The 54,896-nt window shown below is 73.5% G+C and carries 55 protein-coding genes and 1 tRNA gene (2 of these 56 only partly in view); 43 read left to right on the plus strand and 13 right to left on the minus strand.

Going from position 1 to position 54,896, the window contains the following annotated elements:
• The 5 genes from tmk to ACZ5CZ_RS28730 all read left to right on the plus strand — a co-directional run.
• On the plus strand, window positions 1-1,714 hold the 3' portion of the coding sequence (tmk, locus tag ACZ5CZ_RS28710; RefSeq protein ID WP_468947164.1) for a dTMP kinase. The gene continues 1,685 nt to the left of window position 1, outside the view; the window shows 1,714 of its 3,399 coding nt (coding positions 1,686-3,399); the start codon falls outside the window, past its left edge; the stop codon is at window positions 1,712-1,714.
• A 196-nt stretch (window positions 1,715-1,910) separates the two neighbouring features.
• Window positions 1,911-3,116 (plus strand): DNA polymerase III subunit delta', encoded by a 1,206-nt coding sequence (locus ACZ5CZ_RS28715; protein ID WP_385846800.1) that lies wholly within the window; start codon window positions 1,911-1,913, stop codon window positions 3,114-3,116.
• Window positions 3,117-3,222: 106 nt separating this feature from the next.
• Window positions 3,223-4,806 (plus strand): alpha/beta hydrolase, encoded by a 1,584-nt coding sequence (locus ACZ5CZ_RS28720; protein WP_468947166.1) that lies wholly within the window; start codon window positions 3,223-3,225, stop codon window positions 4,804-4,806.
• 107 nt (window positions 4,807-4,913) lie between these two features.
• Window positions 4,914-4,990: transfer RNA gene (locus tag ACZ5CZ_RS28725), tRNA-Thr, on the plus strand.
• A gap of 458 nt (window positions 4,991-5,448) precedes the next feature.
• A complete protein-coding gene (locus ACZ5CZ_RS28730) occupies window positions 5,449-6,057 on the plus strand; it encodes a response regulator transcription factor (protein ID WP_385846797.1) in 609 nt (202 codons plus the stop codon).
• 128 nt (window positions 6,058-6,185) lie between these two features.
• Here ACZ5CZ_RS28730 and ACZ5CZ_RS28735 read toward each other — a convergent pair whose 3' ends face one another.
• From ACZ5CZ_RS28735 to ACZ5CZ_RS28750, 4 genes are all read right to left on the minus strand, one after another.
• Window positions 6,186-7,421, minus strand: coding sequence for a sensor histidine kinase (locus ACZ5CZ_RS28735; protein WP_385846795.1), 1,236 nt, complete (start codon window positions 7,419-7,421; stop codon window positions 6,186-6,188).
• 109 nt (window positions 7,422-7,530) lie between these two features.
• Entirely contained in the window at window positions 7,531-9,006 is a 1,476-nt protein-coding gene (locus tag ACZ5CZ_RS28740; protein WP_468947168.1) for a SagB/ThcOx family dehydrogenase, read from the minus strand.
• 44 nt (window positions 9,007-9,050) lie between these two features.
• Window positions 9,051-11,339 (minus strand): TOMM precursor leader peptide-binding protein, encoded by a 2,289-nt coding sequence (locus ACZ5CZ_RS28745; protein ID WP_468947170.1) that lies wholly within the window; start codon window positions 11,337-11,339, stop codon window positions 9,051-9,053.
• Complete coding sequence (locus tag ACZ5CZ_RS28750) at window positions 11,336-11,626, minus strand: hypothetical protein (RefSeq protein ID WP_468947172.1); 291 nt, start codon at window positions 11,624-11,626, stop codon at window positions 11,336-11,338. Before ACZ5CZ_RS28750 ends, ACZ5CZ_RS28745 begins: the two co-directional genes overlap by 4 nt.
• Window positions 11,627-11,866: 240 nt before the next feature.
• Here ACZ5CZ_RS28750 and ACZ5CZ_RS28755 point away from each other — a divergent pair, with 240 nt between their 5' ends.
• From ACZ5CZ_RS28755 to ACZ5CZ_RS28820, 14 genes are all read left to right on the plus strand, one after another.
• Window positions 11,867-13,417, plus strand: a complete 1,551-nt coding sequence (locus tag ACZ5CZ_RS28755) for an acyl-CoA carboxylase subunit beta (RefSeq protein WP_385846788.1) — start codon at window positions 11,867-11,869, stop codon at window positions 13,415-13,417.
• A gap of 14 nt (window positions 13,418-13,431) precedes the next feature.
• Window positions 13,432-13,605, plus strand: a complete 174-nt coding sequence (locus tag ACZ5CZ_RS28760) for an acyl-CoA carboxylase epsilon subunit (RefSeq protein ID WP_385846787.1) — start codon at window positions 13,432-13,434, stop codon at window positions 13,603-13,605.
• A gap of 104 nt (window positions 13,606-13,709) precedes the next feature.
• Window positions 13,710-13,967: a DUF6059 family protein gene (locus tag ACZ5CZ_RS28765; protein ID WP_385846785.1), complete on the plus strand. Its 258-nt coding sequence runs from the start codon at window positions 13,710-13,712 to the stop codon at window positions 13,965-13,967.
• A gap of 95 nt (window positions 13,968-14,062) precedes the next feature.
• On the plus strand, window positions 14,063-15,817 hold the full coding sequence (locus ACZ5CZ_RS28770; RefSeq protein WP_468947174.1) for a fatty acyl-AMP ligase: 1,755 nt from the start codon (window positions 14,063-14,065) through the stop codon (window positions 15,815-15,817).
• 10 nt (window positions 15,818-15,827) lie between these two features.
• Window positions 15,828-17,612: an acyl-CoA dehydrogenase gene (locus ACZ5CZ_RS28775; RefSeq protein ID WP_468947175.1), complete on the plus strand. Its 1,785-nt coding sequence runs from the start codon at window positions 15,828-15,830 to the stop codon at window positions 17,610-17,612.
• On the plus strand, window positions 17,609-17,929 hold the full coding sequence (locus tag ACZ5CZ_RS28780) for an acyl carrier protein (RefSeq protein WP_385846781.1): 321 nt from the start codon (window positions 17,609-17,611) through the stop codon (window positions 17,927-17,929). The genes ACZ5CZ_RS28775 and ACZ5CZ_RS28780 overlap by 4 nt, the downstream gene beginning before the upstream one ends.
• Entirely contained in the window at window positions 17,926-18,243 is a 318-nt protein-coding gene (locus ACZ5CZ_RS28785; protein ID WP_467549125.1) for an acyl carrier protein, read from the plus strand. The genes ACZ5CZ_RS28780 and ACZ5CZ_RS28785 overlap by 4 nt, the downstream gene beginning before the upstream one ends.
• Window positions 18,244-19,146 (plus strand): 4'-phosphopantetheinyl transferase family protein, encoded by a 903-nt coding sequence (locus tag ACZ5CZ_RS28790; RefSeq protein WP_385846778.1) that lies wholly within the window; start codon window positions 18,244-18,246, stop codon window positions 19,144-19,146. It begins immediately after the preceding gene.
• Between the two features lie 144 nt (window positions 19,147-19,290).
• On the plus strand, window positions 19,291-20,121 hold the full coding sequence (locus ACZ5CZ_RS28795) for an AfsR/SARP family transcriptional regulator (protein ID WP_385846776.1): 831 nt from the start codon (window positions 19,291-19,293) through the stop codon (window positions 20,119-20,121).
• A 126-nt stretch (window positions 20,122-20,247) separates the two neighbouring features.
• Complete coding sequence (locus tag ACZ5CZ_RS28800; RefSeq protein ID WP_385846774.1) at window positions 20,248-21,000, plus strand: thioesterase II family protein; 753 nt, start codon at window positions 20,248-20,250, stop codon at window positions 20,998-21,000.
• Window positions 21,001-21,038: 38 nt separating this feature from the next.
• Window positions 21,039-21,869, plus strand: a complete 831-nt coding sequence (locus ACZ5CZ_RS28805; protein ID WP_385846773.1) for an AfsR/SARP family transcriptional regulator — start codon at window positions 21,039-21,041, stop codon at window positions 21,867-21,869.
• Between the two features lie 39 nt (window positions 21,870-21,908).
• Window positions 21,909-22,172 (plus strand): acyl carrier protein, encoded by a 264-nt coding sequence (locus tag ACZ5CZ_RS28810; RefSeq protein ID WP_385846771.1) that lies wholly within the window; start codon window positions 21,909-21,911, stop codon window positions 22,170-22,172.
• Window positions 22,172-22,552, plus strand: coding sequence for a SchA/CurD-like domain-containing protein (locus ACZ5CZ_RS28815; protein WP_385846770.1), 381 nt, complete (start codon window positions 22,172-22,174; stop codon window positions 22,550-22,552). The genes ACZ5CZ_RS28810 and ACZ5CZ_RS28815 overlap by 1 nt, the downstream gene beginning before the upstream one ends.
• A gap of 10 nt (window positions 22,553-22,562) precedes the next feature.
• Window positions 22,563-23,009 (plus strand): anthrone oxygenase family protein, encoded by a 447-nt coding sequence (locus ACZ5CZ_RS28820; protein ID WP_385846768.1) that lies wholly within the window; start codon window positions 22,563-22,565, stop codon window positions 23,007-23,009.
• 48 nt (window positions 23,010-23,057) lie between these two features.
• On the opposite strand, the gene ACZ5CZ_RS28825 is transcribed toward ACZ5CZ_RS28820, so the two are convergent.
• Window positions 23,058-23,438 carry a SchA/CurD-like domain-containing protein gene (locus ACZ5CZ_RS28825; RefSeq protein WP_385846767.1) on the minus strand — a complete coding sequence of 127 codons (381 nt, stop codon included), beginning with the start codon at window positions 23,436-23,438 and terminating at the stop codon, window positions 23,058-23,060.
• A 161-nt stretch (window positions 23,439-23,599) separates the two neighbouring features.
• On the opposite strand from ACZ5CZ_RS28825, the gene ACZ5CZ_RS28830 reads away from it, so the two are divergent.
• The 10 genes from ACZ5CZ_RS28830 (at window position 23,600) to ACZ5CZ_RS28875 (ending at window position 30,196) form a co-directional block, all read left to right on the plus strand.
• Window positions 23,600-23,935, plus strand: coding sequence for a TcmI family type II polyketide cyclase (locus ACZ5CZ_RS28830; protein ID WP_385846766.1), 336 nt, complete (start codon window positions 23,600-23,602; stop codon window positions 23,933-23,935).
• Window positions 23,932-24,378 carry a cupin domain-containing protein gene (locus tag ACZ5CZ_RS28835; RefSeq protein ID WP_385846764.1) on the plus strand — a complete coding sequence of 149 codons (447 nt, stop codon included), beginning with the start codon at window positions 23,932-23,934 and terminating at the stop codon, window positions 24,376-24,378. Before ACZ5CZ_RS28830 ends, ACZ5CZ_RS28835 begins: the two co-directional genes overlap by 4 nt.
• The gene (locus tag ACZ5CZ_RS28840; protein ID WP_385846762.1) at window positions 24,375-25,664 is read left to right on the plus strand and encodes a beta-ketoacyl-[acyl-carrier-protein] synthase family protein; all 1,290 of its coding nucleotides are present in this window, start codon (window positions 24,375-24,377) and stop codon (window positions 25,662-25,664) included. The genes ACZ5CZ_RS28835 and ACZ5CZ_RS28840 overlap by 4 nt, the downstream gene beginning before the upstream one ends.
• Window positions 25,665-25,666: 2 nt before the next feature.
• Window positions 25,667-26,890 carry a ketosynthase chain-length factor gene (locus tag ACZ5CZ_RS28845; RefSeq protein ID WP_468947182.1) on the plus strand — a complete coding sequence of 408 codons (1,224 nt, stop codon included), beginning with the start codon at window positions 25,667-25,669 and terminating at the stop codon, window positions 26,888-26,890.
• A gap of 18 nt (window positions 26,891-26,908) precedes the next feature.
• A complete protein-coding gene (locus ACZ5CZ_RS28850; protein WP_468947184.1) occupies window positions 26,909-27,370 on the plus strand; it encodes an SRPBCC family protein in 462 nt (153 codons plus the stop codon).
• Window positions 27,367-27,828: an anthrone oxygenase family protein gene (locus tag ACZ5CZ_RS28855; RefSeq protein WP_467549116.1), complete on the plus strand. Its 462-nt coding sequence runs from the start codon at window positions 27,367-27,369 to the stop codon at window positions 27,826-27,828. Before ACZ5CZ_RS28850 ends, ACZ5CZ_RS28855 begins: the two co-directional genes overlap by 4 nt.
• A gap of 33 nt (window positions 27,829-27,861) precedes the next feature.
• Complete coding sequence (locus ACZ5CZ_RS28860) at window positions 27,862-28,614, plus strand: SDR family NAD(P)-dependent oxidoreductase (protein WP_385846757.1); 753 nt, start codon at window positions 27,862-27,864, stop codon at window positions 28,612-28,614.
• Entirely contained in the window at window positions 28,614-28,934 is a 321-nt protein-coding gene (locus ACZ5CZ_RS28865) for an antibiotic biosynthesis monooxygenase family protein (protein ID WP_385846755.1), read from the plus strand. The genes ACZ5CZ_RS28860 and ACZ5CZ_RS28865 overlap by 1 nt, the downstream gene beginning before the upstream one ends.
• Window positions 28,927-29,235, plus strand: a complete 309-nt coding sequence (locus ACZ5CZ_RS28870; protein WP_385846753.1) for an antibiotic biosynthesis monooxygenase family protein — start codon at window positions 28,927-28,929, stop codon at window positions 29,233-29,235. Before ACZ5CZ_RS28865 ends, ACZ5CZ_RS28870 begins: the two co-directional genes overlap by 8 nt.
• A gap of 100 nt (window positions 29,236-29,335) precedes the next feature.
• Window positions 29,336-30,196: an NAD(P)-dependent oxidoreductase gene (locus ACZ5CZ_RS28875; protein ID WP_468947186.1), complete on the plus strand. Its 861-nt coding sequence runs from the start codon at window positions 29,336-29,338 to the stop codon at window positions 30,194-30,196.
• A gap of 26 nt (window positions 30,197-30,222) precedes the next feature.
• On the opposite strand, the gene ACZ5CZ_RS28880 is transcribed toward ACZ5CZ_RS28875, so the two are convergent.
• Window positions 30,223-31,830, minus strand: a complete 1,608-nt coding sequence (locus tag ACZ5CZ_RS28880; RefSeq protein WP_468947188.1) for an FAD-dependent oxidoreductase — start codon at window positions 31,828-31,830, stop codon at window positions 30,223-30,225.
• 181 nt (window positions 31,831-32,011) lie between these two features.
• Between ACZ5CZ_RS28880 and ACZ5CZ_RS28885 the strand changes: the two genes are divergently transcribed.
• Window positions 32,012-32,404 carry an antibiotic biosynthesis monooxygenase family protein gene (locus ACZ5CZ_RS28885; protein ID WP_385846749.1) on the plus strand — a complete coding sequence of 131 codons (393 nt, stop codon included), beginning with the start codon at window positions 32,012-32,014 and terminating at the stop codon, window positions 32,402-32,404.
• Here the strand turns inward: ACZ5CZ_RS28885 and ACZ5CZ_RS28890 are convergent.
• Complete coding sequence (locus ACZ5CZ_RS28890) at window positions 32,401-33,138, minus strand: SDR family NAD(P)-dependent oxidoreductase (RefSeq protein ID WP_385846748.1); 738 nt, start codon at window positions 33,136-33,138, stop codon at window positions 32,401-32,403. The genes ACZ5CZ_RS28885 and ACZ5CZ_RS28890 overlap by 4 nt on opposite strands.
• Window positions 33,139-33,311: 173 nt before the next feature.
• On the opposite strand from ACZ5CZ_RS28890, the gene ACZ5CZ_RS28895 reads away from it, so the two are divergent.
• Window positions 33,312-34,487 (plus strand): nucleotide disphospho-sugar-binding domain-containing protein, encoded by a 1,176-nt coding sequence (locus ACZ5CZ_RS28895; RefSeq protein ID WP_468947189.1) that lies wholly within the window; start codon window positions 33,312-33,314, stop codon window positions 34,485-34,487.
• A 25-nt stretch (window positions 34,488-34,512) separates the two neighbouring features.
• Window positions 34,513-35,370: an LLM class flavin-dependent oxidoreductase gene (locus ACZ5CZ_RS28900; protein WP_468947191.1), complete on the plus strand. Its 858-nt coding sequence runs from the start codon at window positions 34,513-34,515 to the stop codon at window positions 35,368-35,370.
• Window positions 35,371-35,429: 59 nt separating this feature from the next.
• Here ACZ5CZ_RS28900 and ACZ5CZ_RS28905 read toward each other — a convergent pair whose 3' ends face one another.
• Entirely contained in the window at window positions 35,430-37,037 is a 1,608-nt protein-coding gene (locus ACZ5CZ_RS28905) for an FAD-dependent monooxygenase (RefSeq protein ID WP_385846744.1), read from the minus strand.
• A 237-nt stretch (window positions 37,038-37,274) separates the two neighbouring features.
• Between ACZ5CZ_RS28905 and ACZ5CZ_RS28910 the strand changes: the two genes are divergently transcribed.
• Window positions 37,275-38,291, plus strand: a complete 1,017-nt coding sequence (locus tag ACZ5CZ_RS28910; protein ID WP_468947194.1) for a methyltransferase — start codon at window positions 37,275-37,277, stop codon at window positions 38,289-38,291.
• A gap of 76 nt (window positions 38,292-38,367) precedes the next feature.
• On the opposite strand, the gene ACZ5CZ_RS28915 is transcribed toward ACZ5CZ_RS28910, so the two are convergent.
• Genes ACZ5CZ_RS28915 through ACZ5CZ_RS28925 form a run of 3 tightly spaced genes read right to left on the minus strand, consistent with a single transcriptional unit; the run spans window position 38,368 to window position 41,936 of the window.
• Window positions 38,368-39,378, minus strand: coding sequence for a methyltransferase (locus ACZ5CZ_RS28915; RefSeq protein ID WP_385842196.1), 1,011 nt, complete (start codon window positions 39,376-39,378; stop codon window positions 38,368-38,370).
• Window positions 39,375-40,865: an MFS transporter gene (locus ACZ5CZ_RS28920; RefSeq protein WP_468947196.1), complete on the minus strand. Its 1,491-nt coding sequence runs from the start codon at window positions 40,863-40,865 to the stop codon at window positions 39,375-39,377. The genes ACZ5CZ_RS28915 and ACZ5CZ_RS28920 overlap by 4 nt, the downstream gene beginning before the upstream one ends.
• A gap of 42 nt (window positions 40,866-40,907) precedes the next feature.
• Window positions 40,908-41,936, minus strand: coding sequence for a methyltransferase (locus tag ACZ5CZ_RS28925; RefSeq protein ID WP_385842193.1), 1,029 nt, complete (start codon window positions 41,934-41,936; stop codon window positions 40,908-40,910).
• A 188-nt stretch (window positions 41,937-42,124) separates the two neighbouring features.
• Here ACZ5CZ_RS28925 and ACZ5CZ_RS28930 point away from each other — a divergent pair, with 188 nt between their 5' ends.
• The 8 genes from ACZ5CZ_RS28930 to ACZ5CZ_RS28965 all read left to right on the plus strand — a co-directional run bounded on the left by ACZ5CZ_RS28930 (window position 42,125) and on the right by ACZ5CZ_RS28965 (window position 50,314).
• Window positions 42,125-43,324, plus strand: a complete 1,200-nt coding sequence (locus ACZ5CZ_RS28930; RefSeq protein WP_385842192.1) for a cytochrome P450 — start codon at window positions 42,125-42,127, stop codon at window positions 43,322-43,324.
• Window positions 43,325-43,329: 5 nt separating this feature from the next.
• Complete coding sequence (locus ACZ5CZ_RS28935) at window positions 43,330-43,560, plus strand: ferredoxin (RefSeq protein WP_385842191.1); 231 nt, start codon at window positions 43,330-43,332, stop codon at window positions 43,558-43,560.
• Window positions 43,557-44,954 carry an FAD-dependent oxidoreductase gene (locus ACZ5CZ_RS28940; protein ID WP_468947199.1) on the plus strand — a complete coding sequence of 466 codons (1,398 nt, stop codon included), beginning with the start codon at window positions 43,557-43,559 and terminating at the stop codon, window positions 44,952-44,954. The genes ACZ5CZ_RS28935 and ACZ5CZ_RS28940 overlap by 4 nt, the downstream gene beginning before the upstream one ends.
• A 35-nt stretch (window positions 44,955-44,989) precedes the next feature.
• Window positions 44,990-45,847: an LLM class flavin-dependent oxidoreductase gene (locus ACZ5CZ_RS28945; protein ID WP_468947201.1), complete on the plus strand. Its 858-nt coding sequence runs from the start codon at window positions 44,990-44,992 to the stop codon at window positions 45,845-45,847.
• Window positions 45,847-47,058, plus strand: coding sequence for an FAD-dependent monooxygenase (locus ACZ5CZ_RS28950; RefSeq protein WP_468947203.1), 1,212 nt, complete (start codon window positions 45,847-45,849; stop codon window positions 47,056-47,058). Before ACZ5CZ_RS28945 ends, ACZ5CZ_RS28950 begins: the two co-directional genes overlap by 1 nt.
• A 19-nt stretch (window positions 47,059-47,077) precedes the next feature.
• Complete coding sequence (locus ACZ5CZ_RS28955; RefSeq protein ID WP_468947206.1) at window positions 47,078-47,929, plus strand: NAD(P)H-binding protein; 852 nt, start codon at window positions 47,078-47,080, stop codon at window positions 47,927-47,929.
• A 103-nt stretch (window positions 47,930-48,032) separates the two neighbouring features.
• Window positions 48,033-48,719 carry a TenA family protein gene (locus ACZ5CZ_RS28960; protein ID WP_385842186.1) on the plus strand — a complete coding sequence of 229 codons (687 nt, stop codon included), beginning with the start codon at window positions 48,033-48,035 and terminating at the stop codon, window positions 48,717-48,719.
• Window positions 48,716-50,314: an FAD-dependent monooxygenase gene (locus ACZ5CZ_RS28965; protein WP_385842185.1), complete on the plus strand. Its 1,599-nt coding sequence runs from the start codon at window positions 48,716-48,718 to the stop codon at window positions 50,312-50,314. Before ACZ5CZ_RS28960 ends, ACZ5CZ_RS28965 begins: the two co-directional genes overlap by 4 nt.
• Window positions 50,315-50,374: 60 nt before the next feature.
• Here ACZ5CZ_RS28965 and ACZ5CZ_RS28970 read toward each other — a convergent pair whose 3' ends face one another.
• Together ACZ5CZ_RS28970 and asnB are read right to left on the minus strand one after the other, a co-directional pair.
• Entirely contained in the window at window positions 50,375-51,052 is a 678-nt protein-coding gene (locus ACZ5CZ_RS28970) for a class I SAM-dependent methyltransferase (RefSeq protein ID WP_468947208.1), read from the minus strand.
• 12 nt (window positions 51,053-51,064) lie between these two features.
• On the minus strand, window positions 51,065-52,921 hold the full coding sequence (gene asnB, locus ACZ5CZ_RS28975) for an asparagine synthase (glutamine-hydrolyzing) (protein ID WP_468947210.1): 1,857 nt from the start codon (window positions 52,919-52,921) through the stop codon (window positions 51,065-51,067).
• Between the two features lie 172 nt (window positions 52,922-53,093).
• On the opposite strand from asnB, the gene ACZ5CZ_RS28980 reads away from it, so the two are divergent.
• Complete coding sequence (locus ACZ5CZ_RS28980) at window positions 53,094-54,155, plus strand: methyltransferase (protein ID WP_385842182.1); 1,062 nt, start codon at window positions 53,094-53,096, stop codon at window positions 54,153-54,155.
• A gap of 90 nt (window positions 54,156-54,245) precedes the next feature.
• Window positions 54,246-54,896, plus strand: the 5' portion of a protein-coding gene (locus tag ACZ5CZ_RS28985) for a cytochrome P450 (protein ID WP_468947212.1). It continues 552 nt past the right edge of the window; only the first 651 of its 1,203 coding nucleotides appear in the window; it begins with the start codon at window positions 54,246-54,248; its stop codon lies beyond the right edge, outside the window.

Raw genomic sequence — 54,896 nt, forward strand, 5'->3', positions numbered from 1 at the left:
GTCCTCGGCGGGCCTGTCGCACCGCGCGGAGGCGCTGCTGTACGCGGCCGACCGCGCGGAGCACGTCGACACCGTCGTACGGCCCGCCCTGGAGCGCGGCGCGGTGGTCATCTCCGACCGGTACATCGACTCCTCCGTCGCCTACCAGGGCGCCGGCCGCGACCTGTCCCCGACCGAGATCGCCCGGATCAACCGCTGGGCCACCGACGGGCTGGTCCCGCACCTCACCGTCCTGCTGGACGTCCCCCCGGAGACCGCCCGGGAGCGGTTCACCGAGGCGCCGGACCGGCTGGAGTCCGAGCCCGCCGAGTTCCACGCACGCGTGCGTGCCGGGTTCCTCACCCTGGCCGCCGCCGACCCCGGCCGCTACCTGGTCGTGGACGCCGGCCAGGAACCAGAGGCCGTGACCACCGTCATCCGGCACCGGCTGGACACCGTGCTGCCGCTCTCCGAGGCCGAGATCAAGGCCCAGGAGGAGGCGCGGAAGAAGGCCGAGGAGGAGGCCCGCCGCAAGGCCGAGGAAGAGGCCGCCCGCAAGGCCGAGGAGGAGCGTCTGGAGCGCGAGCGCCAGGAGCAGCTCGCCCGGCTGCGCGCCGAGGAGGAGGAGCGCAAGCGCCGCGAGCTGGAAGAGGCGCAGCGCCGCGAGGCCGAACGCCAGGCCGAGGAGGCCCGGCGCCGGGCCGAGGAAGCGGCCCGGCGTGCCGAGGAGGAGCGGCAGCGGCTGCTCGCCGAGGAGAAGGCCCGCGCCGAGGAGGAGGCCCGCCGCAAGGCGGAGCAGGAGCGGCTGCGCAAGCAGGCCGAGGAAGAGGCCCGGCTGCGCGCCGAGGAGGAGGCCCGCCAGGCCAGGCTGCGTGCCGAGGAGGAGGCGCGTCGGCTGGCGGCCCAGCGCAAGGCCGAGGAGGCGCTGCTGCGGGCCGAGGAGGCGCGCCGGCAGGCGGCCGAGGCAGCCGCGGCGGCCGACGCGGTGGCCGGCCGGCCCGGCAAGCCGCTTCCGGCCGCGCCGGGCGTGGCCCCGGACGCGGTGACCGTGCCCACGCCGGTGGTGTCCCCGGGCCCCCGCGGCACGGAGGAGACCGTGCCGACACCGGTGGTGTCCGGCGAGACGGACACGTCCGGACCGGCGGCCGACGAGACGACGGTGCTGCGCCCGGTGCGCGAGGAGCGTGGCGGCCCGGCAGCGAAGACGGACCGCACGCAGCCGGCGCAGGATTCCCCCGCCGACCCCGAGGTGACCGCCGAGCTGCCGCAGCCGCCGGTGCCCTCCGGACCGGCGGACGAGACGGCGGTGCTGCCCCCCGTGCCCGCTCCCGAGGGCGCGGCGGACGAGACGGCCGTACTGCCGCCGGTCCCGTCCGGTGCGGCGGACGAGACCGCCGTACTGCCACCGGTCCCCTCCGGCGCGGCGGACGAGACCGCCGTCCTGCCGCCCGTACGGCGGGACGCCCCGGCGGACCGGGTGCCGCCCGGCTTCTTCCGGGACGAGCGGCCCGCGGCGGACCCGGACGGCTCCGAGGACCGTACGCGCGAGATGCCGCAGCTCGACGCCGACGGCATCCCGCGCCGCAGGCCGCGCCCCGACTGGGCCGAGGAGACCCCGCTGGACGACCTGCCGAGCCTGGCGGACGAACTGCTGGGCTCCTACGACGAGCGCGACCACGCCGACCCCGGGGACGAGCGGGGCGGCACGGGCCGTGGCCGGGGGCGGCGCGGCTGAGCAGGTCGTGACCTCAGGTCCCGGCCGGATGCACGGAAGCGGGCGGCGCCCGTCGGGAGACCGGCGGGCGCCGCGGCGCGTCGGCGCCGGGCCGTGTCCCGCGGCCGTGGTGCCGTCGGACGGCGTCGGCGTTGTCAGTGGGGACCCGCACAATGGAGGGCGGGACGCGGAGTGCGACGGAAGGGCGGCGTGACCCATGACCGTATGGGACGACCTCGTCGGGCAGGACAAGGTGAGCGCGGTGCTCGACGCCGCCGCGCGGGACGCCGACGCCCTGGTCACGGCCGCCGCGGCGGCCCAGCCGCTGCCCGAGGCGTCGAAGATGACCCACGCCTGGCTGTTCACGGGCCCGCCCGGAGCGGGCCGCAACCAGGCGGCGCGGGCCTTCGCCGCGGCCCTGCAATGCGTCAGCCCCGACCGTGCCCTCGGCGGCACCCCCGGCTGCGGCTTCTGCGACGGCTGCCACACCGCGCTGCTCGGCACGCACGCGGATGTCACCACGGTCGCCGCGGTCGGCGCCGAGATCCTGGTGCGGGACATGCGCGACACGGTCCGCAAGTCGTTCACCGCCCCGGCGAACGGCCGCTGGCAGATCATCCTGGTCGAAGACGCCGAGCGGCTGAACGAGAAGTCGGCGAACGCCGTCCTGAAGGCCGTCGAGGAGCCCGCCCCGCGCACGGTCTGGCTGCTCTGCGCCCCCTCGATCGAGGACGTCCTGCCGACGATCCGGTCCCGCTGCCGCCACCTGAACCTGCGCACGCCGTCGGTGGACGCGGTCGCCGACATGCTCGTACGCCGGGACGGCATCGAGCCGGAGGTCGCGGCGGCCGCCGCCCGAGCCACCCAGGGGCATGTGGACCGGGCCCGGCGCCTGGCCACCGACGCGGCGGCCCGCGAGCGCCGCGCGGCCGTGCTGAAGCTGCCGCTGCGCCTCGACGAGGTCGGCGCCTGCCTCAGAGCCGCCCAGGAGCTGGTCGACGCGGCCGCCGAGGACGCCAAGCAGCTCGCCGAGGAGATGGACGGCAGGGAGACCGAGGAGCTGAAGGCGGCGCTCGGCGCGGCCCAGGGCGGCCGGCTGCCGCGTGGCACGGCGGGCGTGATGAAGGACCTCGAGGACATGCAGAAGCGCCGCAGAACCCGTACCCAGCGGGACAGCCTCGATGTCGCGCTGGGCGACCTCACCGCCTTCTACCGCGACGTCCTCGCCCTCCAGCTCGGCTCGCGGGTCGCGATCGCCAACACGGACGCGGAGGACGCGCTGGACCGGCTGGCCCGGGGCAGCTCCCCGGAGTCCACGCTCCGCCGCATCGAGGCCATCGGCGCCTGCCGGGAGGCCCTGGACCGCAATGTGGCCCCGCTGCTCGCGGTGGAGGCGATGACGATGGCCCTGCGCGCGGGCTGACCGGCCCCCCACCTCCTGTCTCCCACCGGAGGCCCCCATGTCCCTCGTACGAGCCACAATCCGCACGCAGCGCATCAGCAGGGTCGCACAGCGTTACGCTCGATCGATGCACACCAGGCCATCCCCCCGCCGCACCCCTCCCCGTCTCGCCGCCACCCTGCTCGCCACCGCCGCCCTGCTCGTCTCCGCCTGCTCCTCGGGAGCCTCCGTCACCTCGGCGAGCGACACCGCGCGGGTGGCGCTGGCCGCGCTGCCGCGGGCGACGCCGTCGGGACTCACGCCGTACTACACCCAGCGGCTGCACTGGCGCGGCTGCGGCGTCCCCGGTTTCCAGTGCGCGACGATGAAGGCCCCGCTGGACTACACCAGGCCCGGCGCCGGTGAGGTCCGGCTCGCCGTCGCCCGCAAGCCGGCCACCGGCAAGGCCAGGCCGCTCGGTTCGCTGCTGGTCAACCCGGGCGGCCCCGGCGGGTCGGCGGTCGGCTACCTGGAGCAGTACGCGGGCATCGGCTACCCGGCCGCGGTCCGTGCCCGCTACGACATGGTCGCGGTGGACCCGAGGGGTGTCGCGCGCAGCGAGCCGGTCCAGTGCCTCGACGGCCGCCAGATGGACGCGTACACGCAGACCGACATGACCCCCGACGACCAGAAGGAGCGCAGCGCGCTGGTCGCGGCGGACAAGAGGTTCGCGGAGAGCTGTGGGGCGCACTCCGCGCGGCTGCTCCGGCATGTCTCGACCGTCGAGGCGGCGCGGGACATGGACATCCTGCGCGCGGTGCTGGGTGATCCGAAACTGAACTACGTGGGAGCGTCGTACGGCACATTCCTCGGCGCGACCTACGCCGGCCTGTTCCCGGACCGGGTCGGCCGGATGGTGCTGGACGGCGCGATGGACCCCTCGCTCGACGCGCGCCGGATGAACCTGGACCAGACGGCGGGCTTCGAGACGGCGTTCCAGGCGTTCGCGAAGGACTGCGTACGGCGCACCGGCTGCCCGCTCGGCGGCAGGGGGACGACGCCCGCGCAGGTCGGCGACCACCTCAAGGCGTTCTTCCGCAGGCTCGACGCCCACCCCCTCCCGGCGGGTGACGCGGACGGCCGCAAGCTCGGCGAGGCGCTGGCCACCACCGGGGTGATCGCGGCGATGTACGACCAGGGGACCTGGCAGGAGCTGCGCGACGCGCTCACCTCGGCGATGCGGCACAACGACGGCGGGGGCCTGCTCGCCCTCTCCGACAGCTACTACGAACGGGACGCCGGCGGCCACTACAGCAACCTGATGATGGCGAACGCGGCCGTGAACTGCCTGGACCTGCCGCCCGCCTTCGCCGGTCCCGAGCAGGTGCGCACGGCGCTGCCGCAGTTCGAGAAGGCGTCCCCGGTCTTCGGCGACGGCCTGGCCTGGGCCTCGCTGAACTGCGCGTACTGGCCGGTGGCGGCCACGGGCGAGCCGCACCGCATCGAGGCGAAGGGCGCGGCGCCGATCGTCGTGGTCGGCACCACCCGCGATCCGGCGACCCCCTACCGCTGGGCCCGCTCCCTGGCCGGCCAGCTCGCCTCCGGCCGCCTGCTGACCTACGTCGGCGACGGCCACACCGCCTTCGGCCGCGGCAGCACCTGCATCGACGGGGCGATCGACACCTACCTCCTGCACGGCACCCCGCCGCCCGCGGGCAAGCGCTGCACCTGACCCCGCCCCGGCCCCGGAGCGGGTGGCTCCGGGGCCGGTACGAAGCACCTCCGGAAACTGTGTAGACTTACCGACGTCGCTGATCGCACCATAGGTGCGGCTGGCACGCCGCTTTAGCTCAGATGGCCAGAGCAACGCACTCGTAATGCGTAGGTCTCGGGTTCGAATCCCGAAAGCGGCTCCACTGAAACCCCAGGTCAGATAGTTGCCGACCTGGGGTTTTGTGGTGCCCGGGGCATGGCGGGTCACACGGCCGGGGTGCCGTGGGACAGGCTTCCGTTTCCGGTTCCGCGTTGATCGCGATGCGGATGGGCTCAGGGAGTTCAGCCGGACCTGCTCGTGAAGTGGGCCGGGGTGCGGGTCGGAGGGGTGCTCGAGGGGACGGGGTTCGTCGTCAGCGAGTGCTACGACGACTGAGCCTCTGCCCTCCCCGTCACGCGGCCGGCGATCCAAGTCTTCGACTGGGGTTTTCTTGTGTTGTGGGGCACGCCAACACGCGTTCAGAGTGGGCCCCGGGCCAGACGGGCCGGGGGAGATCCGGAACCGCGGCCCAAGGGGCGGACTCTTTTCTAGGGGGCTGGCGGGCCCCATGGCCGGAGTAACATCTGCCCTCGCGGGCGAGCGTGGCTGGGGGGACTTGCGTTGGTCATAAGGGTGTTGCTTGCCGAGGACATGCACATGGTGCGAGGCGCCCTGGTGGCGCTCCTCGAGTTGGAAGAGGACATCGACGTCATCGCGGAGCTGGCGAACGGCGACGAGATCGTCCCCACGGCCCTGGAGCAGCGGCCCGACGTCGCGGTCCTCGACATCGATCTGGCCGGCATGGACGGACTCACCGCGGCGGCCCAGCTGCGTGACGCGCTTCCGGAGTGCCGGACGCTGATCCTCACCAGCCTCGGCCGTCCAGGAACGTTTCGGCGGGCGCTGGCCGCGGGGGCGCGCGGGTTCATCCTGAAGGACGCGCCACCGCGTCAACTCGCCCAGGCCATCCGCAGGGTGGCCCAGGGCGAACGGGTCGTGGACCCGGATCTCATGGTGGCCGCGTGGGACAGCGGGGACAGCCCGCTGACCGAGCGCGAGACGGAGGTGCTGCGGCTGGCGGCGGACGGCGCCGAGGTCGCGGAGATCGCGGGCCGGCTCTATCTGTCGGTGGGCACCGTGCGGAACTACCTCACCTCGACCTCGGTCAAACTGAACGCCCGCAACCGGCTGGACGCGGTACGGATCGCGCGCGAGGCCGGCTGGCTGTAGGGACTTCCTGCCGATCACACCGGCCTCGCTTGTGCGGCGGGGTCAGCGGCGGCGGGGCGGCTGTCGCCCCGGCGCCGCTCGACCGGACCATGTCCCCTGACCGGACACGGTCCCGGAGGACCCTGCGCTCAGCCCACCAGGCTCTCGTCGCCGGAGGCGTCCGCGTCCGGCTCCGGCTCCGGGGTCTCGTGGGCGTCCGCCGCGGCCGAGGCCTCCACGTGGAACCAGCCGTCCTCGCGCACCTCGGCGGAGAAGGTGCCCCCGACCTCGGAGAGCCGCAGGGCGAGGTTGGACAGGCCGCCGTTGCCCCGGGTGAGCAGCTCCGGGCGGCGCCGGCCGAGCTCGCGCAGCCGTGGCGGTACGCCGTCGTTCGCCAGGTGCAGGCTGATCAGGCCTCCCTGGGCGACCGCCTCGATGGTGCAGCGGGACGCCTTGCTGTGCCGGATGACGTTGGTGACGCCCTCGCGCAGCACCGTCGCCAGAACGGTGTCGGCGCTCCCCGACAAGCGGCCGCAGTCCACCCGTAGATGGGCGTCTATGCCGGCCGCCGACAGCACGGAGCGGGCCGAGGACAGCTCCGTCAGGAGCGACATCGAACGGTAGCTCCGGGCCACCTCGCGGACGTCCCGCAGGGCCTGACGGGACAGCTCGACGATGCTTTCCAGCTCCGTCCTGGCCCGCTCGGGCGAGCGGTTGACCAGGGTGTGGGCCAGCTCGCTCTTCAAGGTGATCGCCGACAGGGTGAAGCCCAGCAGGTCGTGCAGGTCCCGGGCGAACCGCAGCCGCTCCCTGATGACGGCGACCCGGGTGACGTCCTCCTGCGCCTCGCGCACGGCCAGCGTGAGGTCGGACAGCAGGGTGAGGCTGTACACGATGATGCCGGTGACCAGCGTCGACATCATCATGTACAGCACGCTGACGACCGTGCCCTGGCCGCTGCCCGCCGTGCCCACGCCGATGGCCACGATCAGCGCGCCGAACGCCGGGACCGCCACCCGCCGGGGCAGCAGGATCAGCATGGACGCACCGGTGAAGCCGCCCATCCCGCCCCACGGCCAGCCGAGTAAAAGGGCGGGCACGACGGTGAGCAGCGCCTGTGCGAGCAGCGTCCACCGTCCGTATCTCGCGCGCACCCGGCGGAACCGGGGGAGGGTGTGGACCAGCTGGAGGCCGAGGATCGCGGGCAGCACGGTGACGCTGCACACGACGGTGACCGCGGTGAGCGCCTCCTCGAGGATGTCGACGATCTGCATCGTCAGGAACGCCGTGATGACCGTCCAGACCACGACCACTGCGAACCGTGGCGCCGGGGCCTCGATGCCGAGGACCCGGACTCCCGGCTCCTGTCTGACTGGGCTTTCCATGTACCGGTCTGTCATGGCTCTCCCTCTGGTCACACCGGATCGGGGCAACGGCCGATGGCACAGTTGTACTTGACGTTGACCCAACTATGCGTGGTATGACGGTTATTGGTCACTCCCCTGCGGATGTTTCGCGTTCCTCCGGGAGAGTTCCGAGGATGAACTCACCGACCGCCGACTCCTCCCGCCAGTCCAGCCCGAACGCTTCGGCCGACAGTTGGGTGGTGCCGGTGCCCAGCGCGCAGGGTGCCAGGCCCATGCCGGTGGCCAGCAGATACAGCATCTGCTGCACCACGCCGACGTGCTTCAGCGTCAGCGCGTACGCGAGCCCGCTGTACTTCCAGGAGACCCGGGCGAACCTGGCCGTCAGGGTGAGCAGCAGTGCGGGCCGGGCACTCATGCCCGCGCCGACCTGTGCCTCGTCGAGGAGTGTGCCGGCCAGATGCTCGGGGGTGGGCAGCCGGACCAGCGCGTGGTCGAGGGGGTCGTAGTAGTAGACGCCGGGTTCCAGGCCGGCGCACCGGCCGACGGTCAGGTAGCACTCCAGCTCGTACGCCGCGCCGCCGCTCGGGTACGGGCGGCTCGGCGGCTCGTGCGGGGCGCCGGGACCGGCGGGCTCCCGGACGCGCAGGGAGCGGAAGAGGATCTCGCCGACCTGGCTGAGTGTGAGATCCCTGGGGCCGTGGTCGCGCACCGAGCGCCGCCGCTCCAGGATGTCGGTCAGGGAGGTGTCCCAGTCGGGGACGCCGGGGCCCGGCCCGGGCAGCTTGATCCGGGGTCCGGCCGGTGGCTGCTTGAGCGGGGGCGGTTCTTCCTGGCGGCCCCGCAGCGGGTAGGTGGCGCCGAAGTCGCCGTCGCGGCCGCCGGGGCGGCTGCTCCAGTGGAAGCGCAGGTCGTCGGCGGACCACGGGAGCAGCGCGGGGTCCTGGTCCTCGGGGAAGACGGCGTCGTGGGGCGCCGTCGGCTGTTCCGCGATCTCCACCATGCCGGTGGCGACGAGATGGGAGACGACCGCCTCGACGACCGGAGCGGCCAACGGCAGCCGTTCGGAAGCGCGTTCGAGGGTGACGGGCCGGCTCAGCGAGCTGATCAGCCATCCCGCCTCGGGCCGTGCGAAGACGGCGCGGAACTGCGACAGCGGCGACTCCAGCACCATGTCGTGCCCGCTGGAACGCAAGCTTGCGAACCGCGACAGCCGCATCATGCGCCCGGCCGGCACCGGCACCGGTTCGAGCCGGGCGCCGGTGGCCGTCGGCACCACGGACAGCAGGGGCCGCTCGCCGTCCGGCGCGCCGACGGACCGTACGACGAGCCCGGTCAGCTGCCGCAACGCGTTGAGCAGGCGGAGCCGGGTGGCGAGTTCGTCGAGGCCCGGCACGTTGTCGAGCTGGACGGGGCCGAGCAGCATGCGGCGCAGCGTCTCGGTGAGCACCGCTCCGGGGCGCGGGATGCGCAGGTCGCCCCACCGGGAGTGCAGCACCAGGGCGACACCCTGCGGGAGTTCCTCCAGCAGGGTCTCCTCGCGCAGTGACCACAGTTCGATCGGGGGGGTGGGCGCTGAACTGCCCGGGGGGTGCACGGGTGGCACGATCGCTCCTGCTCGGGGCTTGGCGTTGCGCGGCTCGGCATGGTTCAGACAAACAGGGGTATCGGGTTCAGCCCCTCGTACGGCGTCGGCTCGGGCACTCTGCCGAGGGACACCGGGACGTCGTAGAGCCTGCCGGGGGCGAACCGGGGCCAGAAGTGCCGCAGGCCGGGGACCAGGGTCCGCACCACGGGCAGGCCCAGGTCGGGGCGGGTCTGATCCAGTATGCACACCTCCATCCCCTTGCTTTCGAGGGTTCGGCGCAGGTTCCGGAACTCCTCGAGCACACCTCCGGCGCCGCTCCATCCGTAGTCGAGCGGGGTGCGAGCGGGCAGGCGGGGGTCGGGCGCGAGGTAGGGCATCGCGTCCCGGGCGGCGGTGCGCCACCAGCGCAGGGCGACCGGGTCGGTGCAGGCGTACCCGGTGCCGTCCGGGCGGGAGTCGAGGACCGGCGGGAGCATCTGGTTCAGTTCGGTGACCGCCCGGGAGAGGGCGATCGCCGGGTCCGGGTGGGCGCCGAAGCCGAAGACGATGTCCTCGGGGCCGCCCCGTGCGGCGCGGTCGGTGCGCCGGGACAGCGCGGCGAACACCGGCACGCCGAGATCCGAGGTGAGGTCCAGCGCCCAGATGTCACGGTCGAGCTCGCGGTGCGTCCGGAGCACCTCGGCGGTCCAGCGGTCGTTGAACGCGGTCAGGTCGACGCCCGGCTGGCGGGTGCGGTTGTACCACCACAGGGCGACGGCGTCGCGTTCGACGAGCTCCAGCAGCCCGTGCAGCGCCGCGTCCTCCAGCGAGCTGCCGGCCGCGCAGCCGTTGGAGTCGGCGCGGACCATCCGCCGGCCGACCGGGTCGGGGACGTCGTAGTAGAGCAGGGCGGCCGGGAACAGGACGTGTCGTTCCCGGGTGAGCGACCAGACCGGCGACCAGTCCAGCTCCGCGTCCGGGTCGAACGCCTCGGCCACCTGGTGGAACGGGTGGCCTCCGGCGTTCCACCGGGCGCGCTCGGTGAACTGGCGCGCGTGCCAGAGCTGGCAGTCGCCCGGGTGCACGGCGTCCGGTCCGAGCGTGCGGAGCGAGCCCCGTACGACGAACTCGTCGCCCTGCCACCGGCCGCTGACCCGCTCCAACGCCTCGCACAGCGCGCTGACCTGGGCGTCCAGCGCCGTCCTTCCCTTGCCCGAACTCTCCTGACGCAGCGAGGAGTTCAGCTCCGCCATATGGCGGGGCGTCAGGGCGAGGTTGTGTCCCGCCCGGTAGACGTTGAGCAGCTCGGGGCCGCGCCGGTCGCGGCGGATCTCCTTCACGACGCCGGTCACCGGGTCGACCAGGTGGCCGTACCGGTCCAGCATCGCCTGCGCGGACAGGGCGCGGTGGCCGCCGAAGGTGCGCACCGTGGGGTGGCGGCCGGTCAGGACGACCGGCCGGGCCGCCTGGCGGGCCATCAGGTAGGGGTCCCCGCAGTCGGGGCACTGCGGGCGCCGGGTGAGCGGGTGCGTCCGGCTGGTCAGGGTCAGCGTGTCGAGGGTGACCACGCGGTCGTGCTCCGCGCCGCGGTGTTCCGCCAGCCACTTGACGCACTCCAGGGCGGCGATCTGGGCGCCGAGCGCGAGGGTGGCCGGAAGTCCGGCGTGCGGTACGTCCACCGCGGCCCCGCCGCGCGCCACCCGGACCGGAGCCTCGGCGCACCGGTGCGCGCGGAGCCGGTGGGCCAGGCAGTGCCAGCAGGCGCCGGCCTCCGTGCCGGGCCGGAACACCGGGCCCACCCACACAGTGGTGCCGCACGGCTTGGCGAGCAGCCAGGGGCGGCCGTCGGCGCGGTGGGCCGCGTCCACGGCGGCCAGCCGCGGGTCGAGGTAGTCGGCGCAGACGACCAGGTCGAGGGTGGCGGGAGCGCCGGGTTCGGCGACGGTGATGCCGGTGCGCCGGCACGCGGCGGCCAGCCCGGCGTCGTCCAGGTCGCCGACGGTGACGATGCTCACCGTCCCGGTGCCGTCCGGCGCCTCGGTGCCGGCGAGGTCCCAGTAGGCGCGGGCCGCAAGGTCCTCGGCGCCGCTCTCCCGGGGCGGGCGGTGGCCGAGCAGACCGCAGCGGGTCAGCTGCCCCACGATCTGCGCGACCTGCGCAGGGGGAACGTCGGGCGCCGCGGCCTCCAGCAGGCCGGCGAGGTCGCGCGTGCCGTCCAGCAGCGGTGCGAGGGCCGCGAGGTGGGGGCCGCGGACCGCGGTGACCCCGTGTTCCGACATCAGGTAGACGGCGTCCCCCGAGATCACCTCCAGCCGCAGGTGGCGCTTGAAACCGATCAGCGGTGCCCGCTCGTTCCCCCTGCGTCCGGTCATATCGTCAGGGCCTCCGCGCCGCTGCGGACGGTGCCGGTCTGGATGTCGCAGATGCTCAGGCAGAAACCTGCTGCCGGGGCGTCGGTGGGCAGCAGTTCGAAGCGGTCCACGACCACGTCGAGTTCCTCGGCCAGCGGCAGGGCGGGCGCGCTCTCCCCGGGCAGCGGCCGGATGCCGGCCTCGGCCAGCACCTGGTCGGGGTTCTGTTCGTACCGGAGGCGGAGGCCCGGGTCGTTCCAGGCGCGGACGATCAGCTCGGCAAAACGCCAGTCCTTGTCGAGGGACATGCTCTTCCTCCGTTGATCGGGCCGGATCCGGCCGCGAGTCGATGGGCGCTGGAGCTGTGTTCAGGCAAGGAGTAAACGAAATCCGAGCGATTCTTGACCAGTGCCGCTCTCACGGCCGCACCGTGAAAAAGTCACAGCGGGGTCAGGAGCCCCGCACTACCGCCCTGTCGACCCGGTCTCCAGCCTGTTCCGAGGTGCCTCTCCCAGCGTGACCGCAGCCGTCGCGCGGAGGAGGATGCCATGACCGCACGGGAACGGGTCGCGGAGCTGCACGAGATCCGGGAGCGGGTCCTGCGGGGCCCCGATGACAAGGCCACCGAGGCGCAACACGCCAAGGGCAAGCTGACCGCGCGCGAGCGGATCGGTCTGCTGCTGGACGAGGGTTCCTTCCACGAGGTCGAGCCGCTGCGCCGGCACCGTGCGCAGGGCTTCGGCATGGAGGCGAAGCGGCCGTACACCGACGGTGTGATCGGCGGCTGGGGCACGGTGCACGGGCGGACGGTGTTCGTGTACGCGCACGACTTCCGGATCTTCGGCGGCGCGCTCGGCGAGGCCCACGCGCAGAAGATCCACAAGATCATGGACATGGCCATCGCGGCCGGCGCGCCGCTGGTCTCGCTGAACGACGGCGCCGGCGCCCGCATTCAGGAGGGGGTCACCGCCCTCGCCGGGTACGGCGGCATCTTCCAGCGCAACACCCGTGCCTCCGGGGTGATCCCGCAGATCTCCGTGATGCTCGGCCCGTGCGCGGGCGGCGCGGCGTACTCGCCGGCGCTGACCGACTTCGTGTTCATGGTGCGCGAGACCTCGCAGATGTTCATCACCGGTCCGGACGTCGTCCAGGCGGTGACCGGCGAGACGATCTCCCACAACGGGCTCGGCGGCGCCGACGTCCACTCCTCGGTCTCGGGGGTGTCGCACTTCGTCCACGACACCGAGCAGTCCTGCATCGAAGAGGTGCGCTATCTGCTGTCGCTGCTGCCGCAGAACAACCGGGAGGCGCCCCCGGTGCTGCCGTCCGGCGACCCCGTCGAGCGCCGCAACGACGCGTTGCTGGACCTGGTGCCCGCCGACGGCAACCGCCCGTACGACATGCGCCAGGTGATCGAGGAGATCGTCGACGACGGGGAGTACCTGGAGGTCGGCGAGCACTGGGCGACCAACGTCATCTGCGCCCTCGCCCGGATCGACGGCCAGGTGACCGGCCTGGTCGCCAACCAGCCGCAGTCGCTGGCGGGTGTGCTGGACATCGACGCCTCGGACAAGGCGGCGCGGTTCGTCCAGACCTGCGACGCCTTCAACATCCCGCTGGTGACGCTGCTGGACGTGCCGGGCTTCCTGCCGGGCGTCGACCAGGAGCACGGCGGCATCATCCGGCACGGCGCCAAGCTGCTGTACGCCTACTGCGCCGCGACCGTCCCGCGCGTCTCGGTGATCCTGCGCAAGGCCTACGGGGGCGCCTACATCGTGATGGACTCGCGCTCGATCGGCGCGGACCTGGCGTACGCCTGGCCGACCAACGAGATCGCCGTCATGGGGGCCGAGGGCGCCGCGAACGTGATCTTCCGGCGGGAGATCGCCGCGGCGAAGGACCCGGAGGCGATGCGGGCCCAGCGGATCAAGGAGTACCGGAGCGAGCTGATGCACCCGTACTACGGGGCCGAGCGCGGTCTCGTGGACGACGTCATCGACCCCGCCGAGACCCGTGCCGTGCTGGCCGCCGCACTCGCCATGCTCCGCGCCAAGCACGCGGAGCTGCCCAGCCGCAAGCACGGCAACCAGCCCATGTGAGGGGAGACCCGACCATGTTCGACCTGCGCATCGAACGCGGCACGCCCACCGCCGAGGAACTCGCCGCGCTCACCGCCGTACTGGCCGCCCGTCTCGCCGCGGACCGCCGGCCGTGCGCACCCGTGCGCCTGCCGATCCCGCGCCCGGCGGCGTACCGGTCTCCGCTGAGCTGGCAGCGCGCGGCCTGAGGCTGAGCCGGCAGCGCGCGGCCTGAGTGCGACTTGAGCGCCTGGTGCGAGCCTGTTGCGGACCCGACCGGGTCCCCACCAGCCACGTACAAGGAGGAGGAACCATGTCGCCTGCCACCGAGCGTGCCCTGGCCGGCCTGCTGCGGCAGCTCGCGACCCTGGGGGCGATGTACGGCTTCATGCCGCCCGCCCCGGTCATGGCCCAGCTGGTGAGCCCGCCGAGCGGGCCGGGGCTGCGCCGTCCGCCCGGGGCGGCCCACCCCGAGAAGGTCGTCGACGACCGCCCGCTCAGCGAGGCCGAACTGGGGCTGTCGCGGCAACTGCGCCGAGTACGCGTGCTGTCCTGGCTGAAGGGTTGGTGACCAGGGCGGATGCGGTCCCCCGGACTTCGAGCCGGGCTTGAGCGAGGGCACACACGCTCGACTGGTGCAGGCAGACCCGACGTGGAGGAGTTGTGGTGGCCAGAGCTGCTGATTTCACCGACCTGCTGCTTCGCCGGGGCGCCGAGCTGGCGGACCGCGAGGCGTACCGCCTCACCGGGGACGGCGACGACGTCATGGTCACCTACGGCCTGCTGGACCGCACGGCGAAGGGGATCGCCTCCCGGCTCCAGGACCACCGGCCGGCCGGGCGGCCGGTGGTGCTCTGCCACGGCGACAACGGCGGTTTCCTGCCCGCCTTCCTGGGCTGCCTGTACGCCGGTGCGATACCGGTCCCCGCACCCGCGCCGACCGGCACCCGGCAGTCGGCCGAGCGACTGGTCGGCATCCTCAAGGACGCCGCCGCCGCGCTCGTGCTCACCGACACCCAGCACGCGCCGGCCGTCTCCCAGCTGCTCGCGGCGGCCGGTCACGCGCACATCCCCTGTCTGGCGACCGACCGCGCGCTCCTGGGCGACCCCGACGCCTGGGAACGCCCCGCCGTCCGGCCCGACCAGCCGGTGTTGCTCCAGTACACCTCCGGCTCGGTCAGCCAGCCCAAGGGTGTGGTGGTCAGCCATGCCCAGCTGCTCGCCGACCAGGCGGCCATCCAGCGCGCCCTCGGTACCGGCGAGGAGTCCCGGTTCGGCGGCTGGCTGCCGTTCCACCACGACATGGGTCTGATCGGACAGCTGCTGCACCCCCTGTTCCTCGGTGCCACGACCGTGCTGATGCCGCCGCGCGCCTTCGCCCTGCGACCCTTGCGCTGGCTACGCATGATCGACCGGTACGGCGTCACGGTCTCCGGCGCGCCCGACTTCGCCTACCGGCTGTGCGTCGAGCGGGTCACGGAGCAGCAGGCCGCCGAACTCGACCTGTCGCGCTGGGAGGTGGCCGTCAGCGGCGCGGAGCCGGTCCGGGCCGACACCCTGGACGCCTTCGCCGCGCGGTTCGCCCCGGCCGGTCTGCGGCCACAGGCGCTGCGCCCCGGGTACGGCCTGGCCGAGGCCACCCTGCTGGTGGCGGTCGGCGGCCCCAGCCCTCGACCGCCCCGGCGCACGGTGGACGCCGCCGCGCTGGGCGCGGGCCGGATCGAGCCGGCCGCGCCGGGACGGCCGTCCCGCACCTTCGTGCCCGTCGGCCCGGTGATCGACGAGGTGGAGGCGCTGATCGTCGACCCGGAGACACTGCGTCCGCTGCCCGCGGGTGAGGTCGGCGAGATCTGGCTGCGCGGGAGCAGCGTGGCCGGCGGGTACTGGAACCGTCCCCTGGAGAGCGCCGAGGTGTTCGGGGCCGTTCCGGCCGGGGCCGGTCCGGAGGAGGGCGGCTATCTGCGCACCGGCGACATGGGCTTCCTGGACGACGGCGAGCTGTTCGTCGCGGGCCGGCTCAAGGAGGTGCTGGTCGTCGCCGGGCGCAACCTCTACCCCCAGGACATCGAGCAGCAGGTGCAGAAGCTCAGCGTGCTGTTCGGATCGGGGGCCGCCTTCGCGGTGGGGGAGGAGCAGGACCAGGTCGTCGTGGTCCAGGAGGTGCGGACCAGCGCGCGCGGCGGGGGTGAGGACGTGCCCGCGCTGGCCGACACCGTGCGCAGCTGCGTGGCCGAGGAGTTCGGCATCGCCGTGCAGCACGTCCTGCTGGTGCGGCCGGGCACCGTACGGCGCACCACCAGCGGCAAGCTGCGGCGCACCGCGATGCGTCAGCTGTTCCTCAGCGGCCGGATCAAGCCGCTGCACGCCGTGGACTTCGTCCGTGCGACGGCGGGCGGCCCGCCGGACCGGACCCGAAGGTGAGAGGGCAGCCGTGGGCGAGCAGGAGTGGGAGGTGCGGCGGCGGATCGCCGAGCTGGAGCGCGGATTCGGGGACCCCGCCGACGCAGGCAACCCGGTCGGCACCCTGGCGTTCCACGACGCCGACGCCCGCGAGGAGCCCCTGGCGGCGGCCGAGCGGCTGCTCGAACAATTCGGTCTGAACGGCGAGCTGGTACCCCGTGACCTCGGCGGCCGGCTGACCGAACTGGACACCCTCGCCCGGGTGACCCGGGTGGTCTTCCGACGCGACGCCGCCCTCGGCCTCGGCTACGGCATCACCAGCTTCCTCGCCGCCGTGGTGGTGTGGGCGGTCGGCAGCCCGGAGCAGCGGCGGACCGTGGCCCGTCTGTTGCTCGCCGGTGGCCGGCTGGTCTCCGCCTACCCGGAGTTGGCGGCCGGCAGCAGCTTCCTGTCCAACGAGCTGACCGCGGCCGCCGACGGCCCGGGCGGCTTCCGGCTCAGCGGACGCAAGGAGGCGCTCAACAACGTCGAGAGGGCCGCCGCCCTGGTCCTGTTCGCCCGCACCGGCACCGGCCGGCTCAGCCACTCGGCGCTCCTGGTGGAACGGGACACGCTGCCCGCGGGCGGCGTCACCGCGCTTCCCCGGCACCGGACCCGGGGCATCCGCGGTTGCCGGGTGGCCGGCGTCGAGTTCGGCGACTGCCTGGTGCCGGGCGACGCACTGGTCGGCGAGCTGGGACGCGGACTGGAACTCGCCCTGCGGATCTTCCCCGTCACCCGGAGCGTCGGCGCCTCCGCGGCCCTCGGCTGCGCGGACACCGCTCTGCGCACAGCGGTCGCCTGTGCCGTGGACCACGGCGTGGTGGACGACGGGCCCGACGACGCCACCGGCCCGCAGCGCCTCTCGCACGCCCGGAGCACCCTGGCCGGAGCCTTCGTCGACCTGCTGCTGTGCGACTGCCTGGCCCTGGTGGCGACCCGCGCCGTCCATCTGGTGCCGGAGGACGCCGGGTTGTACGCGGCGGCCGCCAAGTACCTGCTGCCCCAGCTGCTCACCGACACCTCCTACGAGCTGTCGACGCTGCTGGGCTCCGACTTCCACGCCCGGGACGGCGCGTACGCCGCCTTCCGCAAGAACGTACGCGACCTGCCGATGATCGGCCTCGGCGCGGCCGGTTCGGCGGCCTGCCGGGCCACGGTGATTCCCCAACTGCCCCGGCTGGCCCGCACCGCGTGGTCCGCGGCCACCGCGGCGCCCGTGGACGGCCTGTTCCGGCTGGAGGCCGGCGGGCTGCCCCCACTGGATCTCGGGCGGCTCAGCCCGGCGGCCGGGGGCGACCCGCTGGCCGCCTCACTGGCGCTCGCCGCCGACGCCCCGGGCCCCGAGGACGACCGGCCCGCCGAACTCGTCCGGCTGCTCGCGGGGGAACTCGCCCTGCTCCGCGAAGGCTGCGCGGCACTCGACCGGGACGGCCGCTCCGCGCTCGGCGATCCACGCGCCCACGCCCTGGCCGAGCGCTACGCGCTGATCCTGGCCGGCGCCGCCTGCCTGGGCGTCTGGCGCCACCAGCGGTCGGCGGGCAGCGGTTTCCTGGCGCGCCCGGAGTGGCTGGAGACGGCGCTCGCCCGGGTGCTGCGACGCCTCGGCACCACCCTGCCGAAGTCCACGCCCGACCACGAGGAGCCGCTGCTCGCCGAGGTCCTGGCGAGGTACCGCGAGCACCGCAGCTACGACCTCTACGACACACCCCTGGCCGGCGCCCCGGGCGCCTCGGGAGCAGAGCGAGAGGGACGAGAGGAAAGGGAGGACCGATGACCCGAGGGACGCGGCACCGGGAGTGCCTGGTGCTCACCGCGCTGGACGGTACCGAGCACGAACCGCACGCATGGCTGGGGGCACGGCTCCAGGCGGGGGCGCCGCCCGGTGTCCGCGCGGACGACCCCGGCCGGCCGCTGCTCGACTTCTGCCTGGACTCCGTGCGGCTGCTCGGCCTGATCGGCGAGCTGGACGAGGTCTTCGGGCTGGAGCTGGAGCCCGACGAGATCTACGCGCCGGAGACGGTGGGCGGCCTGGCCGCGTACCTCACGGACCGGGCGGCCGGGCGAGGCCGCGGCGGGCGGGCCGCGTCATGACGGCCCAGGCGACCACCGACGGCACGGTCGTACCGAGGCTGCGCCTCGCCCTGCTCGGCGTCAGCGGGATGACACCGGAGCTGCTCGACGGCGACGTGCCCGCGGCGTGCGACGGCGAACTGGACGAGGAGCTCCAGCTGGTGGACGACCTCGACTTCGACTCCGTGATGCTGCTGGAACTCAAGGGACGGCTGGAGCAGCGGTTCCCCGAACTGGGCGAGCTGTCGATGCCGGAGATCCTGCCCGAGCTGCGCACCGTCGGCTCGATCCTCGGGCTCCTCACCCGGAGGCTGGCCGCGGTGGGGGCGGTCTGAATGGTCTCCTCACTGGACCCGGTGGTCAACCCGCGTACCCGGCGCGTGTTCGCCCGTCCGATCCAGGTACGCGGACCGGACGGCCCCTGGGAGGAGGTGCGCGAGGCGGTGTCCCGGCACGGCAGCGCGCTGGTGCACGCCCGGCTGGACGACTGGCTGCCGGCCGACCTCGGCGACCCCGGCCTGGCCGAGCGGCTCGGGCACGACCACGCCCGCTTCCGGCGCATGCGGCACCCCACGGTGAGAGCCCGGTTCGTGGCCTCCCGGCTGATGCTCAAGCACACCGCCTCGGCGGTGCTGGGCGAGCCCGCACAGGCGCTGGAACTCGCCTACAAGCTGGGCGGACGGCCGTATCTGCGCGGTCATGAACAGCTGGACATCAGCCTGACGCACACCGCCGACCTGATCGTGGTCGGGCTCACCCGGCGGGGCTGGATCGGGGTCGACTGCGAGCTGAGCGACCGCCGGATGACCGGGCTCGGCACCGAGACCCAGATGTGCACCCCGCACGAGCTGGCCGAGCTGGCGAAGCTGCCCGAGGACGCGCGCAACCGCGCCCTCGTCCGGCTGTGGACCCTGAAGGAGGCGTACAGCAAGGCGATCGGCCAGGGCATGCGGTTCCGCTTCACCGAGTTCGGCTTCGGGCCGCAGGACCGTCAGGCACGGGAGGTGCTGCTCCCGGACGGCTCGCCCGGCACCGGCGAGGAGTGGAGTTTCCACACCTGCGAGGTGGGAGGGCGCTACACGGTCAGTGTCGCCCTGTACGACGCCGGATTCGGCGTGGGCGGAGACGGTCTTGACGCCCTGCGTGTGTCCGACGGGCTGCTGGCGGAGTTGATGACACAACCATCATCCGGTGGCCGGCCGGGTGGCGCCAGTGCGGAGTTCACGTCCGCCACGTGAAAATCTCACCTCTTCCCGCAGGCGCACACTCCTGTCCGACTCCTGAAGATCTCACTGTTCCCGGCGCGCTCCCCGTGCCACGATCCCGAATGACCGGACGCACCAGTGGTTCGGCATTCGCGGAACGAGATGGGGGAGCCACGAATGGAAATTCAGGTGCTGGGCCCACTGACCGCTGCCGTCCGTGGAGGGTCCATCGTCCCGACGGCCGCCAAGCCGCGTCAGATCCTCGCGTTGCTCGCGCTGAACGCCAACCGCGTCGTGTCGGTGGCCCAGTTGATGGAGGAGCTGTGGGGCGCGGACCTGCCCCGCAGCGCCGCCACCACGTTGCAGACCTACATCCTCCAGCTGCGCCGGCTGCTGCGTGCCGCCGCCGCCCGCAGCGGCCTGCCCGGTAGCGCCGAGCACGTGCTGGCCACCCGGCACGGCGGATACGTCCTGGAGGCGGCGCCCTCCGCGGTCGACGCGAACGAGTTCGACCGGCTGTCCGCCGCCGGCCACGCCGCGTTCGGCGCGGGAGACATGGAGGACGCCTCCGCCCTGCTCGGCGCGGCCCTGGCGCTGTGGCGCGGCTCGGTCCTCGTCGACGTACGGCACGGATCCCAGCTGCGCATCGAGGCCACCCGTCTGGAGGAGTCCCGGCTCGGGGTGCTGGAACGGCGGATCCGCGCCGACCTGCGGCTCGGCAGGCACCACGAGGTGATCGGCGAACTGTCCGCGCTGACCGGGCACCACCCGCTGGACGAGGCGCTCCACGCGCACCTGATCGTCGCGCTGTACCGGGCCGGCCGCGCACCCCGGGCGCTCGGCGTGTACCGCCAGCTGCGCGAGACGCTGATAGAGGAGATCGGCCTGGAGCCGTCCGCCGTGCTCCAGCACCTCCAGCGGGCCATCCTGCGCGGCGAGCCGGTGGACGACTACGGCCTGGAGGGCGTGGCCCCCGTGATGCCGGTCCGGGGCAGCCTGGCCGTGTGACCCACCCGGTCCTGCGAAGTCCCCTTCGATCGCTTCTCCAGTTCATGTCCAGCGACCTTCCAGAGCCCTTGGCCACCATCGTCTGGCACTGCCTTCCGGTGGTGCCGACGGGGCGAAGGAGGCCGCGTGAACCGGTATTTCGCAGCCAGACCGCGGGACGGGGCGCCACTTCGGCTGTTCTGCTTCCACCACGCCGGGGCCGGTGCGATGGCCTTCGCCGGCTGGGCCGGCCGGATCGGCCCCCAGGTCTCGGTGGTGCCGGTGCGCCTGCCGGGCCGGGAGAACCGGCTCGGTGAAGCCCGGATCACCGATGTCGACTCGCTCTTCGACGAGTTCGACCAGCACCTCGGCCCGCTGCTGGAACAGGGCCCGTACGCCTTCTACGGCCACAGCCTGGGTGCTCTGGTCGCGTACCGCTTCGCCGAGCACCGCATCGGCTCCGGGCGACAGGCGCCCGTCGGTGTGGTGGTCGGCGCCTGCATGCCGCCCGACCTGCCCAATCCGCTGATCGGGGCCCGGCATCTGGACGACGAGGCGCTGCTGGCGCTGCTGTCGTCCTTCGGCGGGGTGCCCGAGGAACTCCTCGGCCGCCCCGCGTGGCTGCGCGAGATGCTCGCCACCACCCGTGCCGACCTCAGCCTCGGCCAGGCGCTGCGCGAGGGAGCCCGTACCCCGTTGCCGTGCCCGATCTGGGCGTTCGCCGGGGAGAGCGACCGGGTCGCCACCCCGGGCGCCGTCGCCCAGTGGGAGCGCTGGACCACCTCCACCTTCCGCTTCCGCACCCTGGCCGGCGGCCATTTCTTCGTCCGCGACGGTGAACTTCCGCGCGTTCTCGGCGAGTTGCTGGCCGATCAGCAGGTGCTCGCCGCCATTGACTGAGCCCGGCACCACCGCGAACCGCGAAGGGAGAAGGCGCTATGGATATCGGCCTGCTCGGCCCGCTCCGGGTCGACCAGTCGGGGGTGTCCGTCGTACCGACGGCCGCCAAGCCGCGCAAGGTGCTGGCCCTGCTGGCCTGCCGGGCGGACCGGCTGGTGTCGGTGGAGTCGCTGATCGAGGAGGTCTGGGGCGAGGACCCGCCGCGCAGTGTCCAGACCACTCTCCAGACGTATGTGCTCCAGCTGCGCGGCTGCATCTCCGCCGCGCTGAACGGGCAGCGGCCCGCCGATCTGCCGCTGGGCTCGAAGAGCGTGCTGGTCACCGAGCCCGGTGGCTATCTGCTCGACACCCAGGGCGGCACGGTGGACAGCGCCGAGTTCGAGCTGCTCGCCCGGCGCGGGCACTGCGCGATGGAGGCCGGTGACTGTGTGACCGCCTCGGCCGTCTTCCGGCAGGCGCTGGCGCTGTCGCGCGGGCCCGCCCTGGTCGACGTGCAGTGCGGCCCGCTGCTGGAGGCCGAGGCACGGGCCCTGGAGGAGTCCCGGCTGAGCATCCTCAGCCGGCGCATCGAGGCCGATCTGCGGCTCGGCCGCCATCACGAACTCCTCGGTGAACTGGCGGGCCTGTGCGCCCAGTACCCGCTGCACGAGGGCCTCCAGGCGCAGCTGATGATCGCCCTGTACCGGGCCGGGCGGCGCAGCACCGCCCTGGAGACCTACCAGCGCCTGCGCACCCTGCTCAGCCGTGAACTGGGACTCGATCCCTCCCCCGAGCTGCGGGAGTTGCAGAGCGCCCTGCTGGAGGCCGACCCGGCCCTCGCCCTGGCACCGCAGAGCCCCGGCTCCACCCGGCTGCTGCGCGCCATCTGAGCTTCGTCCGATCCCATCCCTCCCTCAGGAAGGTGCCCGATGAGCACGTTCACCCTGCCCGAGCTGATCGAGAAGCTGCGCGAGTGCGCCGGCGACAGCGACACCTACGACCTCGACACCGACGACGTCACCGACGTCCCGTTCATCGAGCTGGGCTACGACTCCCTGGCCCTGCTCCAGGTCACCGGTGTCCTCGACCGGGAGCTGGGGATCAAGCTGTCCGACGACGAGGTGATCGCCGTCGAGACGCCCCGGCTGTTCCTCGGCATCATCAACGACGCTCTCGGTCTGCGAGCCGCGTGATGCCGTACGCAGCGATCACCTACCGGGTCAAGCCCGGCCACGAGGACGAGATAGCCGCGATCTTCGCGGACTTCCAGCGGGTCGACACCCCCGACTACACGGCCGAGGACGGCAGTTTCGCCGGGCGGCTGCTCGGTACCGGCGTGTTCGTCAAGGACGACGTCCTGGTCCGGGTCATCCACTACGAGGGCGACTTCGCCGCGGTCGGCCGGCACATGGCCGCCCAGCGCGGAGTGCACGTGCTGGAGGAGCGGCTGGCCCCGTACCTCGCCGAGGAGCGGGACACCAGCAGCGCCGAGGGCTTCGCGGCGTACTTCCGTGACGCCGTCATGCGGCCCATCGCCCAGCTCACCGTGGACACCCATCCGTCCCGGCGCTGAGGGGCGGCCCATGTCCACGACACTGGGCGTGCTGGCGCTGCTCGGCAGCGGGGTCACCGCCGGAGTGCTGTTCGCCGTCGCGCTGAGCGTGCTCCCCGCGCTGTTCGCGATGCCGGTCAGCACCTACGTCTACGCACACCAGCTGCTGGGCCGGAACTGGGACCCGACCATGCCGGCCATCGTCCTCGGTTCGACGCTGGCGGACATCCTGTGGGCGGTGTCCGGCGGCGGGGGAGTGCCCGCCGGGGCGGCGGCCGTCCTGCTGCTCGGGGTCTCCGCCGTGTCCCACCTGTGCAACGTGCCGATCAACCGCCGGGTCAAGGCCGTCACCGACCCGGAACGGCTGCCCGCCGACTGGACGGACCCGCGCCCGCTGTGGCGGCGATGGCATCTGCTGCGCTGCGCCCTCGCGGTGCTGGCGCTCGCCCTCAACAGTGTGGCGGCACTGCACGGCTGACGGATCGGGCCGGCCCCCGGGCAGGGGGCCGGCCCGATCCGCGTACGGTCAGGACGCCGCGGGCACGTCCCGTACCGAGATCTGCGCCACCGTGCGCAGCAGGCTGCGCCGGAAGGTCGCGACGAACCCCTCGACGGTGTCGGTGTCCCGGGGCCGGGTCAGGTACGGCTTCAGCTTGCGTTCCACCTCGCGCACCCCCGGCTGGGACGCCATGTGACGGGCCACCGCGTCCAGGTCGCCCTCGTACTCGATGACCCGCACCAGGGTGTCGTCCCGGAGGAAGACGGCCGTGGCGAGGATGCGGCCGGCGTCCTGCCCGCCCTCGCCCGGCACCCGGTCGGACGGCACACGGCGGAAGGTGCCGAAGATCTCGGCCAGCTCGGCCTCGCAGCCGGGCTTGATGTCGTAGGTGATGGCGGCGAAGGGCATGGGTTCGCTCCACAGGTCGGCGCACCGGACGCCACGATGCCAGCACCCGCGACTCGCGTTCGCCTCAAGTGCCGCGCTTGGACCCGTACTTGAGCCGGTCTCCAGGATCCCCGGGGACAGTCTGGCTGTCGGTGTCGGCACCTATCCGCAGGAGGACAGCAGTGCACCGCACCCTGATCGTGGCCCGGCTGAATCCGGGCAAGGCCGATGACATCGCCAGCATCTTCGGTGACTCCGACGCGACCGAGCTGCCCCACCTGGTCGGTGTCTCCCGACGCACCCTGTTCCGCTTCCACGACCTGTACTTCCACCTGGTCGAGGCCGACCAGGACATCTCGCCGGACCTGTACAAGGCCCGCAGCCACCCGCTCTACCAGGACATCAACACCCGGCTGGCGTCCTGCGTGCGCCCCTACGACCCGGACTGGAAGGAACCCAAGGACGCCATGGCGACCCCGTTCTACGTGTGGACCAAGGACGGGGGGCGGATCCAGTGACCGGCACCGACCGCACCGCAGGCACCCGCACCGTGAAGGTCTCCGCCGGTCAGGTCGAGGCCAACACCCGGCGCGGCGGCGACATCCGGGTCACCCTCAGCCCGAAGACCGTCGGCTGCGCCTCCGGCTTCGGCGGCACGCTGACCCTGGTGGCCGGTGACCACATCACCGAGCACTACCACCCGTACTCCGAGGAGTTCCTGCACGTCGTCGACGGGGAGCTGGAGATGACCCTGGACGGCCGGCCGGTGCGGCTGGCGGCCGGGGACTCGCTGCTGGTGCCGATCGGCGTCCGCCACCGCCTGGTGAACACCGGCACCGCGACGGCCAGGTGCGTCTTCCACCTGTCCCCGCTGGCGCCGCGCCCCGAGCTCGGGCACGTCGACACCGAGGCCGTCCGGGTGCCGGAGGCGGACAACCCCCGGGTGGGGGGCGGCACATGAGCGGCGGCGGCGAGCGCCGGGCGGTGATCACCGGCATCGGCGTGGTGGCGCCCGGCGGCGTCGGCCGGGAGGCGTTCTGGCAGCTGCTCACCGAGGGCCGTACCGCGACCCGCCGGCTCAGCCTCTTCGACCCCGCCAAGTTCCGCTCCCAGGTCGCCGCCGAGGTGGACTTCGACCCGGCCGCCGCCGGTCTCACCGCCCGGGAGATCCGGCGCATGGACCGCGCCGCCCAGTTCGCCGTGGTGTCCGCCCGCGAGGCCATCGCCGACAGCGGACTCGACCTGGCCGCCGTACCCCCCGAGCGGATCGCGGTCGGCCTCGGCAGCGCCGTCGGCTGCACCATGGGCCTGGAGGAGGAGTACACCGTCCTCAGCGACCAGGGCCGCAACTGGCTGGTCGACCACGAGTACGTCGTCCCGCACCTGTACGGCTACATGGTCCCCTCCACGCTCGCGGTCGAGGTGGCCTGGGCCGCCGGCGCGGAGGGCCCGGTCTCCCTGGTCTCCACCGGCTGCACCTCCGGCATCGACGCCGTGGCGCACGCCGTCCAGCTGATCGAGGAGGGCAGCGCCGACGTGGCGCTGGCCGGTGCCACCGACGCGCCGATCTCCCCGATCAGCGCGGCCTGCTTCGACGCGATCAGGGCCACCACCGCCCGCAACGAGGATCCGGAGCACGCCTCCCGGCCGTTTGACCGGGACCGCGCCGGGTTCGTCCTCGGCGAGGGCTCCGCCGTCATGGTGCTGGAGGAGAAGGCGGCCGCCGAGGCGCGCGGCGCCCATGTCTACGGCGAGATCGTCGGCAGCGCCGGACGCAGCAACGCCCACCACATGACCGGCCTGAAGCCGGACGGCCGCGAGATGGCGGAGGCCATCAGCACCGCTCTCGACCAGGCCCGCCTGGACCCGACGGCGGTCGGCTACGTCAACGCCCACGGCTCCGGCACCAAGCAGAACGACCGGCACGAGACCGCCGCCTTCAAGCGGGCCCTCGGCGACCACGCGTACCGCGTCCCGGTCAGCTCGATCAAGTCGATGATCGGCCACTCGCTGGGCGCCATCGGCTCCATCGAGGTGGCCGCCTGCGCGCTGGTGCTGGACCGGCAGGTGGTACCGCCGACCGCCAACCTGGAGAACCCGGACCCGACGTGCGACCTGGACTACGTCCCGCGCACCGCCCGCGAGCACCGCGCCGACGTGGTGCTGACGGTCGGCAGCGGTTTCGGCGGGTTCCAGAGCGCGATGGTCCTGGCCCGGCCCGGGGCGGTCGCCCACGGGAGGAGTTGACCATGTCCACCGAGCAGCCGCCGCCGGTGATCACCGGTATCGGCGTCACCGCGCCGACCGGACTCGGCGTGGAGGCCCACTGGGCCGCCGTGCTGGCCGGCAAGTCCGGCATCGACCGGATCACCCGGTTCGACCCCACCCCCTACCCGGTGCAGCACGCCGGCCAGGTGAGCGGGTTCAGTGCCGCCGACTGGGTGACCAGCCGGGTCGCCCGCGAGACCGACCACTGGACCCACCTCGCCCTGGCCGCCGCCGAGTCCGCCCTGACCGACGCCGGGGCCGACCCCGCCGCGCTGCCCGAGTACGAGATGGCCGTGGTCACGTCCAGCTCCTCCGGCGGCACCGAGTTCGGCCAGCACGAGATGGAGGCGCTCTACCAGCACGAGCCCGACTGGGTCGGCGCCTACCAGTCCGTCGCCTGGTTCTACGCCGCGACCACCGGCCAGCTGTCCATCCGGCACAAGATGCGCGGCCCGTGCGGGGTGCTCTGCGGTGAGCAGGCCGGCGGACTCGACGCCATCGGCCAGGCCCGCCGGCTCACCCGGCGCGGCGCCCGCCTGGTGCTCACCGGCGGCACCGACGCCTCCCTGTGCCCGTACGGCCTGGCCGCGCAGCTGGCCACCGGCAAGCTCTCCACCGTCGGCGACCCGGCCCGCGCCTACCTGCCCTTCGACCGCTCGGCCGCCGGCCACCTGCCCGGCGAGGGCGGCGCGATCCTGGTGCTGGAGAGCGACGCCGGAGCCGCCGAGCGGGGGGCCGGGCAGCGGTACGGCACCGTGCTCGGCTACGCCGCCGGCTTCGACCCGGCCCCCGGCTCCGACCGGCCCCCCGCGCTGCGCCGCACCATCGAGGGGGCGCTCGCGGACGCCGGACTGGACCCCGGCGACATCGACGTCGTCTTCGCCGACGCCGCCGGCATTCCCGCCGAGGACCTCGCCGAGGCCCGGGCGATCAGCGCGGTGTTCGGCCCGGGGGCCGTACCCGTCACGGCGCCCAAGGTGCTCACCGGCCGGCTGTACGGCGGCGGCGCGCCGCTGGACGTGGTCACCGCGCTGCTCGCGCTGCGCGACGGCGTCGTCCCGCACACCCCCGGCGTCGAGCATCTCGCCCCCGGCTGCGACCTCGACCTGGTCACCGACGGACCCCGCACCACACCGCTGCGCCGCGCCCTGGTCCTGGCCCGCGGCCATGGCGGTTTCAACTCGGCAGTCGTCCTCGGACGTTGACGAAAGGCTGGCGCACCCATGGCAGGCCACACCGACAACTCGATCCTCATCGACGCACCCCTGGAGACCGTCTGGGAGATCACCAACGACCTGGAGAACTGGCCCAGCCTGTTCAGCGAGTACGCCGCCGTCGAGGTGCTGGAGCGCGACGGCGCCACCGTCACCTTCCGGCTCACCATGCACCCCGACGAGAACGGCACCGTGTGGAGCTGGGTCTCGCGCCGCACCCCCGACGCGAAGAGCCGTACGGTCGAGGCGTACCGGGTGGAGACCGGGCCGTTCGAGTTCATGGACATCCGCTGGGAGTACACCGCCGAGAACGGCGCGGTGCGGATGCGCTGGATCCAGGACTTCCACATGAAGCCGCAGGCCCCCGTGGACGACGCGGGCATGACGGAGCACCTCAACCGCAACACCGCGGTCCAGATGAAGCTGATCAAGGACAAGGTGGAGGCCGCCGTCCGCAGTGGGTCGCGGTGACCGCCGTCCTCGCACCCCTGGTGGTGCTGTTCAACGGTCTGGGCGCCGGGGTGCTGCTCGGCACCCAGCTCGGCGGCTGGCCGCTGCTCGCCACCCTGCCGCCCGACCGCTACGTCCACGCGCACGCCTTCTTCGCCACCCGCTACGACCCGGCGATGCCGATCTTCCTGCTGGGCACGGTCGTCGGCGACCTGGCGCTGGCGGCCGGCGGCCCGCAGCCCACGGCCCGGCTGCTGTACCTGGCCGGCGCGGTGCTCGCCGCCGCCACCGTCACCATCTCGCTCGTCAAGAACGTCCCCATCAACCGGTGGATCCAGGGCGTCGACCCCGGCCGGCTCCCGGAGAACTTCGCCGAAGTCGACCCGCGCCCGGTCTGGGGCCCGTGGAACCGGCGGCGCAGCGCGCTCGCCGTCCTCGCCTTCGCCGCCAACTGCGGCGCACTGACCGTCCTGCTCTGACGCACCCACCGACCAGTCTCACGGAGGAGACCCATGAACCTGGCCCTGGAGGGCAAGAAGGCCCTCGTCACCGGCGGCACCCGAGGCGTCGGCCGGGGCATCGTGCTCGCGCTGGCCCGGGCCGGCGTCGACGTGGTGACCTGCTACCGGCAGCCCAGCGACTACGTCGGTTCGCTGGAACGGGAGCTGAAGGAGACCGGCGGTGACCACCACGTCCTGCGGGCCGACCTCGGCAGGCCGGAAGAGGTCGCCTCCCTGGTGGAGCGGACCGAGCAGGCGTACGGCAGCCTCGACCTGGTCGTCAACAACGCGGGCACGATCAGCCACATCCCCTACGCCGACCTGCCGGTGGAGGAGTTCCAGCGGATCTTCACCACCAATGTCACCGCCGCCCACCTCGTGATCCAGCACGCCCTTCCGCTGCTGCACGCGGGCTCGTCCGTCGTCAGCATCGGCTCCAAGGCGGTGGAGGCCGGCATCCCGCTGCGCTCGCACTACACCGCCACCAAGGCGGCCCTGGTCGGCCTCAGCCGGTCGCTGGCCAAGGAGTTCGGCGCGCAGGGCATACGGTTCAACGTCGTCGCCCTCGGCGTGGTGGAGACCGAGAACCTGCACCAGCTCCCCGAGGACCAGCAGAAGCTGATGGTCGAGCGCTACAGCGCCAAGACCGCGCTGGGCCGGCTCGGCACCCCGGACGAGGTCGCCGGCGCCGTCCTCTGGCTCGCCAGCGACCTGTCCCGGTACGTCACCGGCTCCACCGTCAGCGTCGACGGGGGGATCTCCTGATGACGTTCCGGGTCACCCTGCGGATGGAGATCAAGCCCGGCGCCGAGCAGGCCTTCGTGGAGGAGTGGAACCGCGGCACCGACGCGGTCACCGGCCACCCGGCCAACCTCGGGCAGTGGCTGTGCAAGGACACCGGCGTGGACGGCGTCTACTGGATCGTCAGCGACTGGCTGGACGAGCCGCGCTTCCGCGCCTTCGAGAACAGCCCCGCCCACCTGGAACACCGGGCGAAGCTGCACCCGTACCGCAGCGGCGGCTCCTTCCACACCATGGAGGTCACCGCCCACATCCCCGGGCCGGCGGCGAGCGCCGATGCCTGAGGTGCGGGTGCTGGTGTACCAGTTCGCCCGCGACGACGACGAGCTGGCCGCCGTACGCGCCGCCTACCACCAGGTCAGCGAACGGCTCGCCAAGGTGCCCGGGATGCTCGGCAACGAACTGCTCAGCCGGCTCCACGACCCGGGCTCCCTCGTGGTGGTCAGCCGCTGGGCGAGCCTGGCCGCCTTCCAGGACTGGGAGGCCGGTCCGGAACACCGCGACGACACCGCGCCGCTGCGCCCCTACCGGGACACCCGCACCGGCACGCCGTTCGCGGTCTACCAGGTCGACGCGGCCTACTGAACGACCCCGCACCCCCGCGACCGCTGTCCCCGGCGTCCGTCCCCCGGCGCCGGGGACAGCCACTGTCGCGGCAACCCACTCCACGAAGGAAGGCGGCACGATGAGCCCCACCACTCTGGCCTTCATCGGACTCGGCAGCATGGGCGGCGGCATGGCACACCGCCTGCTCGGGGCCGGGTACCGGCTGACCGTCCACAACCGGACCGCGGCCAAGGCCGCACCGCTGCGCGCCCAGGGCGCCGTGGTCGCGGACTCCCCGGCCGAGGCCGTGGCGGGCGTCCGCACCGTGCTGCTCAGCCTCAGCGACGAGGCCGCCGTCGAGAAGGTGCTGTTCGGCGAGGTGGTCCCCGCGCTGGAGCCCGGCAGCACCGTCATCGACACCTCCACCGTCTCCCCGGAGTACGCCCGGCACAGCGCGGCCCGGCTCGCCGAGGCGGGGCTGCGCCGGGTCGAGGCGTGCGTCGTCGGCAACCCGCTCCAGGCCCGGGAGGGCCGGCTGCGGGTCTTCGTCTCCGGCGACGACACCGACATCGAGGCGGTGCGGCCCGTGCTGGAGACCATCGGCTCCGAGGTCGTGCCGCTCGGCGCGCCGGGCGCCGCCGCCACCGCCAAGCTGATCCTCAACCTGCTGCTCGGCGCCCAGGTCGCCGCGCTCGCCGAGGCGGTGACGTACGGCCAGCGGGCCGGCCTCGACCGGGACCGGCTGCTCGCGACCATCGCCGGGACCGGATTCAGCTCCGAGGTCATGCGGTTCCGTGCCGAGCTGATGCGCAAGGGCAGCTACCGGCCGGCCTTCTTCCGCTCGGCGCTGATGGAGAAGGACCTGCGCCTCGCCGTCACCGACGCGGCGCGGACCGGTGTCGAGATGCCCGTGCTCGACACCGTCCGGGCCCGCTTCGCCACCGTCGTCGAGGCCGGCGACGGCGACGGCGACGCCGCGGTCCTGATCGAGCACATCTGAGCCGGACCGGCCGCCCCGGGCGGGTGTCAGCGGCCGAGCATCCGGGCGAGGGCGGCGTGCAGGGTGTCCCCGGCGCCGTCCGGGGCCCCGGGGGAGCGCCAGGCCACCACCCCGTCCGGGCGCACCAGCACCGCCCCCGCGTCCGTCGTGCCGTACGCCTTCGCCCAGGTGCCGTCCGGGTCCTGGTACGCCCCGGCGCCGCCGATGCCGTACACCCGCAGCGGCACGCCGAGGCGCCGCGCCGCCGCCTCGGCCACCGCCGGCCAGCGTCCCGGCCGGGAACCCGTCAGCAGCACCGGGCCGTCCCCGAACAGGTCCAGGGTCGAGCACTCCGCACCGTCCCGCTGCAACGGCACGTGGGGGGCCCGGGTGCCGGGCAGGCCCCGCGGATCGGTCACCCAGACGTCGCCGTCCACCGCGTAACGCCAGCCGAACCAGAGGGTGATGTCCTCCACGAGGCCGGGCGGCAGCACCCGCCGGGCCCCGCGCCTCCCGCCGCGCGGCCGGTCCCGCTGGCGCAGCACCGCCTGGTGCACGGTGGCCGCGCCGAGGGGCCGGCGTTCGGCGTCGTAGCTGTCGAGCAGCTCGGGGGAGGCCTGCCCGGCGAGCACCGCGGCCAGTTTCCACGCCAGGTTGTGGGCGTCCTGGACACCGCAGTTGGAGCCGAAGGCGCCGCTCGGCGGCATCACATGCGCGGCGTCCCCGGCGAGGAAGACCCGGCCGGCCCGGAACCGGCGCGCCACCCTGGCGGCCGCCTCCCACGGCACGGTGCCCAGCACCCGTACGGCGAGATCCGGCACGCCCGACGCGGCCCGCACCAGCTCGACGCACCGCTCGGCCGGGAAGGCGGCGAGCACCTCCTCGGCCGTGCCGGGGCCGTCGGGGCCGAGGATGACGTCCAGCCGCCATTCGCTCGCGTTGTCCAGCGGGATCAGGGCGCCGCGGACCCGGTCGTTGAACGTGTAGCACATGACGAACCGCCGCTCGCCGAGCTGCTCGGCGAGATCGGCGCGGAAGTGGATCGCGAGGAAGCGGCCCAGCCCGCCCGTGCCGTCGAACGGGATGCCCAGCCGGTGGCGCACCCCGCTGCGGGCGCCGTCGGCCGCCACCAGATAGCGCGCCCGCAGCCGGCTCGTCGTACCGTCCGCGCCGTCGCGCACCAGGGCCGTCACCCCGTCGGCGTCCTGCGTGCACGACACCAGCTCGCTGCCGAAGCGGAACTCGGCCCCGGCCCGTGCGGCGGCCCGGCGCAGCACGTTCTCCAGCTCGTTCTGGTGGCACAGGCACCAGCTCGTGGGCGACAGCGCGCCGAGGTCGGAGGAGACCTCGCGGTAGTACTCCTCCTGGAACGCGCCCAGTTCCGGCCCGGCCAGCGACCTCGCCAGCCGCAGTCCGCTGTTGCGGGCCAGCGCCCGCGCGGACGGCAGCGCGCGCAGCTCGGCCTCCAGCCCGGCGGCGCGCAGCAGCTCCATCGAGCGCGGGTTGACGCCCCGGGTGCGCGGGTGGGTGGACAGGCCCGCGCGCTGCTCCACCACCAGGCAGGCCACGTTGCGCCGGGCGAGGAAGAGCGCCGTCGACAGCCCGACCAGGCTGCCTCCGACGACCAGTACGGGTACCTGTGGCTGCTCGGTCATCCGGAATCTCCTCCGCGGGGGGTGTCGGGGGGCCCGAGGATCGGCGCGGGGCATCGAGGACGGCTCAAGAGGAGCCCCATCGAGCGCGATTCGAGTCGCGCCGGGCAGCCTGGCAGCGCGGGCGGGCCGGCAAGACCCGCCCGACGAGCGGACGAGCAGCACGAGCGAGGGGAGCGTGGAGATGACCGAGCACGCGCGGGGGCCGGTGCGGGTGGTCCTGCGGATGGAGATCGCCCCCGGCCGGGAGGCGGAGTTCGAGGCGGTCTGGCTGGAGATCGGCACGATCATCGCCCGGCAGCCGGCCAACCGGGGCCAGGTGCTGGTCCGCGACGAGGAGCAGGACCGGCCCGTCTACCACGTGTTCACCGACTGGGCCGACGAGGCGAGCTTCCGCGCCTTCGAGCTGAGCGCGGAGCACGTCGAGCACCGGCGCAGGCTGCGCCCCCTGCGCACGGGCGGTGCCATGACCGTCACCCGGATCGTCCACGACCTCCGCCCCGCCCCCCTGGTCCCGGCCCCGGACTCCCGCACGCCCTCGGCGGGGCGGCGGGAGCCCGCGGACCGGATTGCCTAGACCCCGCCGTCGACGTTCAGCGTCACCCCGCTGATGTACGACGAGGTGTCGCCGGCCAGGAACAGCACCGCGCCGGCCACGTCCTCGGGCCGGCAGATCCGGCCGAGGGCGGTCATGCCGACGATGCGGGTGACCGCCTCCGGCGGCAGCCCGGCGCCCGGCTCGGTCTCGGTCAGGCCGGGCGCCACGGTGTTGACGCGGATGCCGCGCGGCCCCAGCTCCTTGCAGAGCGCCCGGGTCAGCCCGATCAGCGCGGCCTTCGACGCCGTGTAGTGCACCCCGCGGACCCGGCCGCGCAGCGCCACCGACGACCCGACGTTGACCACGGACGCACCGTCGGCCAGCAGCCCCAGCGCGGCCTGCGTGACCAGGTACGCCGAGGTGACGTTGGCGTCCATCACCCGGTGCCACTCCTCCTCGGGCAGCTCCTCGAACCAGACCTGCCCGTCCACGCCCACGTTGTTCACCAGCGCGTCCAGGCCGCCCAGCGACTCCCGCACCCGCTCGGCCAGCTCCGCCGCGCCCTCGCCGGTGGTCACGTCGGCCCGGACCACCAGGTGCCCGTCACCGGTCTCCTTCAGTTCGCGCACCAGCGAGTCGGCGTCCGCGCCGGCGGTGCGCGAGCACACCACCACGCGCGCCCGCGCACGGGCGAACGCCAGCGCCGTCGTCCTCCCGATGCCCCGCGTCCCGCCGGTGACGAGTACGCGCTTGCCCGCGAGTCCCTGATCCATCCGAGTTCCCTTCCGCTGCCGTCGTGCCCGGGCCGTACAGGGCCGTGCCACCCTCCCGCGCCGTTCTCGCGAACTCCTGGACGGCAGCTCGAGCAGGCCGCGATCCATCCGAGAGCCCGATGAGGGACCTTCCGGACCGTCAGCTGAACCTCAGAAGAGGGTGGGGCGGATCGATGCGGGTACTGTTCACGACCTGGGCGTGGCCCTCGCACCTTTACGGGCTGGTCCCGATGGCCTGGGCCTGCCGGGCGGCCGGACACGAGGTGCTGGTCGCCGGCCAGCCGGGGATCCACGACGAGACCGTCCGGACCGGACTGCCCGCGGCGACGGTCGGGCACGACGTGGACGCGGTCGGGCTGGTCCGCGGCTATCTGCTGCCCTCGCGGACCGTTCCCGCGCCGGCCGCTCCGGCCGGACCCGAGGGACGCGGCCCGCGCGCCCTGCGCATGTTCCACGCCCACGCGGACTCCATGGTCGACGACCTCACCGCGCTGGCCCGCGACTGGCGGGCCGACCTGGTGGTGTACGAACCCACCGCCCTGGCCGGCCCGATCGCCGCCGCCGCGGCCGGGGTCCCGGCCGTGCGGCTGCTCTACGGCACCGACCTGATGCTGCGCGCCCGGACCCTGCTGCCCGACGTGCTCGCGCCGCTCGCCGCACGCAACGGCGTGGATGCCTTCGACCCGTTCGGCGACCTCACCGTCGACCCGTGCCCCGACGAGTTCCAGCTCCCGGCGGACCAGCGGCGGCTGGCCGTGCGCTACGTGCCGTTCAACGGGCCCGGCGCCAACGCCCCGGCCGCACCGCCCCGGCCCGGCCGGCGCCGGGTGGTGGTGACCTGGGGCCACACCATGGCCCGGCTGTCCCCGGCGCACTTCTTCGCGCCCCAGGCGGCCCTGGCCGCCCACGGCCCGGACACCGACGTGGTGCTGGCCGTCTCCGCCGACCAGGTCCCGCTCCTCGGCGACCTCCCCGCCGAGATCACCGTCACCGTGGACACCCCGCTGCACCAGCTGCTCGCCGACGCCGACCTGGTCGTCGCGCACGGCGGCGCCGGCACCGTACTGACGGCCCTCCAGGCCGGCGTGCCCCTGCTGCTCGTCCCCCAGCTCCCGGACCACGCAGGGCACTCGGCGCGGGTGCTGGCCACCGGCACCGGCGAGGTGCTCAGCCGTGACGAGGCCGGCCCGGACCGGCTGCGGGGCGAGATCCGGCGGCTGCTCGAAGGCGGCCAAGAGCGCGCCGCCGCCCGGCGCCTCGCCGAACGCAACCGGGAGCGGCCCGCCCCCGCCGACCTGGTCGCCGCGCTGGAGCGGCTCACCGACACGCGGGCGGCAGCCGTCCGCTGAGCGCACACCAGAAGGAGAGAGAACCGTGGAGATCGGACTGGGTCTGCCCACCACCGTCCCCGACATCGACGGCCGCACGCTGCCGCAGTGGGCCCGCCGTGCGGAGGAGTGCGGCTTCGCCAGCCTCGGCGTTCTGGACCGGCTGGTGTACGCCAACTACGAGCCGTTGATCTCGCTCGCGGCGGCGGCGGCCGTCACCGAGCGGATCAGACTGCTGACCACCATCCTGATCGCGGCCTACCGGGGCGACACCGCACTGCTCGCCAAGCAGGCCGCCACCATCGACGCCCTCTCCGGCGGCCGGCTGGTGCTCGGGGTCGCCGCCGGCGGCCGGGAGGACGACTACGCCGCCACCGGCACCGGCTACCGGGACCGCGGGGCCCGCCTGGACGCCGCGCTCACCGAACTGCGGGAGATCTGGGCGGGCCGCGGCAAGGTCCCCGGCATCGGCCCCGCCCCGGTCCGCCCGGAGGGCGTACCGCTGCTGGTCGGCGGCCACTCACCGCGCGCGATGCTGCGTTCGGCACGGTTCGGCACCGGCTGGATCGCGGGCGGCAACTCCGTCACCGCGTACGCCGAGTTGGTCCGCCAGGCGCGGCAGACCTGGATCGACGCGGGCCGCACCGAGCGCCCGCGGATGGTGGCCATCCTCTACGCCCACCTCGGCCCGGACGCCGCCCGTGTCGCCGGTGACTACCTGCGCGCCTACTACTCGTTCGTCGGCCCGAAGGCCGAGCGGACGGCCGCCGGCGTCCTCACCGACCCCGGACGCATCCGCGACGCCGCCCAGGCGTACGCGGAGGCGGGCTGCGACGAGCTGATCCTGCTGCCCTGCACGGCGGACCCCGCACAGGTGCGGCTGCTGGCCGACGCGGCACTCTGAGTGCGACGGCCGAGGGGCCCGCTCCGGGATTTCCGGAGCGGGCCCCTCGGCGTGTGCGGTCAGCGCAGGCCGGCCGACCGGCCCAGCGCGTCCGCCAGCACCTGCCCGGCGTCCGCGCCGCCCGGGCCGGTGGCCCGCCAGGCGACGAAGGCGTCCGGGCGGACCAGCACGGCACCGCCGGCGCCGACCCCGTACGCCTCGGCCCAGTCGCGGTCCTTCGGCCGCAGCTCGCTCGCCGGGCCGACGCGGTGCACCCGCAGCGGCACGCCGAGCCGCTCGGCCGCCGCGACCGCCGCCTCGGCCCAGGGGGTCCCGGCGTCGTCGGTGAGCAGCACGTACGCGTCCCAGAACAGGTCGATGGTGGAGACGATCGCGCCGTCGCGCTCGACCCACACGTGCGGGGCGCGGGTGCCCGGCTCCCCGGTGAGCCGCAGCTTGGGCGTGAGCACCGGGCCGGTGGTGTCGCTGACGATCGACGGCGAGGTGTACCGGTAGCCGAGCGTGATGATGATGTCGTCCACCATCTCCGCGTGGTCCTGCTCGGTGGCGTGGCCGTGCCGGATCCGGTTGCGGACCATCGCCTGCGCGGCCATCGCGGAGCCGACCGCGTGCCGCTCGTCGTGGTAGCTGTCGAGCAGTCCGTCGCCCGCCCAGCCCTTGAGCACGGCCGCCAGCTTCCAGGCCAGGTTGTGGGCGTCGTGGATGCCCGTGTTGGCGCCGAAGCCGCCCGCGGGCGGGTGCAGATGGGCGGCGTCGCCGGCCAGGAAGACCCGCTGGGTGCGGAACCGCTCGGCGACCAGCTGGGCGCCCTGCCACGGCACCTTGTCGACGATCTCCACCGCCAGGTCCGCCTTGCCCGCCGCGGTCCGGACGATCTCGACGCAGCGCTCGTCGGTGAAGTCCTCCGGCTTCTCGCCGCGCTCGGGGTGGTAGATCGGCGCGGCCAGGTACGGGTCGCAGCCGTGCAGCCGGGACAGCCCCATCAGGGTGCCGTCGACCTTCGCGTAGCAGAGGATGAACCTGCGGCCCTTGAGCACGGTCTCCAGCTCGGGCGCCTTGAAGTAGATGCTGAGCGCGTTGAACACCGTGCCGCGCCCCTCGCGCTCCACCCCGAGGTGCCGGCGGACGCTGCTGTTCGCGCCGTCCGCGCCCACCAGGTAGTCGGCGCGGATGGTGAAGCGCCGGCCGGTGGCGTTCTCCTCGGCGACCGCGGTCACCCCGTCCGCGTCCTGGGTGAACTCCACCAGCCGGGTGCCGAACCGGACGTCGGCGCCGAACTCCCGGGCCTTCTCCACCAGCACCTTCTCGTACCGGTCCTGGCCGCAGCCCATCACCCGCTCCGGGCTGACGGTCGGGCCGTCCAGCGACGGCGACTCCAGCACCACGGCGTCGTCGATGTCGGAGAACGTGTCGACCTGGATGATGCCGCCCTCGAAGTAGGGGTGCGAGTCACCCATCTCCAGCGCCCGGATGTCCGCGGAGATGCCGGCCGCCCGGAACAGCTCCAGGGTGCGCGCCTGGAGGCCCGGGGCGCGGGGCAGCAGCGAGGTGCCGTCGCGCTTCTCCAGCACCATGGTGCGGATCCCGTGCCGCCCGCTGAACAGGGCGGTGGAGAGGCCGACCGGCCCCGCTCCCACGATCAGCACAGGGATGTTCACGTCATACATGCGTGTCCCCTCATGAACAGACGAACAGTGCCGGTTGATCCGCCGCACTGCGACCGGACCAAGAGTTACCGGCGGTGCCTCGAGGATTCCTGGCCTCGCGGTCGGGCGCCGTCGGGTGCGGCGGCCGGGCCGCGGGCCTCCAGGGAGCTTCGAGGCCCTCTCCACGCCCTGCTGACAGCCTCTCAGGCCGACAGGTGCGGCGCCTGGCAGGCAGGCGTCCAGGAAGGAGTCCTCATCATGACGACCACGGCCCCGGACGTCGGCACTGCCGCCGGGATCCTGCGCCTCGGCAACGCGTTCTGCGACGCCAAGGCCCTGCTGACCGCCGTCGAGCTCGACCTGTTCACCCACCTGCACAACGCCCCGGGCGGATCGGCCGACGAGGGCGAGGTCAGGCAGGCGCTCGGGCTGCACGGACGCGGCCTGCGCGACTTCCTCGACCTGCTGGTGGCGCTGCGGATCCTGGAGCGCACCGACGGCCGCTACCGCAACGCCCCCGGCACCGAACGGCACCTGGTGCGCGGCGCCGACGAGTACATCGGCGGCTTCCTGCTGCGCTCCAGCCGCAACCTCTACCCGGCGTGGGGCCGCCTGGAGGAGGCCCTGCGCACCGGGCAGCAGCAGTCCGGCAGTCACTACGACGAGGTGACGCAGAACCCGGCGATCCTGCGCCAGTTCATCGGCAGCATGGACGCCTTCACCAACGTGCTCGGCGCCCAGCTGATCGAGGCGTACGACTGGTCCGGGCACGCCTCGGTGCTCGATGTCGGCGGTGCCCGCGGCAACCTCGCCTCGCAGATCGTCCGGGCCCGGCCGCACCTCGCCGGGCGCGTCTTCGACCTGCCCGAGATGGAGCCCTTCGCCAAGGAGCTGATCGAGGAGCTGGGCCTCGGCGGCAGGCTGGAGTTCCACGGCGGCAGCTTCTTCACCGACCCGCTGCCCTCGGCCGACGTGGTGATCCTCGGCCACGTCCTGCACGACTGGGACCCCGGACAGCGGAGCATGCTGGTCCACAAGGCCTTCGACGCGGTCAACCCCGGCGGCACCCTGCTGGTCTACGACCGGATGCTGGACGACGAGCCCGAGCACGCCGAGAACCTGGTGATCAGCCTCGACATGCTCCTCGTCACCGACGGGGGCTCGGAGTACCCGGCCGCGGAGATCGTCGGCTACGCCGAGCACGCCGGCTTCGCCCGTACGGAGGTCACGCCGCTCGGCGACTACGACACCCTGGTGGCCTGCTACAAGGCCTGACGGGCGGCAGGAGCGGCCCACGAGCACGGCAGCGCCCCCGGAGCAGGGCTTCCGGGGGCGCTGCCGTGCGTGGCGGTCAGGGCCTGCGGGCGACGACCAGGGTGTCGTAGTCGCCGAGCGGCCGGTGGGTGATGCCGGTGAACCCGGCCTCGCGGGCCTCGGCGGTCAGCTCCGCGACGGTGTACTCCGCGCCGCCGTCGGTGACGAGGAGCATGTTGAGGCTGGCGACCAGGTTCTCGGTGTCGTCCGCCCGCTCGCCGAGCATCCGGTCGTAGACCAGGACCGCCCCGCCGGGACCGACCGCGTCGAACGCCTTGCCCAGCAGATGGCGGCGTTGCGCGGGGTCCCAGTCGTGCAGGATGTGGCCGAGGATCACCAGGTCGGCCGGGGGCAGCGGGTCGCGGAAGAAGTCGCCGGGGTGGAACACCGCCGTACCGGTGCGGCCCCGTTCGGCCATGTGCTCGTGGAAGAACGGCTCCAGCTGCGGCAGGTCGAAGACATGCCCTTCCAGGCCGGGGTGTCGGGTGAGGATCTGGTCGAGCAGGCCGCCCCGGCAGCCGCCGACGTCGAGCACCGAGCGATGGCCGGAGAAGTCGTAGGCCTCGGTCAGCCGGGCGCCCAGGCCCTGGGTGAGCCCGTCCATCATCCGTACGAAGTTGCCGGTCGCCTCGGGGTCGTCGAGCATGCCCGTGTAGTCGGTGTGCGCCTGCGGCTCGCCGGTGCGCAGGGCCTCGGCCAGGTGCCCGTACACCGGGTACAGGTTGAGGTCCGAGCCGCGCAGGAAGCCGCCGATGAAGCCGGGCCGGCCGGACACCAGGAAGCGGGCGGCGCCCTCGGCGTTGCGGTAGCGGCGTGCGTCGTCGCGGCGCAGCAGGCCCAGCGCGGTGAGCAGGTCCAGGAAGTCGGCCAGGCCCCGCCCGTGCAGCCCGAGCCGCGCGCGCAGCTCCTCGGCGTCGGCCGGGCCCTTGTCCAGCACGGTGAACAGGTCCAGCCGGACCGCGGTGAGCAGCGCCTTCGCGTCGCAGAACCGGTTGCCGAGCCGGAGCAGGCCGGCCGCCGTGCCGGTGTCCCAAGCGGTCGCTGTCATGCCGGGTCTCCTTCGTGTGGGCGAGCCTGTGGCCCGGGGTCTTCCGGCGCCGGTCGGAGGGCGGCGCCGACGGGGAGCAGGAACACCAGCAGGAAGGCCGCCGCGAGCAGGCCCGTCTCGTACCAGAGCACCTGGGAGAAGGACGCGGAGAAGCCGCGGTGGCCCGCGAGCAGGCCGAAGAACAGCACGCCCAGCACGGCGACACCGGCGGCCGAGCCCAGCTGGTTGACGGTGTTGAGGACGCCGGACGCCGCCCCGGTGTCCCGGTCGGGCACCCCGGACAGCACCAGCTGGACCAGGGGGGAGGCCACCAGGCCCATGCCGAGGCCGGTGACCAGCAGCCACGGGGCGAGCTGCCAGGTGCCGGCGGACGGCCCGAGGTGCCGGACCGTCAGCAGCAGCGCGACCGTGCCGGCCGTCATGACGGCGATGCCGGCGGCCAGCACCACCCGGCCGAAGCGCCGGGTGGCCGTCGGGGAGACCGAGGAGGTGGTCATCGCGCCGAGCGCGTACGGCATCACCGCCAGACCGGCGGTGAACGGCGAGAAGCCCAGGCCGTTCTGGAGGTAGTAGGTGAAGGGGAAGAAGAACCCGGCCACCGCGGCGAAGAACACCGTCAGCAGCACCAGTCCCACGGTGAAGGTGCGCCGTTCGAACAGGGCGGGCGGCACCAGCGCGAACCCGTCCCGGCGTTCCTTGGCCCGCTCGTGCAGCGCGAACGCCACGGCGAGCGGGACGGAGCCGGCCATCAGCGCGAACGACCAGGCGGGCCAGCCCAGTTCGCGGCCCTGCACCAGCGGGAACAGCACCGCGAGCAGGGCCGCGGTCACCAGCAGGACGCCCAGGAGGTCAAGCCGCCTGGCCACGGGCGCCCGCGAGTCGCGGACGCAGCCGGCCACGCCCGCCAGCGCGACGAGCCCCACCGGCAGGTTGATCAGGAAGATCGGCCGCCATCCCAGCCCGAACAGGTCGGCGTTGATCAGGAGGCCGCCGAACATCGGGCCGAGCGCCGAGGACAGCCCGGACAGGGCGCCGAACAGCCCGAAGACCCGGGCGCGTTCACGGTCCGGGAACGCCACCTGGAAGGTCGACATCCCCTGGGTGACCACGAGCGCGCCGCCGAGGCCCTGAAACGCCCGGGACGCGATCAGGACGCCCGCGTTCGGCGCGACGCCGCAGCTCAGCGACGCCACGACGAACAGCACGATCCCCCACAGCAGGACGCGCTTGCGCCCCAGGAGGTCGCCGATCCGCCCCGCCGTCACCAGGCTGAGCGCGAAGGTGAGGGTGTACGCCTCCACCACCCACTGCAAGGTCGCCCCGTCGGCGTGCAGCTGCCGCTGGAGGCCCGGGAGGGCCACCACCACGATGGAGGTGTCGATCAGGTCCAGCGCCATCGCGACCAGGACGAAGACCGCGGCCCGCCACCGGGCCGGGTCGAGGTCGCTCGGATCGGCGAGGGCCACGGGGTCGGAAGAAGTCGTCATGCGGTTCTTTCGGTGGGGGCTTCCGGGGAGTGCGGGCGGAGGTCAGGACGCGGCCGGGGCGGCCTCCAGCGCGTGGTACTGGTACGGGCAGGGCAGCGGGGTGGTCGCGGTGAGCTCCAGACCGGCCGCCTCGAAGACCCGGCGGTACTCCTCCAGCGTCCGCTCCCGGCCGGTGGTCATCACCAGCATCTCGATGTCCGAGATGGCGGCGCCGAGCGCGTCGGCCGGGTCCGCGTCCGCGCCGTTCTCGGGCAGCACGGAACTGAACACCACCACGCGGCCGTCGGCGGGCAGCACCTTGCGGATGTTGCCGAGGATGCGCGCGCTCTCCTCGTCGTTCCAGTCGTGCAGGATGTTCTTCAGCAGGTACAGGTCACCGCCCGCGGGCACCGAGTCGAAGAACGAGCCCTCGGTGATGCCGCAGCGCTCCGACAGCCCGGCCTCGGCGAGCACGCCCGCGGTCTCCGCCAGCCCGTTGTCGGTGTCGAAGACGGTGCCGCGCAGCTCCGGGTTGGCCCCCAGCACGGCCGCGAGCAGGGTGCCGCGGCCACCGCCGACGTCCACCACGTGCCGGAACCGGGTGAAGTCGAAGTGCTCCACGATCGCCGGGGACTGCACGTCGCTGCCGCCGGTCATCGCGGCGTGGAAGGTTGCCGCCAGCTCCGCGTCCTTCTCGAAGTAGTCGAACAGCGGGGCGCCGTTGGCGATCTCGAACGCGGAACGCCCGGTGCGCACCGACTCCTCCAGCACCTCCCAGGCCCGCCACACCGGCGCCGCCGCGTGCATGTCGGACAGCGGCCCGAAGTGCTCGGCGACCGGGGTCGCCCGGTACCCGTCGGCGTCCAGCGAGAGCACCCCCGCCCGGACGGCGGCGTACAGCAGCCGGCGCAGGCTGCGCGGGTGGGCGCCCGTCGTCTCGATCAGCTCCTCGGCGGTGCGCGGGCCGTCCGCCACCGCGGCGAGGACGCCGAGGCTGTTCACGGTCGCGCCGATCTGGTGGAGGGCGAATCCGAAGGCCAGCGGCAGGTACTCCGCCGCGGTCGCCGGCTGCGTCGGGATCTGACTGCTCATTGCTCTCCCTCTGGTTTCCGTACGGAGGTGTACCGGGGGGAATGTCGCAGCGCCCGATGGAGTCTCGCTCGACCTGCGCTGGGCCGTACCGGCTCCGCGGTATTCGACCGCGCTTCGAGCGGGTCCCCAGGGCGGATGCGCACGCTGGCCCGGTCCGAGCAGTGCGCGCAGGAGAGGGCGGTTCAGACATGAGCGGCGATCGGTGCCCCGTCGGGTATCCCCTTCCATGGGCCCCCGCACCGGACATACCGGAGAGCTGGACGACGCTGCGCGAGCAGCCGCTGCTGGAGATCACGCTGCCCAGCGGCGAACCCGCGCTGCTGGTCACCCGGTACAAGGACGTACGGCGGCTCTTCGCCGACGAGCGGCTCAGCCGCAACACCTTCGGCCGGGCCTCCCGCGTCTCCGCCAGCAACGACCTGTTCGGCGACCCCAACATCGACAACGACCCGCCCCGCTATCTGACCGAACGCGCCGTCGTCATGCGGGCGTTCAGCGCGCGCCGGATCGAGGCGCTGCGCGCGGTGGTCAAGGAGATCGTCGGGCACCTCCTCGACGAGATGGCCGAGGGACCGCAGCCGGTCGACCTGATGGAGGCGTTCGCCTACCCGCTGCCGATCCTGGTGATCTGCCACATGCTGGGCGTGCCGCCGCAGGACCGGGCCAAGTTCCGCCGGCTGATCGACGGCTTCCTGTCCGTCTCCCGGCTGCCCGAGGACGAGGTCGAGGAGTGCCGGCGGCAGTACTGGGACTACCTGACCGAGCTGATCGACTCCAAGCGCGCGAACCCGGGCGACGACCTGATCAGCGAGCTGATCGAGATCAGCCGCGAGGACCCGTCGAAGCTGACCGACTACCAGCTCCAGCACTGGGTCAAGACCCTGCTGATCGCCGGCTACGTCACCACCGCCTCCCAGCTCGGCACCAGCATGGCGGTGCTGCTGCACCGGCCCGAGGTGACCGCCGAGCTGAAGGCGGACCTGTCGCTGGTGCCCTCGGCCGTCGAGGAACTGCTGCGCTACCAGATCATGGGCACCTCGCTGGGCACGCTGCGCTACGCCGTCGAGGACATCGAGCTGCTCGACGGCACCACGGTCATCCCCAAGGGCTCCACGGTGCTGCTCTCCCAGGAGGCCAACATGGACGCCGACGAGTTCGAGAACCCGCTCGAGCTGGACATCCGCCGCACGGAGAACCACCACCTGACCTTCGGCGCGGGCATCCACTTCTGCGCCGGCGCCGCGCTGGCCCGGATGGAGCTCCAGGAGGCCACCGAGGCCCTGCTGCGCCGCCTGCCCGGGCTGCGGCTCGCGGTGCCCGGCGAGGAGCTGAAGCGTCCGGAGGGTGGCTTCCTGGCCGGCTACGCCGAGATCCCCGTGAGCTGGTGACGGCGATGGGTTCCCTGCGTGTCTCCGCCGACCGGGAGACCTGTGTGACCAGCAGCCTGTGCGTCTACCGGCTGCCGCAGGTGTTCGACCAGGACGAGGAGGGCCGCGTCGTGGTCCTCGACGGCCGGCCCCCGGACACCCTCCGCGACGAGCTGCGGCGCGCCTGGCGCGGCTGCCCGACCCGCTCCATCCAGGTCGAGGGCCTCACCTCCGAGGAGAGCGACACCACCCCATGAGCAGCGAACCGCTGAAGCCTGCGTCCGGGGCCGGCGAGGCACCGGCCCCCGTCCCCTTCCGCGTCATCGTCATCGGCGCCGGCACCGGCGGCATGGCGCTGGCGCACGGGTTGCGGCGGGCGGGGTTCGACGTCGTCGTCTACGAGCGGGACCGGACCCGCAGCGCCGGACTGCACGGGTACCGGGTCGGGATCGGGCCGGACGGGAGCGCGGCCCTCAAGCAGGTGCTGCCCCCCGAGCTGTACGAGACGTTCAAGGCCACCTGCGCCCGCCCGCCGCGCCACTTCGTCATGCTCACCGAGCGGCTGCGCACCAGCATCGACCTGCCGCTGCGCCCCGCCGTGGACGAGGAGAGCGGCGAACGCTCGGTGAGCCGGATGACGCTGCGCCAGGTGCTGTTCACCGGCATGGAGGACGTCATCCGGTTCGGCAGGACGTTCACCCACTACGAGCAGCGCCCGGACGGCCGGGTCACCGCGTACTTCGCGGACGGCGGCGAGGACACCGGCGACCTGCTGGTGGCGGCGGACGGCGCCGGTTCCCGGGTGCGCAGGCAGTATCTGCCGCACGCCCGGGTCGAGGACGCCGGCATCGTCTCGATCGCCGCGAAGCTCCCGCTCACCGCGGAGTCCCGCGCGCTGCTCCCCGACGCCGTCGCCGACGGCATCGGCCTGGTCCTCGCCCCTCACGGGTACAGCTGCATCCTGCACACCATGGAGTTCCCGTGGGACCGGGACGGCCTGCTCAAGCACGGCATCGGCGGCAACGACGCCGACCTGGTCCGGCAGTGGCCGGGCCTGCTCTTCGACAACACCCGCGACTACGTCAACTGGGGCTTCTGGGCGTCCACCGACAAGTTCCCGCCCGACGTCCTCAAGCGGGACGGGCGCCAACTCGTCGATCTGGTCCGGGAGATGACGGCCGACTGGCACCCGAACCTGCGGGAGCTGTTCCGGCTCGCCGACCCGAGCACCTGCTTCCCCATCAACATCCGCACCTCGGTGCCCGTGCCCCAGTGGCCCACCACCAACATCACCCTCATCGGCGACGCCATCCACACCATGACGCCCGGCCAGGGCGTCGGCGCCAACACCGCGCTGCGCGACGCCGCACTCCTGACCCGCAGGCTCACCGCCTTCCGGGACGGCCGCGCCAGCCTGCACGACGCCGTCCGCGGCTACGAGACCAAGATGATCGACTACGGCTTCCAGGCCGTCCTCGCCTCCAAGGCCCAGACCGGCGGCGACCAGCTGATCCACCGGCCGTACCTCGGCCGGCTCGCCCTCGCCGCCCTGCGCGCCCAGCTCCACGTCGCGTCCCGGATCCCGTCCGTGAAGCAGCGGATGGCCGACGCGATGCACACCCGCCGCGGCGGCGACCGCGACGAGGACTGACCGACCGACGCACCGTCACCCGAGGAGGAACCACCGTGGACATCGGCGTTTGCCTGCCGATCGGCGTGCCCGGCGCCGAGGGCAGCCGGTTGATCGAGTTCGCCCGCCGGGCCGACCGCCTCGGCTTCAGCAGCCTGACCGTCACCGACCGTGTGGTGTACGACAGTTACGACAGCATCGTCGCCCTGGCCGCGGCCGCCGCGGTCACCACCCGGATCAAGCTGGTCACCGCCATCCTGCTGCCCGCCTACCGGCCCAGCGCCGTCGAGCTGGGCAAGCAGCTCGCCAGCCTCGACCGGATCTCCGACGGCCGCCTGGTCGTCGGTGTCTCCGCCGGCATGCGCGAGGACGACTACGCGGCCACCGGCACCGAGTTCCGCACCCGCGGCCGCCGCCTGGACGCCACGATCGAGGAGATGCGGCAGATGTGGGCGGGGGAGGGGCCGCACGCCGGCGTCGGACCCCGCCCGGTGCGCGGCGACATCCCGCTGTGGGGCGGCGGCCACTCCCCGGCCGGCCTGCGCCGGGCCGCCCGCCACACCATCGGCTGGATCTCGCCCGGCGGCCCGCCCCAGCGGTACGCCGAGCAGGTCGAGGCCTTCCGCAAGCTCTGGGCGGAGGAGGGCCGCGCGGGAACCCCCCGGATGGGCGCCAACTGCTACGCCGCGCTCGGCCCGAACGGCAGGGAGGACGCCCGCGCGCACATGCTCTCGTACTACGGCTACATGGGGCAGCTCGCCGAGCACCTGGCGAAGGGCGCCATCACCGAGGGCGAAACGCTCCGCGCGGTCGCCGAGGGCTACGCGGCGGCCGGCTGCGACGAGCTGTTCCTGCTCTCGGTCACCGCCGACCCCGGCCACCTGGACCTGCTCGCCGAAGCGGTCCTCAGCTGATGGCGCGGCTGCCCGGCACCGGGCGCAGCGCCGTCGTGGTGGGCGGCGGGATCGGCGGCCTGGCCGCCGCCGTCGGCCTGCACCGGACCGGGTGGCAGGTGACCGTCCTCGAACGCGCCCCCGCACCGCGCGAGGCCGGAGCCGGTATCTCGCTGCTCACCAACGCCCAGCGCGCGCTGGACCTGCTGGGCGTCGGCGACGAGGTACGGCGGCGCGCGGCGGTCATGGCGCCCGGCGGCGAAGGCCTGCGACTCGCCTCCGGGCGCCGCCTGCAACCCCCCGCCGACCCGGGCTTCCTGCGCGCGCACGGCCTCTCGCTGATCGTGCTGACCCGGCCGGAGCTGCACGCCGTGCTCCGCGCGGCCCTGCCGGACCGCGCCCTGCGCACGGGTGCCGAGGTCACCCGTGTCGTCGACCTGCCCGACGGGGTGCGGGCCGTGCACCGTACGGCCGTCGGCGAGCGGACCCTGCACGCCGACCTGGTCGTCGCCGCCGACGGAGCGTTCAGCCGGATCCGGCGCGCGCGCTGGCCACGGGTGGCGCCGCCGGTGTACAGCGGCCACAGCGTGTGGCGCGGCATCGCCGAGGGCGTGGACAGCGCGGCCGAGCCCGGCGGCAGCAGCTGGGGCCGGGGCCTGGAGTTCGGCCGTATGCCGCTCGGCGGCGACCGCGTCTACTGGTTCGCCGTCGCCAACACCCCGGAGGGGCTGCGCTTCCCCGACGAACACGCCGAGGTACGGCGGCGGTTCGGCCACTGGCACCACCCGGTGCCCGAGCTGATCGCCGCCACCCCGGCCGGCCGGGTACTGCGCCACGACGTCTACGAACTGGCCCAGCCGCTGCCCTCGTACGTCTCCGGGCGGGTCGCCCTGCTGGGCGACGCCGCCCACGCCATGACCTCCGACCTCGGCCAGGGCGCCTGCCAGGCCCTGGAGGACGCGGCCGTGCTGTGCGCGGCGCTCGCCGCGGACCCCGACGTCCCGGCGGCCCTCGCCCGCTACGACGAGCAGCGCCGGCCGCGCTCCCAGGAAATCGTCGAAGCCTCCCGGCGGATGGGCGAGTTCAAGCTCACCGAGCGCCGCTGGCGCATCCTGCGCCGCAACGCCCGGCTGCGTCGCACCCCGCCCACGGCGTCCCAGCAGGGCCTGGTGGCGGTCGGCGACTGGCAGCCCCCGCCCCTGCTCCCGGCCCCCCTGAGCGAGGCGACGTGACGCACGGACAGGAGTCGACGTGATTGTCGTGATCGGTGCCGGCGGTACCGTCGGGCGCGAGGTGGTCGCCGGACTGCGGGACGGCGGCCGGGCGGTGCGGGCGTTCGTACGGGACGCGAACCGGGTCCGGTTCGGGCCCGGTGTCGAGGTGGCCGTCGGGGACCTGGGGCGGCCGGAGACCGTGCGGGCCGCGCTGGACGGGGCCGAGGCCGTCTTCGTGGTGTCCGCCGGGCCGGACGCCGCCGCCCAGGAGGCGGTGGTCGCCGACGCGGTGCGCCGGTGCCGGGTCGGCCGGGTCGTGAAGCTGTCCTCGGTCGCCGCGGACGAGCCCGCCGCCGGTTCCTACGGCCGTGCCCACGCGGAGGCCGAGCGGGCGTTCGCCCGGACCGGCGCGGAGTTCACCGCGCTGCGCCCGGCCGCCTTCATGTCGAACGTCCTCCAGTGGCGGGCCTCGATCGCCGCCGAGGGGACCGTGTACCAGACGTACGGGGACATCCCGCGCGCGGTGGTCGACCCGGCGGACGTCGCCGCGGTGGCCGTCGTCTGCCTGACCACCGCCGGGCACGGCGGCCGGGTCCACCGGATCACCGGTCCCGAGGCGCTGACCGCGCCCCAGCAGGTTGCCCGCGTCGCCGCCCTGCTGGGCCGCCCGCTGAAGTACGTCGAGGCGCCCCGCGAGGCGGCGGCCGAGGCGATGGCGGCGGGCGGCCTGCCGGCCGCCTTCGCCGCCGGACTGCTCGACGCCCAGGCCGACCCCGACCCGCGCAGGGGCGGGGTGCCGCTGCCCACCGTGCGCAGCCTGACCGGGCGGGAGCCGGCCGGTTTCGACGCCTGGCTGACGCGCCACGAGCACCTGTTCACAGCGGGTTGACGCTCCGGTGGGACTCGAGCCGTTCTCGATCGACGTGGTCGAGTTTCGAGGGGAGCGACACCTGGTAGAACTCGCCCGACGGGGCAGGAGGGGGTTGAGTCCCATGGCATTCCGTCAGCGGTTACGGACCCGTGCCGAACCGCTCCTCGGGCAGGTGCGCGCCCATCCCTTCTGGGCGGGCCTGTGCGACGGCACCCTGCCGCCCGAGGCCCTTTGGCACTTCGCCGAGCAGGACTTCCGCTTCACCGTGCCCGCCTACGCGCGCGCCCTCGCCCGTACGGCATCCGTCGCCGAACTCCCCGCCCAGGGCGCGCTGCTGGCGGGCGCGGCCGGTGCGACGTTCGACTCGCTCGACCGGATGGCACGCGAACTCGACGTGCTGGCCGACCGGTTCCCGCACCTGAAGCCGGACGGCGGCATCAGCCGGGCGACGCTCGCCCACACCTCCTTCCTCACCGCGGTCTCGGCCACCTCCTTCGCGGCGGCGCTGGGCGGCCTGCTGCCGATGACCTGGTTCCACCAGCAGGTCTGCGTCGAACTGCGGCGGCGCCTGGTGCCGGGCACCCGCTACACGGACTGGATCGACCAGTACTGCCCGGGAGACGGCTTCGACGACTACGTCGAGGCCTACCTCGCGCTCGTCGACGACTTCGCCGCCACCGCGTCCGAGGCCGAACTCACCCTCCTGGAGGACGGTTTCCTGCACGGGGCGCGCTACGAGCTCGCCTTCTGCGAGGCGGCCTGGCGGTTGCACGACCGGGCCGAAACCACATCGGAAAGGAATGCATGAAAGTGACCCCGTACGACGAGACCGTGCCCGTACTGATCGTCGGCGGCGGCTATGCCGGGCTGGCGACATCGCTCTTCCTCTCGCACCAGGGAGTGAGGTCGCTGCTCGTGGACCGGCACGCCGGTGTGGCGGTCCAGGGGCGCGCCCGCGGCATCAACCCCCGTACGATGGAGATCTACCGGCCGCTCGGCCTGGAAGCGGAGATCAAGGAGGCGGGCCGTCCCTTCGACGCCGACTCGGGCGTCGTCCGCTGCGAGAACCTCAGCTCCGAGTGGCACTGGATCATGGCGCAGGACTCCCCGCGCGCGCTGCCCGAGTTCACCGCCGGCGAGTTCGGCATGGCCGACCAGAGCACCGTGGAGCCGGTGCTGGCCAAGCGCGCCCGCGCGAACGGCGCCGAGCTCCGGCACTACACCCAGTGCGTCTCGGTGGAGCAGGACGCGGACGGCGTCACGGCGGTGATCGAGGACCGCGGCACGGGCGAACGCCGTACCGTGCGGGCCGATTACCTGGTGGCCTGTGACGGCTACCGCGGCACCATCCGCGACGGCCTCGGCATCGCGCGGACCGGCCGCGGCACGATCCGCTCCTACGTCTCCTTCGTGATCAAGGCCGATCTGTCGGATCTGATCGAGAAGACCGCGCTGTTCTGGATCATCGGTGGCAACGGTGTCGCGGGTGGCTTCGTCACCCACGCCCTGCCGAACCACTGGGGCGTCGCGCTCACCTACGACCCCGCCGAGGAGTCCCCGGAGGACTACACCCTGGAGCGGTGCGCCGCCGCGGCCCAGGCCCTGATCGGCCGGGACGTGCCCGTCGAGGTCATCGACAAGGCCTCCTGGGAGGAGGCGGTCGGGGTCGCCGACCGCTACCGCTCCGGCCGGGTCTTCCTCGTCGGCGACGCCGCGCACGTGTGGCCGCCGGCGGGCGCGCTGGGCGCCAACTCGGCCGTGCAGGACGCCCACAACCTGGCCTGGAAGCTCGCCGCGGTGATCAAGGGGCAGGCCGGCGACGGTCTGCTGGACAGCTACGAGGACGAGCGGCGCGCCGTCGCCGTGGAGCTGGCCGACCTCACCGTGCGCAGCCAGGAGTCGCGGTTCGGGCCCACCCCGCAGGAGGACCCGCTGGAGCCGACGCTGTGCATCCTGGCCCAGCGCTACCGCTCCTCGGCGATGATCGGCGCGGAGCACACCGGTGTCATCGGCGAGCAGGTCGACCAGTACGCCAGGCCCGGCACCCGGGCGCCGCACCTGTGGCTCGACCACGAGGGCGGCCGCATCGGCGTGCACGACCTGTTCCACGACGCGTTCGTCCTGCTCACCGGGCCCTCCGGCGACGAGTGGAAGAGCGCGGCGGCAAAGGCCGCCGAGCAGACCTCGGTGCCCGTGCGGGCCTACCGGGTCGGCCCGGCCGCCTCCGGGGCCGAGCTGACCGATGTCGAGTCCGAGTGGGCGACCCGCTACCGCCTCGGCCAGGGCGGCGCGGTCCTGGTCCGCCCCGACGGCTATGTCGCCTGGCGCGGCGAGGAGCTTCCCGCCGATCCGGCGGCGGCACTCACCGACGCGCTCCGCGAGGTCCTGTCCGTCACCGCCTGACGCACGACGAGGGCGCCGGTCCCGCACGGGACCGGCGCCCTTGGTATTGCCTGCCGGACCTCAGCCGGCGGTCGCGCGGAACAGCGCGACCGCGCCGCGGATCCGCACCCGGTACTCCGGGAAGTACTTCGCCAGCTGGCTCTCCAGACCCTGGGGATCGTCGCCCTGGTTCTGGAAGTTGCCGCGCCGGTGCTGTTCGAGGAGCAGCTTGTGCGTGAGCCGGTTCATCGGCACGCCCTCGGCCAGCACGGTCGTACCGAACAGCACGCCGCCGGGGCGGAGCGTCTCTGCGACGTGCTTGAGGATGACGCCCTTGCCGTCCCAGCCGCCGGGGATGGTGTGGAACACCAGGTTCATGGCGGCCGAGTCGAAGTGCTGCGGGGGCAGCGGCAGCGGCTCCATCAGGTTGGCCCGGCAGGTCCGCGGCCGGTAGCGGGCGATCCGCGCCGCCGACATCTGGAGGCACTCCTCGTTGAGGTCGAGCAGGGTGATCTCCGGATCGGGGTCCGGGAAGCGGCACTTGTCGAGGAAGTAGCCGGTGCCGGGCCCGACGTCCAGGTGGCGCCGGCCGACGGAGGTGTCGTAGAGGCGGCGCATCACGTGTGCCGGGCAGCGCCACACCGCCGAGCAGAACAGTCCCAGCACCCACTTGTCGTAGATGGCCAGCTTCCCGCGGGTGTACACCTCCTGGGCGTGCGCGATGCGGGGGTCGAGCCGTTCGGACGCGAGGTCGGTCATACGGTTCTCCGTTCAGATCGCCAGTTCGATGCCGTAGTGGCGCAGCCAGGTGTTGAACTGGAGGGCCATCTCCAGGTGCATCCGGCTCGGCCAGTCGTGCGCGTCGCCGGGGTGGTCCAGCGTGCGCCGCACCGCCTCGTGGTTGAGGTACGGCTGGATCGGCGCGCTGTCGTCGGCGGCCAGGGCGGCCAGCTCCGCGTGCAGCATCCGGGTGTAGGCCGGGTCCTGGGTGACCGGCCACGGGCTCTTCTTGCGTTCCAGCACGGACGTCGGCAGCAGGTCCCGGGCGACGGCCCGCAGCAGGGACTTCTCCTGGCCGTCGAAGGTCTTGAGGCTCCACGGGGTGTTGTAGAGGTACTCCACCAGCCGGTGGTCGGCGTACGGCACCCGCAGTTCCAGGCCGTGCGCCATGGACAGCCGGTCGCCGCGGTCCAGCAGCATCGGCAGCCACCGGGTCAGGGTGAGGTGGCCGATGGTGCGCATCCGGGCTTCCTCGGGGCTCTCGCCCGCCTGGTGCGGCACCTGCGCGACCGCCTCGCGGTAGCTGTCGGCGTAGTGGCCGGCCATGTCCAGCTTCTCCAGGAAGCCGACGGCGAACAGGTCGCGCCCCTGGCCGCCCCGGTTGCCCGGGTGCAGTCCCTCGTTGACCACCCAGGGGAAGACGTCGGCGGCCACGCACTCCGGCTTGAACATCCAGTTGTAGCCGCCGAAGATCTCGTCGGCCACCTCGCCGACCAGCGCCACGGTCGAGTGCGTCTTGATCTCGCGCGCGGTCAGGTAGTTGGAGGTGTCCATGTCGCCGAGGGTGGACGGGGCGTCCTGGGCGAGCACCACGTTCAGCCGGGTGCCGGGGTCCATCAGGGCGTGCGGGTCGAGCCTGATGTTGACGTGGTCGGAGGAGACGTGCGCCGCGACCTCGGCCGCGTACGGCTCGTCGGGGGAGAACCGCACGTCGTCCTTGCGGAAGTTCTCCACATAGCCGTCGAAGGTGGTGACGAAGGTCCGGATCCGCTCGCCGTCCTGCTTCCACCGCCGGGCGGCGGCGACCGCGGTGACCGTGCTGGAGTCCAGGCCGCCGGAGAGCGCGGTGCACAGCGGCACGTCGGCGACCAGCTCGCGCTCCACGATGTCGTCCAGCAGATCGCGCACCGTACCCACGGTGGTCCGCAGGTCGTCGGTGTGCTCGCGCGCGGTCAGCGCCCAGTACGTGTGCTGCCGTGCGCCGTCCCGGCCGATGGTCAGCGTATGGCCGGGCAGCAGCTCCCGCATGTCCCGGAAGACGGCCCGGCCCGGCTGCTTGGCCACCGTGAACAGCTCGCGCAGGCCCTCCAGGTCCACCACCGGGCGGACCGCGGGGTGGGTGAGCAGCGCCTTGGGCTCGGAGCCGAACAGCACGCCCCGCGGGAGCGGGGTGTAGAACAGCGGCTTGACGCCCAGCCGGTCGCGCACCAGGACCAGTTCCTCGCGGCGCACGTCCCAGATGGCGAACGCGAAGATGCCCTCGAGGCGGGAGGCGAAGGACGGCCCCCACTCCAGGTACGCCTGGAGCGCCACCTCGGTGTCCGTCCGGGTGCGGAACCGGCGGCCCCGCGCCTGGAGTTCGCTGCGCAGCTGCTTGAAGTTGTAGACCTCCCCGTTGTGGACGATCACGGCCGCCGTACGGCCGTCCTCCTCCACCGCCAGCGGCTGCGCGCCGCCCGCCACGTCGATGACGGCCGTCCGGGTGTGCCCGAGCGCGGCGTGGCCGTCCAGCCACAGCCCCCGGCCGTCGACGCCGCGGGCGGCCAGGGCGTCGGTCATCGCCTCCAGCACCGGCCGTTCCCGCGAGAGGTCCTGTCCGAAGTCCACCCAGCCAGTGATGCCGCACATAGGCGTCCCCTTCATCGGTTGCGTACCGCCCCGAGCGTCCGGCAGCCGCTTCGAGTACTCCTCGACCGCCGGTCGAACCCGGCCGTCGCGACCGAGCACCGTTCCACCCGGATTCGAGCCGGCGCCGGGACGCTGTCGGCGGCCGGAGCCCCCCGACGAGAGGTGGACGAGGATGAACGCGCAGGACGGCCCTCCGCAGCCCGCGGGCATGGACGGATGGTTCGACCGCAGCCTGCCGCCGCGCCAGCAGGTGCTCGGATTCGTCTACGCGAAGTGGGCGATCGGCGCGCTGCGGGCGATGGTGGAGGTCAAGGTGCCCGACGCGCTGGCCGACGGCCCGCGCACGGTGGCCGAGCTGAGCGCCGCGACCGGCACCGACCCCGACGCCCTCTACCGGGTGCTGCGGGCCGTCGCCGCCGCCGGCGTGCTGCACGAGGGCGAGGACGGCCGGTTCGCGCTGCTGCCGGTCTCCGAGGGCCTGGTCTCGGACGCCGAGGGCGGCATCCGCGACATGTTCCTGTTCGCCACCGACCCGATGCTCTGGCGCCCCTACGAGGACGTCGCGCACACCCTGCGCACCGGCGGATCGGCGTTCACGCACGCCTTCGGGCTGCCGTTCTACGAGTACACGAAGGCCAACCCCGACAAGGCCGCGGTGCTGGACCGGGCGATGCTCCAGAACCGCTACCCCGGCACGGAGCGCATCTTCGACGAGTTCGACTTCGGCAGGTTCGCCAGGATCGCCGACGTGGGCGGCGGCCGCGGCCACTTCCTGGTCGAGCTGCTGCGCCGCAACCCCGGCACCACGGGGGTGCTGGCCGACCAGCCGCACACCGTCGCCGAGGCCAAGGCGGTCTTCGACGGCTCCGGCGTGGAGGACCGCGTCACCATCGCCCCGATCGACTTCTTCGCCGCGGTGCCGTCCGGGTGCGACGCGTACTTCATCAAGAACACGCTGCACAACTGGGACGACGACAAGGCCGTGCTCATCCTGCGCAGCATCCGCGCGGCGATCGGTGACACCGGCGCCCGGCTGCTGATCGTGGAGAACCTGCTGCGCGGCCCGGGCGAGTGGGACATCGGCAAGCTGATCGACGTCGAGTCGCTCGCCGTGCTCGGCGGCCGGGAGCGCGGCCGCGCGGAGTGGAACCGGCTGGCCGCCGACGCCGGGTTCGCCCCGGCCAACGATCCCGCGCCCGGCGACGTCGCCCTGCTGGAGTACCGGCCGGTGTGACGAGCGGCTCCGCGGCCCCGGCCCGCCGGAGGCCGGGGAGCGGACCACCACAGGCTCGAAGGCTCAGAGGTTCAGAGGACAGGTGTGCCCATGTCGATGCCGCTTCCCGACCCGATGACCCTGCCGGCGCGGCGCGGTTGCCCGTTCGACCCGCCCGAGGAGTACGCGCGGCTGCGCGCCGAACGCCCGATGAGCCGGCTGCGGCTGCCCGGCGGCCGGGTCGGCTGGCTGGTCACCCGGTACGAGGACGTGCGGGCCGCGCTGGCGGACCCGCGGACCAGTCCGCCGCTGATCCAGGTCACCCCGGCGACCGAACTCCCGCTCCCCGAGGACGAGCTGGACGTCCCGCCCGGGGTCTTCTCGGCGCTGGACCCGCCGGAGCAGAGCCGCTACCGGCGGCAGGTGAGCCGCTACTTCACCCGCAAGCGCTGCCGTGAGATCACGCCCCGGCTGGAGCAGATCATCGACGAGCAGCTGACCGGGATGATCGAGCACGGCTCGCCCGCCGACCTGGTCGAGTGGTTCGCGCAGCCGATCCCGACCCGGGTCATCACCGAGATGCTCGGCATCTCCGAGGCGGACCGCCCGGACTACCAGCGCTGGATCCTCGCGATGCTGTCCCTGGACACCGCCGAGAAGCCGCTGCGCGAGGCCCGGGACGGGCTGTACGGCGGCCTCGCCGAGCTGGTCCGGGACCGCAGGGACCGGCCCCGCGACGACATCCTCAGCGACCTGCTGCAC

It is taken from the genome of Streptomyces sp. NPDC031418 (assembly GCF_055581605.1).

Coding starts and splice junctions, on each gene's coding strand:
- ACZ5CZ_RS28715 (WP_385846800.1), top strand. CDS start 1,911: ATGACCGTATGGGACGACCTCGTCGGGCAGGACAAGGTGAGCGCGGTG.
- ACZ5CZ_RS28720 (WP_468947166.1), top strand. CDS start 3,223: ATGCACACCAGGCCATCCCCCCGCCGCACCCCTCCCCGTCTCGCCGCC.
- ACZ5CZ_RS28735 (WP_385846795.1), bottom strand. CDS start 7,421: ATGGAAAGCCCAGTCAGACAGGAGCCGGGAGTCCGGGTCCTCGGCATC.
- ACZ5CZ_RS28745 (WP_468947170.1), bottom strand. CDS start 11,339: ATGACCGGACGCAGGGGGAACGAGCGGGCACCGCTGATCGGTTTCAAG.
- ACZ5CZ_RS28750 (WP_468947172.1), bottom strand. CDS start 11,626: ATGTCCCTCGACAAGGACTGGCGTTTTGCCGAGCTGATCGTCCGCGCC.
- ACZ5CZ_RS28755 (WP_385846788.1), top strand. CDS start 11,867: ATGACCGCACGGGAACGGGTCGCGGAGCTGCACGAGATCCGGGAGCGG.
- ACZ5CZ_RS28760 (WP_385846787.1), top strand. CDS start 13,432: ATGTTCGACCTGCGCATCGAACGCGGCACGCCCACCGCCGAGGAACTC.
- ACZ5CZ_RS28765 (WP_385846785.1), top strand. CDS start 13,710: ATGTCGCCTGCCACCGAGCGTGCCCTGGCCGGCCTGCTGCGGCAGCTC.
- ACZ5CZ_RS28780 (WP_385846781.1), top strand. CDS start 17,609: ATGACCCGAGGGACGCGGCACCGGGAGTGCCTGGTGCTCACCGCGCTG.
- ACZ5CZ_RS28785 (WP_467549125.1), top strand. CDS start 17,926: ATGACGGCCCAGGCGACCACCGACGGCACGGTCGTACCGAGGCTGCGC.
- ACZ5CZ_RS28790 (WP_385846778.1), top strand. CDS start 18,244: ATGGTCTCCTCACTGGACCCGGTGGTCAACCCGCGTACCCGGCGCGTG.
- ACZ5CZ_RS28795 (WP_385846776.1), top strand. CDS start 19,291: ATGGAAATTCAGGTGCTGGGCCCACTGACCGCTGCCGTCCGTGGAGGG.
- ACZ5CZ_RS28805 (WP_385846773.1), top strand. CDS start 21,039: ATGGATATCGGCCTGCTCGGCCCGCTCCGGGTCGACCAGTCGGGGGTG.
- ACZ5CZ_RS28810 (WP_385846771.1), top strand. CDS start 21,909: ATGAGCACGTTCACCCTGCCCGAGCTGATCGAGAAGCTGCGCGAGTGC.
- ACZ5CZ_RS28815 (WP_385846770.1), top strand. CDS start 22,172: ATGCCGTACGCAGCGATCACCTACCGGGTCAAGCCCGGCCACGAGGAC.
- ACZ5CZ_RS28820 (WP_385846768.1), top strand. CDS start 22,563: ATGTCCACGACACTGGGCGTGCTGGCGCTGCTCGGCAGCGGGGTCACC.
- ACZ5CZ_RS28825 (WP_385846767.1), bottom strand. CDS start 23,438: ATGCCCTTCGCCGCCATCACCTACGACATCAAGCCCGGCTGCGAGGCC.
- ACZ5CZ_RS28840 (WP_385846762.1), top strand. CDS start 24,375: ATGAGCGGCGGCGGCGAGCGCCGGGCGGTGATCACCGGCATCGGCGTG.
- ACZ5CZ_RS28845 (WP_468947182.1), top strand. CDS start 25,667: ATGTCCACCGAGCAGCCGCCGCCGGTGATCACCGGTATCGGCGTCACC.
- ACZ5CZ_RS28850 (WP_468947184.1), top strand. CDS start 26,909: ATGGCAGGCCACACCGACAACTCGATCCTCATCGACGCACCCCTGGAG.
- ACZ5CZ_RS28860 (WP_385846757.1), top strand. CDS start 27,862: ATGAACCTGGCCCTGGAGGGCAAGAAGGCCCTCGTCACCGGCGGCACC.
- ACZ5CZ_RS28865 (WP_385846755.1), top strand. CDS start 28,614: ATGACGTTCCGGGTCACCCTGCGGATGGAGATCAAGCCCGGCGCCGAG.
- ACZ5CZ_RS28870 (WP_385846753.1), top strand. CDS start 28,927: ATGCCTGAGGTGCGGGTGCTGGTGTACCAGTTCGCCCGCGACGACGAC.
- ACZ5CZ_RS28875 (WP_468947186.1), top strand. CDS start 29,336: ATGAGCCCCACCACTCTGGCCTTCATCGGACTCGGCAGCATGGGCGGC.
- ACZ5CZ_RS28880 (WP_468947188.1), bottom strand. CDS start 31,830: ATGACCGAGCAGCCACAGGTACCCGTACTGGTCGTCGGAGGCAGCCTG.
- ACZ5CZ_RS28885 (WP_385846749.1), top strand. CDS start 32,012: ATGACCGAGCACGCGCGGGGGCCGGTGCGGGTGGTCCTGCGGATGGAG.
- ACZ5CZ_RS28890 (WP_385846748.1), bottom strand. CDS start 33,138: ATGGATCAGGGACTCGCGGGCAAGCGCGTACTCGTCACCGGCGGGACG.
- ACZ5CZ_RS28895 (WP_468947189.1), top strand. CDS start 33,312: ATGCGGGTACTGTTCACGACCTGGGCGTGGCCCTCGCACCTTTACGGG.
- ACZ5CZ_RS28905 (WP_385846744.1), bottom strand. CDS start 37,037: ATGTATGACGTGAACATCCCTGTGCTGATCGTGGGAGCGGGGCCGGTC.
- ACZ5CZ_RS28910 (WP_468947194.1), top strand. CDS start 37,275: ATGACGACCACGGCCCCGGACGTCGGCACTGCCGCCGGGATCCTGCGC.
- ACZ5CZ_RS28915 (WP_385842196.1), bottom strand. CDS start 39,378: ATGACAGCGACCGCTTGGGACACCGGCACGGCGGCCGGCCTGCTCCGG.
- ACZ5CZ_RS28920 (WP_468947196.1), bottom strand. CDS start 40,865: ATGACGACTTCTTCCGACCCCGTGGCCCTCGCCGATCCGAGCGACCTC.
- ACZ5CZ_RS28925 (WP_385842193.1), bottom strand. CDS start 41,936: ATGAGCAGTCAGATCCCGACGCAGCCGGCGACCGCGGCGGAGTACCTG.
- ACZ5CZ_RS28930 (WP_385842192.1), top strand. CDS start 42,125: ATGAGCGGCGATCGGTGCCCCGTCGGGTATCCCCTTCCATGGGCCCCC.
- ACZ5CZ_RS28935 (WP_385842191.1), top strand. CDS start 43,330: ATGGGTTCCCTGCGTGTCTCCGCCGACCGGGAGACCTGTGTGACCAGC.
- ACZ5CZ_RS28940 (WP_468947199.1), top strand. CDS start 43,557: ATGAGCAGCGAACCGCTGAAGCCTGCGTCCGGGGCCGGCGAGGCACCG.
- ACZ5CZ_RS28950 (WP_468947203.1), top strand. CDS start 45,847: ATGGCGCGGCTGCCCGGCACCGGGCGCAGCGCCGTCGTGGTGGGCGGC.
- ACZ5CZ_RS28960 (WP_385842186.1), top strand. CDS start 48,033: ATGGCATTCCGTCAGCGGTTACGGACCCGTGCCGAACCGCTCCTCGGG.
- ACZ5CZ_RS28965 (WP_385842185.1), top strand. CDS start 48,716: ATGAAAGTGACCCCGTACGACGAGACCGTGCCCGTACTGATCGTCGGC.
- ACZ5CZ_RS28970 (WP_468947208.1), bottom strand. CDS start 51,052: ATGACCGACCTCGCGTCCGAACGGCTCGACCCCCGCATCGCGCACGCC.
- asnB (WP_468947210.1), bottom strand. CDS start 52,921: ATGTGCGGCATCACTGGCTGGGTGGACTTCGGACAGGACCTCTCGCGG.
- ACZ5CZ_RS28980 (WP_385842182.1), top strand. CDS start 53,094: ATGAACGCGCAGGACGGCCCTCCGCAGCCCGCGGGCATGGACGGATGG.